The organism is Methylocystis sp. (assembly GCF_050246715.1).
Lineage (GTDB): Bacteria > Pseudomonadota > Alphaproteobacteria > Rhizobiales > Beijerinckiaceae > Methylocystis.
Genome location: NZ_JBFWVN010000021.1, coordinates 1 through 46,406, shown reverse-complemented (window position 1 = coordinate 46,406; position 46,406 = coordinate 1). Strand labels below are relative to the sequence as shown.

Annotated in this window: 47 protein-coding genes; 30 read left to right on the top strand and 17 right to left on the bottom strand. The window is 63.0% G+C overall.

Annotated features, from left to right (window positions below):
- Nucleotides 1–179 precede the first annotated feature (179 nt).
- A complete protein-coding gene (locus tag AB7I51_RS08955; RefSeq protein WP_428404839.1) occupies nucleotides 180–482 on the bottom strand; it encodes a hypothetical protein in 303 nt (100 codons plus the stop codon).
- A 472-nt stretch (nucleotides 483–954) separates the two neighbouring features.
- Complete coding sequence (locus AB7I51_RS08950; RefSeq protein ID WP_428404838.1) at nucleotides 955–1,338, bottom strand: YidH family protein; 384 nt, start codon at nucleotides 1,336–1,338, stop codon at nucleotides 955–957.
- Nucleotides 1,339–1,457: 119 nt separating this feature from the next.
- On the opposite strand from AB7I51_RS08950, the gene hflK reads away from it, so the two are divergent.
- The 3 genes from hflK (at nucleotide 1,458) to AB7I51_RS08935 (ending at nucleotide 5,302) form a co-directional block, all read left to right on the top strand.
- Complete coding sequence (gene hflK / locus AB7I51_RS08945) at nucleotides 1,458–2,597, top strand: FtsH protease activity modulator HflK (protein ID WP_428404837.1); 1,140 nt, start codon at nucleotides 1,458–1,460, stop codon at nucleotides 2,595–2,597.
- Nucleotides 2,594–3,517 carry a protease modulator HflC gene (gene hflC, locus AB7I51_RS08940; RefSeq protein WP_428404836.1) on the top strand — a complete coding sequence of 308 codons (924 nt, stop codon included), beginning with the start codon at nucleotides 2,594–2,596 and terminating at the stop codon, nucleotides 3,515–3,517. The genes hflK and hflC overlap by 4 nt, the downstream gene beginning before the upstream one ends.
- Before the next feature lie 312 nt (nucleotides 3,518–3,829).
- Nucleotides 3,830–5,302, top strand: a complete 1,473-nt coding sequence (locus AB7I51_RS08935) for a Do family serine endopeptidase (RefSeq protein ID WP_428404835.1) — start codon at nucleotides 3,830–3,832, stop codon at nucleotides 5,300–5,302.
- 29 nt (nucleotides 5,303–5,331) lie between these two features.
- Here the strand turns inward: AB7I51_RS08935 and uvrB are convergent, their stop codons facing one another.
- On the bottom strand, nucleotides 5,332–7,887 hold the full coding sequence (gene uvrB / locus AB7I51_RS08930; protein WP_428404834.1) for an excinuclease ABC subunit UvrB: 2,556 nt from the start codon (nucleotides 7,885–7,887) through the stop codon (nucleotides 5,332–5,334).
- 246 nt (nucleotides 7,888–8,133) lie between these two features.
- Here uvrB and AB7I51_RS08925 point away from each other — a divergent pair, with 246 nt between their 5' ends.
- A complete protein-coding gene (locus AB7I51_RS08925) occupies nucleotides 8,134–8,403 on the top strand; it encodes a hypothetical protein (RefSeq protein WP_428404833.1) in 270 nt (89 codons plus the stop codon).
- A 29-nt stretch (nucleotides 8,404–8,432) separates the two neighbouring features.
- Here the strand turns inward: AB7I51_RS08925 and AB7I51_RS08920 are convergent, their stop codons facing one another.
- Entirely contained in the window at nucleotides 8,433–10,355 is a 1,923-nt protein-coding gene (locus tag AB7I51_RS08920) for an ABCB family ABC transporter ATP-binding protein/permease (protein WP_428404832.1), read from the bottom strand.
- A gap of 110 nt (nucleotides 10,356–10,465) precedes the next feature.
- Here AB7I51_RS08920 and AB7I51_RS08915 point away from each other — a divergent pair, with 110 nt between their 5' ends.
- Nucleotides 10,466–11,062, top strand: a complete 597-nt coding sequence (locus tag AB7I51_RS08915; protein WP_428404831.1) for a TIGR00730 family Rossman fold protein — start codon at nucleotides 10,466–10,468, stop codon at nucleotides 11,060–11,062.
- Nucleotides 11,063–11,245: 183 nt separating this feature from the next.
- Here AB7I51_RS08915 and cimA read toward each other — a convergent pair whose 3' ends face one another.
- The 4 genes from cimA to cysS all read right to left on the bottom strand — a co-directional run bounded on the left by cimA (nucleotide 11,246) and on the right by cysS (nucleotide 15,149).
- Entirely contained in the window at nucleotides 11,246–12,868 is a 1,623-nt protein-coding gene (cimA, locus tag AB7I51_RS08910; RefSeq protein ID WP_428404830.1) for a citramalate synthase, read from the bottom strand.
- Nucleotides 12,868–13,377, bottom strand: coding sequence for a GNAT family N-acetyltransferase (locus tag AB7I51_RS08905; protein ID WP_428404829.1), 510 nt, complete (start codon nucleotides 13,375–13,377; stop codon nucleotides 12,868–12,870). Before AB7I51_RS08905 ends, cimA begins: the two co-directional genes overlap by 1 nt.
- Nucleotides 13,377–13,511 carry a hypothetical protein gene (locus AB7I51_RS08900; RefSeq protein ID WP_428404828.1) on the bottom strand — a complete coding sequence of 45 codons (135 nt, stop codon included), beginning with the start codon at nucleotides 13,509–13,511 and terminating at the stop codon, nucleotides 13,377–13,379. The genes AB7I51_RS08905 and AB7I51_RS08900 overlap by 1 nt, the downstream gene beginning before the upstream one ends.
- A gap of 183 nt (nucleotides 13,512–13,694) precedes the next feature.
- Nucleotides 13,695–15,149 (bottom strand): cysteine--tRNA ligase, encoded by a 1,455-nt coding sequence (gene cysS, locus AB7I51_RS08895; protein ID WP_428404827.1) that lies wholly within the window; start codon nucleotides 15,147–15,149, stop codon nucleotides 13,695–13,697.
- Nucleotides 15,150–15,432: 283 nt separating this feature from the next.
- Here cysS and AB7I51_RS08890 point away from each other — a divergent pair, with 283 nt between their 5' ends.
- A complete protein-coding gene (locus AB7I51_RS08890; RefSeq protein ID WP_428404826.1) occupies nucleotides 15,433–15,765 on the top strand; it encodes a hypothetical protein in 333 nt (110 codons plus the stop codon).
- Here AB7I51_RS08890 and AB7I51_RS08885 read toward each other — a convergent pair.
- The gene (locus AB7I51_RS08885) at nucleotides 15,762–16,286 is read right to left on the bottom strand and encodes a CreA family protein (protein ID WP_428404825.1); all 525 of its coding nucleotides are present in this window, start codon (nucleotides 16,284–16,286) and stop codon (nucleotides 15,762–15,764) included. The two genes, AB7I51_RS08890 and AB7I51_RS08885, sit on opposite strands and share 4 nt — an antisense overlap.
- Before the next feature lie 265 nt (nucleotides 16,287–16,551).
- Between AB7I51_RS08885 and AB7I51_RS08880 the strand changes: the two genes are divergently transcribed.
- Complete coding sequence (locus tag AB7I51_RS08880) at nucleotides 16,552–17,706, top strand: DUF2865 domain-containing protein (protein WP_428404824.1); 1,155 nt, start codon at nucleotides 16,552–16,554, stop codon at nucleotides 17,704–17,706.
- 33 nt (nucleotides 17,707–17,739) lie between these two features.
- On the opposite strand, the gene cckA is transcribed toward AB7I51_RS08880, so the two are convergent.
- From cckA to AB7I51_RS08855, 5 genes are all read right to left on the bottom strand, one after another.
- Nucleotides 17,740–20,262 carry a cell cycle histidine kinase CckA gene (gene cckA, locus AB7I51_RS08875; RefSeq protein WP_428404823.1) on the bottom strand — a complete coding sequence of 841 codons (2,523 nt, stop codon included), beginning with the start codon at nucleotides 20,260–20,262 and terminating at the stop codon, nucleotides 17,740–17,742.
- Nucleotides 20,263–20,539: 277 nt separating this feature from the next.
- Nucleotides 20,540–20,737: a hypothetical protein gene (locus AB7I51_RS08870; protein ID WP_428404822.1), complete on the bottom strand. Its 198-nt coding sequence runs from the start codon at nucleotides 20,735–20,737 to the stop codon at nucleotides 20,540–20,542.
- 184 nt (nucleotides 20,738–20,921) lie between these two features.
- Nucleotides 20,922–21,356: a hypothetical protein gene (locus AB7I51_RS08865; protein WP_428404821.1), complete on the bottom strand. Its 435-nt coding sequence runs from the start codon at nucleotides 21,354–21,356 to the stop codon at nucleotides 20,922–20,924.
- A 171-nt stretch (nucleotides 21,357–21,527) separates the two neighbouring features.
- Entirely contained in the window at nucleotides 21,528–21,944 is a 417-nt protein-coding gene (gene dksA, locus AB7I51_RS08860) for an RNA polymerase-binding protein DksA (RefSeq protein ID WP_428404820.1), read from the bottom strand.
- 82 nt (nucleotides 21,945–22,026) lie between these two features.
- Entirely contained in the window at nucleotides 22,027–23,238 is a 1,212-nt protein-coding gene (locus AB7I51_RS08855) for an NADP-dependent isocitrate dehydrogenase (protein WP_428404819.1), read from the bottom strand.
- 148 nt (nucleotides 23,239–23,386) lie between these two features.
- Between AB7I51_RS08855 and AB7I51_RS08850 the strand changes: the two genes are divergently transcribed.
- Nucleotides 23,387–24,256, top strand: a complete 870-nt coding sequence (locus tag AB7I51_RS08850) for an RNA methyltransferase (protein ID WP_428404818.1) — start codon at nucleotides 23,387–23,389, stop codon at nucleotides 24,254–24,256.
- Between the two features lie 18 nt (nucleotides 24,257–24,274).
- On the opposite strand, the gene AB7I51_RS08845 is transcribed toward AB7I51_RS08850, so the two are convergent.
- Together AB7I51_RS08845 and AB7I51_RS08840 are read right to left on the bottom strand one after the other, a co-directional pair.
- Entirely contained in the window at nucleotides 24,275–24,967 is a 693-nt protein-coding gene (locus tag AB7I51_RS08845; protein WP_428404817.1) for a response regulator, read from the bottom strand.
- Nucleotides 24,964–26,487, bottom strand: a complete 1,524-nt coding sequence (locus AB7I51_RS08840; protein ID WP_428404816.1) for a sensor histidine kinase — start codon at nucleotides 26,485–26,487, stop codon at nucleotides 24,964–24,966. The genes AB7I51_RS08845 and AB7I51_RS08840 overlap by 4 nt, the downstream gene beginning before the upstream one ends.
- A 147-nt stretch (nucleotides 26,488–26,634) precedes the next feature.
- On the opposite strand from AB7I51_RS08840, the gene AB7I51_RS08835 reads away from it, so the two are divergent.
- Nucleotides 26,635–28,542: a potassium transporter Kup gene (locus AB7I51_RS08835; protein WP_428406183.1), complete on the top strand. Its 1,908-nt coding sequence runs from the start codon at nucleotides 26,635–26,637 to the stop codon at nucleotides 28,540–28,542.
- Between the two features lie 28 nt (nucleotides 28,543–28,570).
- Here the strand turns inward: AB7I51_RS08835 and AB7I51_RS08830 are convergent, their stop codons facing one another.
- Nucleotides 28,571–29,002, bottom strand: coding sequence for a nuclear transport factor 2 family protein (locus AB7I51_RS08830; RefSeq protein WP_428405145.1), 432 nt, complete (start codon nucleotides 29,000–29,002; stop codon nucleotides 28,571–28,573).
- Between the two features lie 63 nt (nucleotides 29,003–29,065).
- Between AB7I51_RS08830 and AB7I51_RS08825 the strand changes: the two genes are divergently transcribed.
- The 21 genes from AB7I51_RS08825 (at nucleotide 29,066) to AB7I51_RS08725 (ending at nucleotide 46,086) form a co-directional block, all read left to right on the top strand.
- The gene (locus AB7I51_RS08825) at nucleotides 29,066–29,311 is read left to right on the top strand and encodes a hypothetical protein (protein ID WP_428405144.1); all 246 of its coding nucleotides are present in this window, start codon (nucleotides 29,066–29,068) and stop codon (nucleotides 29,309–29,311) included.
- An 83-nt stretch (nucleotides 29,312–29,394) separates the two neighbouring features.
- The gene (locus tag AB7I51_RS08820; protein ID WP_428405143.1) at nucleotides 29,395–29,952 is read left to right on the top strand and encodes a NifU family protein; all 558 of its coding nucleotides are present in this window, start codon (nucleotides 29,395–29,397) and stop codon (nucleotides 29,950–29,952) included.
- A gap of 71 nt (nucleotides 29,953–30,023) precedes the next feature.
- Nucleotides 30,024–30,752, top strand: coding sequence for a tRNA (adenosine(37)-N6)-threonylcarbamoyltransferase complex dimerization subunit type 1 TsaB (gene tsaB, locus AB7I51_RS08815; protein WP_428405142.1), 729 nt, complete (start codon nucleotides 30,024–30,026; stop codon nucleotides 30,750–30,752).
- Between the two features lie 9 nt (nucleotides 30,753–30,761).
- The gene (locus AB7I51_RS08810; protein WP_428405141.1) at nucleotides 30,762–31,250 is read left to right on the top strand and encodes a GNAT family N-acetyltransferase; all 489 of its coding nucleotides are present in this window, start codon (nucleotides 30,762–30,764) and stop codon (nucleotides 31,248–31,250) included.
- A 68-nt stretch (nucleotides 31,251–31,318) separates the two neighbouring features.
- Entirely contained in the window at nucleotides 31,319–31,564 is a 246-nt protein-coding gene (locus AB7I51_RS08805) for a type II toxin-antitoxin system Phd/YefM family antitoxin (RefSeq protein WP_428405140.1), read from the top strand.
- On the top strand, nucleotides 31,561–31,947 hold the full coding sequence (locus AB7I51_RS08800) for a type II toxin-antitoxin system VapC family toxin (RefSeq protein WP_428405139.1): 387 nt from the start codon (nucleotides 31,561–31,563) through the stop codon (nucleotides 31,945–31,947). The genes AB7I51_RS08805 and AB7I51_RS08800 overlap by 4 nt, the downstream gene beginning before the upstream one ends.
- A gap of 118 nt (nucleotides 31,948–32,065) precedes the next feature.
- Nucleotides 32,066–33,487: a tRNA (N6-isopentenyl adenosine(37)-C2)-methylthiotransferase MiaB gene (gene miaB / locus AB7I51_RS08795; RefSeq protein ID WP_428405147.1), complete on the top strand. Its 1,422-nt coding sequence runs from the start codon at nucleotides 32,066–32,068 to the stop codon at nucleotides 33,485–33,487.
- Complete coding sequence (locus AB7I51_RS08790; protein WP_428405138.1) at nucleotides 33,484–34,527, top strand: PhoH family protein; 1,044 nt, start codon at nucleotides 33,484–33,486, stop codon at nucleotides 34,525–34,527. Before miaB ends, AB7I51_RS08790 begins: the two co-directional genes overlap by 4 nt.
- 2 nt (nucleotides 34,528–34,529) lie before the next feature.
- Nucleotides 34,530–35,030: an rRNA maturation RNase YbeY gene (gene ybeY, locus AB7I51_RS08785; RefSeq protein ID WP_428405137.1), complete on the top strand. Its 501-nt coding sequence runs from the start codon at nucleotides 34,530–34,532 to the stop codon at nucleotides 35,028–35,030.
- A 4-nt stretch (nucleotides 35,031–35,034) separates the two neighbouring features.
- Nucleotides 35,035–35,970, top strand: a complete 936-nt coding sequence (locus tag AB7I51_RS08780) for a hemolysin family protein (protein WP_428405136.1) — start codon at nucleotides 35,035–35,037, stop codon at nucleotides 35,968–35,970.
- Nucleotides 35,971–36,045: 75 nt separating this feature from the next.
- Complete coding sequence (locus tag AB7I51_RS08775) at nucleotides 36,046–36,696, top strand: Fe2+-dependent dioxygenase (protein ID WP_428405135.1); 651 nt, start codon at nucleotides 36,046–36,048, stop codon at nucleotides 36,694–36,696.
- A 93-nt stretch (nucleotides 36,697–36,789) separates the two neighbouring features.
- Nucleotides 36,790–38,511: an apolipoprotein N-acyltransferase gene (gene lnt, locus AB7I51_RS08770; protein ID WP_428405134.1), complete on the top strand. Its 1,722-nt coding sequence runs from the start codon at nucleotides 36,790–36,792 to the stop codon at nucleotides 38,509–38,511.
- A gap of 119 nt (nucleotides 38,512–38,630) precedes the next feature.
- Nucleotides 38,631–39,050 (top strand): helix-turn-helix domain-containing protein, encoded by a 420-nt coding sequence (locus AB7I51_RS08765; RefSeq protein WP_428405133.1) that lies wholly within the window; start codon nucleotides 38,631–38,633, stop codon nucleotides 39,048–39,050.
- 124 nt (nucleotides 39,051–39,174) lie between these two features.
- A complete protein-coding gene (gene metK, locus AB7I51_RS08760; RefSeq protein WP_428405132.1) occupies nucleotides 39,175–40,365 on the top strand; it encodes a methionine adenosyltransferase in 1,191 nt (396 codons plus the stop codon).
- Nucleotides 40,366–40,433: 68 nt separating this feature from the next.
- Nucleotides 40,434–41,117, top strand: coding sequence for a tRNA (guanosine(46)-N7)-methyltransferase TrmB (gene trmB / locus AB7I51_RS08755; RefSeq protein WP_428405131.1), 684 nt, complete (start codon nucleotides 40,434–40,436; stop codon nucleotides 41,115–41,117).
- 62 nt (nucleotides 41,118–41,179) lie between these two features.
- Nucleotides 41,180–42,073, top strand: coding sequence for a tetratricopeptide repeat protein (locus tag AB7I51_RS08750; protein ID WP_428405130.1), 894 nt, complete (start codon nucleotides 41,180–41,182; stop codon nucleotides 42,071–42,073).
- A gap of 15 nt (nucleotides 42,074–42,088) precedes the next feature.
- The gene (locus AB7I51_RS08745; protein WP_428405129.1) at nucleotides 42,089–42,757 is read left to right on the top strand and encodes an LON peptidase substrate-binding domain-containing protein; all 669 of its coding nucleotides are present in this window, start codon (nucleotides 42,089–42,091) and stop codon (nucleotides 42,755–42,757) included.
- Nucleotides 42,758–42,772: 15 nt separating this feature from the next.
- Nucleotides 42,773–42,997: a Trm112 family protein gene (locus tag AB7I51_RS08740; protein WP_428405128.1), complete on the top strand. Its 225-nt coding sequence runs from the start codon at nucleotides 42,773–42,775 to the stop codon at nucleotides 42,995–42,997.
- A 14-nt stretch (nucleotides 42,998–43,011) separates the two neighbouring features.
- Complete coding sequence (locus AB7I51_RS08735) at nucleotides 43,012–43,881, top strand: acyl-CoA thioesterase (protein ID WP_428405127.1); 870 nt, start codon at nucleotides 43,012–43,014, stop codon at nucleotides 43,879–43,881.
- 358 nt (nucleotides 43,882–44,239) lie between these two features.
- The gene (locus tag AB7I51_RS08730) at nucleotides 44,240–44,578 is read left to right on the top strand and encodes a P-II family nitrogen regulator (protein ID WP_409980956.1); all 339 of its coding nucleotides are present in this window, start codon (nucleotides 44,240–44,242) and stop codon (nucleotides 44,576–44,578) included.
- A gap of 32 nt (nucleotides 44,579–44,610) precedes the next feature.
- Nucleotides 44,611–46,086 (top strand): ammonium transporter, encoded by a 1,476-nt coding sequence (locus AB7I51_RS08725; RefSeq protein ID WP_428405126.1) that lies wholly within the window; start codon nucleotides 44,611–44,613, stop codon nucleotides 46,084–46,086.
- Nucleotides 46,087–46,406 lie beyond the last annotated feature (320 nt).

The following is a 46,406-nucleotide window of genomic DNA, read 5'->3' as shown; positions in this document are numbered from 1 at the left end:
TACAACTTCCGCCGCCTGCTCGCATGGCTGGCGCTTCTGTGGGCCTTGTTCCTGAGCGTCCTCGACGACGCCAACGCCTCAAATCGCCGACTAATCGCCGCTTAAATCGCGTTCTTCACGGGCGACTTCGTCGCCTTTTGCGCCAACGCTTAGCCGCGAACTCGCCGGATCGCCATGCGCTAGCCCCCGACTCTTAACGCCGCGCCGCGTATCGGCGGCGCTTTTCCGCACGCCCAAATACACTTGTCCGCCGGCTTGCCGGCGCAAAATGAGAGATAAAGGCTGTAGTACCAGACCGAGTATGGGACAGGCTTGTCGGGCGGGAAAAAAACCGCTGCGCTGTATACATAGTCTTCCGGCGGGATGCGGAGAATCGGGAAACACTGTTTAGGCGTCGTGACGCAGCATCCTTCCGCTCTTGATCGGGCCGTTCCGCCGGCGAGAGCAAGACCAAGCACTGCAAGGGCGACATACTTCTTCATGGGCGCGCTCCCAAAGGGGTAGATAAGCAAGTTCGACAGCGATCTCTCCACGCCGACCACATGGCGCAGGCATAAGCTCGGGCAAGCGATCGCCCCTCTGGCGCGGATCGGCGGCCGCCTCGAGTATCTCACGACCGGATCGCGAAGCTCTCTCAACGAAGGGTTCGATCGACTGCAGAGCGCACTTAAGAGCAAAGATGCGCGCGCCGCAACGCATAGCCTGCAGCGCGTCGACGCGTTCCAAGGCGACGTCGACGCCGGTCTCGACGCAAGACGAGATCGGCTATCTCACTGCTTTAAATCGCAAGGTGGAGCAGCTTGGGTCACAGCGAGCAGGAACGGAATTATGAAATTATCCGCCGCGAGAACCTGCTCACGATCGAGCAAGGAGAATTGCGATCGATTTTCGCGAAAGGGCTTGCCGCCTGTCGCACGCATCGTCGCCCTTCTCGCGACGCCGCCGCCATGACGTTCAAATCGTCGCGAGATAGGCGCTGAAGCCGGCGACGGCGAGCAGCAGCGCAGCCAGGACATACAAGCTGACGCTCGTGGAATGCGCCGTATAGGGCTCATTGCGCGACAACAGCCGCGCCGTATGAATGAAGCGGACGGTCGAAACCACGATGAGCGTCACGCCCACGCAGACGAGCGCGGTCCCTCCATAACGCCCGGCCGGGCTGTCGAAGCGGTGGATGCGCAACCGGTCGGCGTTTTCGGTCACGACGCCGGCGATGCTCAAAAGAAACAAATTGAACCGTTCGATGACAAAGCCCAGCGCAATGACCGCGACGCCGGTGCGCACCCATGCGAGAAAAGTCCGCTCGTTGGCCGCGACATTGGTAAAATCGCGAATCATTTCCGTTCTCCCTTGCCCAACCGCCGCAGCGGCGCAACATTGCCGCAGCGGCGACGAATGCCTATAACATTGGCGACGCGGCGCGAGCGCCGCCCAATTCCTCCCTTCTGAGAGACGATATGCCCTGGAGCGATCAAGGCGGACCGCGCAATCAGAATAACAATCCTTGGGGTCAGCCCGGCGGGCCATGGGGACAGGGTCCAGGCGGTCAGCCGCCAGACCTCGAAGAGATGCTGCGCCGCAGCCAGGAAGGGCTCAAGCAGATTCTGCCGAGCGGATTCGGGGGACGCGGCTTGGCGATCCTCGTGCTGGTCGCCGTGCTCGCATGGCTGCTTTCCGGCCTCTACACGGTCGGACCCAACGAGATCGGCCTCAATCTGATCTTCGGCAAATATATGGGAAAAACCCAGGCGGGCCTGAACTACAATCTTCCAGGTCCGATCGGGTCAGTGCTCAAGCTGGCGGTCACCGACCGCAACGTCACCGATGTCGGCTTCCGCGAGGAGTCGGGGATCGTCATCGAAGGTCGGCGCCGCGGCTCGCCCTCGGCGCCGCGCGGGCCGGAAGCGCCGGAAGAAAGCCTGATGCTGACGGGCGACGAGAATATCGCCGACGTCAAATTTCGCGTCATCTGGCAGATCGATCCGTCGAAACCTGAAGATTACGCCTTCAATGTCGCGAATCCGCCGCTTACGATGAAGGCCGTCGCCGAGAGCGCGATGCGCGAAATCGTCGGCCAGTCGCAAATCCAAAAAATTCTGACAGCCGACCGCAAGCTGATCGAGCCGGCAAGCCAGCAGCTGATGCAGAAAGTGCTCGACGACTATCACGCCGGCGTTCTGGTGCTGCAGGTGCTGCTACTCTCTGTCGATCCGCCGCAACAGGTCATCGCGGCGTTTCGCGACGTGACCGCCGCCCAGCAGGATCTGCAGCGTCTCGGCAATGAAGCCGAGGCCTACGCCAACCGGGTCGTTCCGGAAGCGCGCGGCGCGGCGGCGCGGATTCTGCAGGAGGCCGAAGCCTATCGCGAGCAGACGGTCGCCGAAGCACGCGGCCAGGCGGCCCGCTTCGAAAAAATCTACGAACAATACCGGAATGCGCCGGCGCTGACGCGACAGCGACTTTACATCGAAACTATGGAGCGCGTGCTGGGCGGAGCCGACAAGGTTGTTCTGGACGATCCCTCCAAGGGCGGCGCGAGCGTCGCGCCTTTCGTGCCGCTGCCCGCTTTCCCAGCCTTCCAGGGAGGCCGCAAATGAAGTCGGGCCTCCTCTTTACGCTCGCCGTCGTCGCTCTCCTGGCGGTCATCGGTCTGGCCGGCGCTGTGTTCACCGTTTCGCAAACCGAGCAGGCGCTGGTGCTCCGTCTCGGAGAGCCGGTCGCCGGCCGCGGGCTCATTACCCAGCCTGGCCTCCACTTTAAATTTCCGCTCATCGAAAACGTCGTGACCTTCGACAATCGCATACTTGACGTCGAGAGTCCCAATCTCGAAGTGCTCGCCGCGGACAATCAGCGACTCGAGGTGGACAGCTTCATCCGCTATCGCATCGTCGACGCGTTGCGCTTTTATCAGACCGTCAACAGCGTCTTGGGCGCGAACAATCAGCTCGGTTCGGTATTGAACTCCGCCGTCCGCCGCGTGCTGAGCGAGGCCAATCAGCAGCAGATCGTGCGCGACGAGCGCGCCGCGCTGATGGTGAAAATCAAGGAGCAGGCGGACCGCGAGGCGCGAAAATTCGGCGTGCAAGTCGTCGACGCGCGCATCCGCCGCGTCGATCTTCCGCAGCAGATTTCGGAAAAAGTCTTCGGGCGCATGCAGACCGAGCGCCAGCGCGAAGCCGCGGAATATCGCGCCCAGGGTTCGGAGCACGCGCAAAAAATCACCGCCAAGGCGGATCGCGACGTCATCGTGCTGAAAGCCGAGGCGCAGCGCCAAGCCGACCAGACCAAGGGCGAAGGCGACGCCGAGCGCAACCGCATTTTCGCCGAAGCCTTTGGCCGCGATCCTGATTTCTTCGCCTTCTATCGCTCGATGCAAGCCTATGAAAGCGCCTTCAAGCCCGGCGAGACGCGTTTCCTGATCAGTCCGCGTTCTGAATTCTTCCGTTTTTTCTCAGCTCCGGAGGCGAGCGCCGCGCCGAGCGCGGACAACAAACCGGCTCCGGAGAAAGGCAAGTAAAACGCAAACGCGGACCTCGACGACGGTGAGCGCGGTCGTAGCCCGCTGTAGACGGCGCGCAATCACATCAGCTGGCGCACAAGGGCGACAATTTCGTCGACCAGCGCGTCGAAGAAAAATGACTCTCCTTCATATGCGCGATTTTGGGGCGACTCCGCCGCAATCATCCCGCGATAAAAATCGCGCCCACAGAAATGCGAAATGAGTAGATATCCGCTTCAAGAGCGCGCGCCAAAGCTCCAGCCTAGACGCCTCTTTTTGTCGAAGGCGTTTGCGCCTATATCTGCTCCCTCTCATCTTTGGAGATATCGGATGAAGGTGCTCCAGGCTTATGTGGCCGCTGGTTTTGTGGCCCTGCTGATTTCATTGACGCCAGCCGCCGCGAAAGGCCCGGATTCCCTGTCCGAACTCGCCGAGAAAGTGCAGGACGCCGTCGTCAATATTTCCGCGACGCAGACCTTCGAGGCCAAGCACAACAAGAATGGCGAAGGTCCGCAGATGCCGCCGGGCCTCAGCCCCGGCGCGCCTTTCGACGATCTCTTCGAGGAATTTTTCCGGCGTCGGGGCCAGGGCGTGCCCGACATTCCGCGTCAGCGTAGGTCAAGTTCGCTCGGCTCAGGTTTCGTGATCGATCCTTCGGGAATTGTGATCACCAACAATCATGTCATTGCCGACGCCAATGAAGTGACGGTGATTTTCAACGACGGGCAGAAGCTCAAGGCGGAAATTCTCGGCAAGGATCAGAAAGTCGACGTCGCCGTTCTGAAAGTGAAGCCCGAAAAGCCGCTGAAGGCGGTCAAGTTCGGCGACAGCGACAAGGCCAAGGTCGGCGACTGGGTGCTCGCCGTCGGCAACCCGTTCGGGCTCGGCGGGTCGGTGACGGCCGGCATCATTTCGGCGCGCAACCGCAACATCGATAGCGGCCCCTACGACAATTACATTCAGACCGACGCCTCGATCAACAAAGGCAACTCCGGCGGTCCGCTGTTCAACATGGACGGCGAAGTCATCGGCATCAACACCGCGATCCTGTCGCCCTCCGGCGGCTCCGTCGGCATCGGCTTCGCGACGCCGGCGAATACGGTTCAGCCCGTTATCGACCAGTTGCAGCAATTCGGCGAAACGCGCCGCGGCTGGCTCGGAGTCCGTATCCAAAACATCGACGACGGAATCGCCGAAACGCTCAATCTTGGCGCGACGCGCGGCGCGCTTGTCGCCGGCGTCGACGACAAGGGACCCTCGAAGCCGGCGGGGCTAAAGATTGGCGACGTGATCGTCAAATTCGAAGGCAAACCGATCAAGGAGTCGCGCGACCTGCCCAAGCTCGTCGCCGCAACTCCGGTCGGCAAGGATGTCGAACTCGTCATCGTGCGGGGCGGCAAGGAGCAGATCAAGACCGTCAAGCTCGGCAGGCTCGAGGATGGCGAAAAAGTCGCGTCGAAGGGCGGCGACAAGGAAAAGTCGGACAGCGCCGGCGGATCGTCGCAGAGCGTGCTGGGGCTTGAACTGTCTCGTCTCTCGGATGAGTTGCGGACGCGTTACCAGATCAAGGACGCCGTCAAAGGCGGCGTCGTCATCACCGCGGTCGATCCGCGCTCGGATGCGGCGGAGAAACGCCTCCATCCTGGAGAGGTGCTGCTCGAGGTCAATCAGGAAGCGGTGAGCGATCCGGCGGAAGTCGTCAAGAAGGTCAAGGCGCTGAAGAGCGGCGGCAAGAAGACCGCGCTGCTGATCGTCGCGAACGGCCAGGGCGACGCCCATTTCGTCGCCTTGCCGGTCGAGTAGCTACGCGCCATCGCCCCGCCGGGGACGCCTCACTTAGGCTTGCCCTTCACCGTGCGCGTGCCGGGCTTGCCGCCCGACGAGCGGCCGACCGGACGCGGCGGCGGCGCGCGCCCCAGCGGCCGCGCTTCGCCGCCGCCGAAATTATGCGGCCCCATATCGGCGTCGGTCGGCTTTCGCGCGCGGGAGCCGGGAATGTCCCCTCCCCCACGGCCCGAACGCGCCTGACGCGAGAGCTGGATGCGCAGCGTCGGACTCGCCTCGCCGAGCAGCTCCGCGCGCTGCAGACGCTGGATTTCGTCGCGCAGCCGCGCCGCCTCCTCGAAGGCGAGATCGGCCGCCGCCTCCTTCATGCGCTTTTCGAGATCGGCGATCGTCGCCGCGAGATTATGGCCGGGCGCGATGTCATAGCCCGTGTCGACCGTCACATGATCCTGCTCGGCGACCGAGCCAAGAATGTCGGCGATGCCGCGCTTGATGGAGGCCGGCGTGATGTTGTTCTCGCGATTATAGGCTTCCTGCTTGGCGCGACGGCGGTTGGTCTCGTCCATCGCCCGCTTCATCGAGCCAGTGATGTGGTCGGCGTATAAAATCACCCGGCCGTCGACATTGCGCGCGGCGCGGCCGATGGTTTGCACGAGCGATGTTTCCGAACGCAGAAAGCCTTCCTTGTCGGCGTCGAGAATAGCGACGAGGCCGCATTCGGGAATGTCCAGGCCCTCGCGCAGCAGATTGATGCCGACAAGCACATCGAAGGCGCCGAGCCGCAGATCGCGGATGATCTCGATGCGCTCGATCGTGTCGATATCGCTATGCATGTAGCGCACGCGCACGCCATTCTCATGCAGATATTCGGTCAAATCCTCGGCCATGCGCTTCGTCAGCACGGTGACGAGCGAGCGATAGCCGATCTGCGCCGTCGCCCGCGCTTCATCGAGAAGATCGTCGACCTGGGCGCGCGCCGGCCGCACCTCCACCATCGGATCGATCAGCCCCGTCGGGCGAATGACCTGTTCGACGAAAACGCCGCCGGTCTGGTTGAGCTCCCAATTGCCCGGCGTCGCCGAGACCGCCACGGTCTGCGGCCGCATCGCGTCCCATTCCTCGAAGCGTAAGGGCCGATTGTCCATGCATGACGGCAGACGGAAGCCATATTCGGCGAGCGTCGCCTTGCGGCGGAAGTCGCCCTTATACATGCCGCCGATCTGCGGAATCGACACATGGCTCTCGTCGGCGAAAACCAGCGCATTGTCTGGCAAATATTCGAACAGAGTCGGCGGCGGTTCGCCGGGCTTGCGGCCGGTAAGATAGCGCGAATAATTCTCGACTCCGGCGCAGGAGCCCGTCGCCTCCATCATTTCGAGATCGAAGCGGGTGCGCTGCTCCAGCCGCTGCGCCTCAACGAGACGCCCCGAACGATATAATTCGTCGAGCCGCGCCCGCAGCTCCTCCTTGATCGCCTTGACCGACTGCAGCAGCGTCGGCCGCGGCGTCACATAATGCGAATTGGCGTAGACCTTCACGAATTCGAGATCGACGGTCTTCTTGCCGGTCAGCGGATCGAATTCTGAAATCGACTCGACTTCGTCGCCAAAGAAGCTGACGCGCCAGGCGCGGTCTTCATAGTGGGCCGGGAAAATATCCACCGTATCGCCGCGCACGCGAAAGGTTCCGCGGGTAAAATCCGCCTGCACGCGGCGGTAATGCAGCGCGACGAGATCGGCGACGAGCTGGCGCTGCTCCAGCTTCTCGCCGAGCGTCACCGAAAAGGTCATCGCCGTATAAGTTTCGACCGATCCGATGCCATAGATGCAGGAGACCGAAGCGACGATGATGACGTCGTCGCGTTCGAGCAGCGCGCGAGTCGCGGCGTGGCGCATGCGGTCGATCTGCTCATTCACCGAGGATTCTTTCTCGATGTAAGTGTCCGAGCGCGGCACATAGGCTTCGGGCTGGTAGTAGTCGTAATAGGACACGAAATATTCGACGGCGTTCTTCGGAAAGAAGCTCTTGAACTCGCCGTAGAGCTGCGCGGCGAGCGTCTTGTTCGGCGCGAGAATCAGCGCCGGCCGCTGGGTGCGCTCGATGACGCTCGCCATGGTGAAGGTCTTGCCCGAGCCGGTGGCGCCGAGCAGCACCTGATCGCGCTCCTCCGCGGCGACGCCTTTCACCAGTTCTTCGATCGCCGCGGGCTGGTCGCCTTTCGGCGTATAGTCGGAGACCAACTCGAATCTGACGCCGCCTTCGGATTTCTCCGGTCGCTCGGGCCGATGCGGGACCCAGGGCTGCTTGTCGCGAATATTGGGGTCGCCGAGCCGCAACAGTTCGGCGAGCCTGTCGGCCGTCGCCTGAACTCCTCCGCCGGCGTGAAAACCTTCGCCGAGCCCGTATTTTTCGATGTCCTCGGCGTCAATGCCTTCGACCGAAGAAGCGTCATAGGGCGTCTGCGGCGCCTCGCCGAAACCGGGCGCCAGCGCCGGATTGAGCAGCTGCGCGAGATGCGGCGCGAGCGGCGCGACCTCCGGCTTCGCCGCCTTGGCGCGCGTCGGCCGCGCGGGGTCTTTCGGCTTTTTGGGGGGAGAGGCCATGGCGGCAATATGGGCTTTATGGGAGTGGGATGGAAGCCATGGCCGCCTCGCCTGCCTCGATCGGCGCTTCGAAGTGACGCAAGAGTCCGCTCGTGCTTCGAGACGGCGTGCACAGCAAGCGTCTCGAAGCACGAGAACGCGGCGCAGCAAGTATCACACTGGCGCCCCCTTTGCCGAAATTGGACAAACTAGGAGCCGCGCCATTTCGCTTGACAGAATCGGATGATTCGCCATTCTCCATTGAGAATGAACAAGCTTTTCTCCGACGCGTTCAAATTGAGCCTCGCCGCTCATCAGGTGATCGGCCTGCGGCTGATGAAAATCGCGATCGGCGGCGCGCATGGCCGGCGCGAGAGCAGACTGATGGTCGAAGAAAAGATCAAAGCGGCCACCGACGCCAGCATGGAGGCCGCAAAGAGCGTCGCGGCCGGCGAGCCGCATCTTGCGGCCAATCGCGCCCTCTCCGTTTACGCAAAACGCGTCGATCAAAATCTCAAGCGATTGACCAAGGGCTGACCGCGCGGCGGCGGCGAGGGGTGAATCGCCTACTCCGCCTCCTCCACTTCCTCTTCCCGTTCCGCCTCAAGCAGTTTCGCGCGCGCCTCCGCCGCCTCGCGCTGGCGGTTCCACATGCCGGCGTAATGACCGCCGAGCGCCAGCAGCGCCTGATGCGTCCCGCGCTCGATGATGCGGCCGTGATCGAGAAACAGGATGTCGTCGGCGTCGACAATTGTCGACAGCCGATGCGCGATAACCAGCGTGGTGCGACCGCGCGCGACCCGCCGCAGCGCCTCCTGAATCTCATGCTCGGTGAAACTGTCGAGCGCCGAGGTCGCTTCGTCGAGAATGAGGATCGGCGGACCTTTGAGAATGGTGCGGGCGATCGCCACGCGCTGCTTCTCGCCGCCCGATAGCTTCAGCCCACGCTCGCCGACCTGCGCGGCATAGGCGTCCGGCAGGCGCTCGATGAAACGGTCGATCTGCGCGAGCCGCGCCGCGTCGCGCACCTCTTCGTCGCTCGCGTCCCAGCGACCGTAGCGAATGTTGTAGCCGATCGAATCGTTGAACAGCACCGTGTCCTGCGGCACCATGCCAATCGCCGCGCGCAGGCTTTCCTGAGTCACGTCAAGAATATTCTGCCCGTCGATCGTAATGCGCCCGCCCTGCGGCTCGTAAAAGCGATACATCAGCCGCGAGATCGTCGATTTCCCCGCCCCCGACGGCCCGACGATCGCGATCGTTTGCCCCGGCTCGGCTTCGAAGCTCACGCCCTTTAGGATCGGCCGGTTCGGCTCGTAGTGGAACGAGACATTGTCGAAAACGATCCGTCCGTCGCTGACGACGAGCGGCTCTGCGCCCGGCCTGTCCAAAATCTCGGGGCTTTGCGCCAGGATCGAGAACATCGTTTCGATATCGATGATCGCCTGACGCACCTCGCGATAAAAGGTGCCCATGAAATTCAAGGGCTGCGCCAGCTGCCCCATCATCAGATTGATCAACACGAAATCGCCAACTGTATTGCGGCCGGCCTCGATGCCATAGACACACATCACCATCATGGCGGTGAGCCCGATGATGTAGATCACAGTCTGGCCGGCGTTGAGAACAGCAAGCGAAACATAAGACTGCGTGCTCGCCTGCTCATAGCGGATCATCGATTTGTCGTAGCGTTCCGCCTCGCGTTTCTCCGCGCTGAAATATTTGACCGTCTCATAATTCAACAGGCTGTCGATCGCCTTCTGATTGGCGTCGGTGTCGCTGTCGTTCATCTTGCGCCGGATGGCGATGCGCCAATTTGTGGCGAGCATCGTATAGAGAAAATAGGCGCCGAGCGTCGCCAGCAGCACCAGCCCGTAGCGCCAGTTGAACTGATAAACAAATATGCCGAGAACCAGCGCCATCTCCAGCACGGTGGGGGCGCCGGTCGACATGATGAGACGCGACAGCGTTTCGATGCCGGCCCGCCCGCGCTCCAAGACGCGCGTCAGCCCGCCAGTCTTTCTGCCGATATGGAAGCGCAGCGACAGTTCATGCATGTGAACGAAGAGATCGGTCGCGAGCCGCCGCACGGCGTGCATCGCCACCGCTGCGAAAATGCCGTCGCGCATCTGCATCAGCACGACGGTGACGATGCGCATGGCGCCCATCAGCAGCGTGAAATAGACCGCGGCGGCCCCGACCTTCGTCCATACGCCGGCGCCACCCTCGGCGAGGGCGTCGGTCGCCCATTTGAACGTGTAAGGGGTCGCCGCGTTGAACAGCTTGCTCAAGACAAGCAGCGCGAAGACCGCCGCCACGCGCAGTTCGAGATCGCGGCGCCCGCGCGGCCAAATATAGGGCCACAAACGCCGTATCGTATTGAAAAGAGACGATTCGGACAATTGCTGATTGGAAGCCGGCGGGGGCGCGGCGTCCTCGGGATCGAGCGCGTGAGGATCGCTCGATTCGTCCTGATCGGGCTTAAGCATAGGTCTCCGAATGAATGAGTCCGCGATCGCGGCGTTTGGCGTCATATATGACGTTTAGAAGCGATGCGCACCCCGCAGGAGCGCCGCCAACACGTTGCATGAGAATTGATATGAGAGAAATCAAAAACATCTGCGTCTATTGCGGTTCCTCGATCGGCGCCGATCCGCGCCACACGGCGGCGGCGCGCGCCTTGGGGGCCGAGCTTGCCCGCGCCGGCATCGGGCTCGTCTATGGCGGCGGCGCGATCGGCCTGATGGGCGTATTGGCGAAGGCGACGATCGCCGCCGGCGGCGTCGTCACGGGCATTATCCCCGAGTTCCTGGACGATCGGGAGATCCCCTTTGCGGGCGCGACGGACCTTGTTGTCGTCAAGGACATGCATTCGCGCAAACGCCTGATGTTCGAACGTTCCGACGCCTTTGTCGCGCTGCCCGGCGGCGTCGGCACGCTGGAGGAATTGACCGAGCAGTTGACCTGGATTCAGCTCGGACGGCACGCCAAGCCTCTTGTCATCGCCAACATCGCCGGCTTCTGGCGACCGCTGCTGTCGCTGTTCGCGCATATGCATAATGAGCAATTCATCCGCGAAGACTATGATGTGCGCTATCTCGTCGCCGAACGCGTCGAGGAAATACTGCCGATGATATTCGCGGCGGCCCGACATGCGCCCGACATCAGCGAGACTGCGATCACCCAGCGGCTTTAATACGAACTCCAGACGATCCGTTCACTTGGATCATTGTCATTTCCGGCACGCCGGAGGCCTGACCGGGAATCCAGAACAAATTCAAGAATGCTGGTCTTGCTCTGGATTCCCGATCGCGCGCGTTGCGCGCGTCGGGAATGACCCGCGAGAAAGATTCAGAAACGGGGCCGAAGCGGGCGCTTCTCAGAAAATTCTTTCAGGTTCGGTCTGCGGCACTGAAACCAGCAGCTTGTAGTTGATCGCGTCGACGAGCGCTTCGAAGGACGCGTCGATGACATTGGCCGAAACGCCGACTGTCGACCAACGCTCTCCCTGCGCGCCGGCGCATTCGACCAGAACGCGCGTCACCGCGTCGGTGCCGCCCTGGAACACGCGCACGCGATAATCCACGAGCCGAACGTCGTCGATGAAGCGCTGATAAGCGCCGAGATCCTTGCGCAGCGCGAGATCGAGCGCATTGATCGGACCATTGCCTTCGGCGGCGGAAATGCGGCTCTCGCCATGCACATTGATTTTGACGATCGCCTCGGCGCCCTTGTCTTCCCCGTTTCTCGAAAAGCGGCGGTCGACCGCGACGCTGTAGCGCTCGACGTCGAAGAAATGCGGCGCCTCGCCGAGCACGCGCTTCGCCAGAAGGAAGAATGATGCGTCGGCGCCTTCATAGGCATAGCCTTGCGCTTCCTTCTCCTTCACCTCGTCCAGCAGTCGCGCGAGCCGCGGATCGTCCTTATCGAGGACGACGCCAAGCCGCGCGAGTTCGGAAACAATATTGGACCGTCCCGCCTGATCGGATACGAGCACGCGCCGCATATTGCCGACCGATTCCGGCGTCACATGCTCATAGGTGCGCGGATCGGTCAGCACCGCCGAGGCGTGAATGCCGGCCTTGGTCGCGAAGGCGCTGGCGCCGACATAGGGCGCGTGGCGGTTCGGCGCGCGATTGAGAAGCTCATCGAGCGCGTGGCTCACGCGCGTCAGATGGGTCAGTTTCTCTTGCGTCACGCCGATCTCGAAGCGCTCGGAAAATTCGCTCTTAAGCAGCAGCGTCGGGATGATCGTCGTGAGATTGGCGTTGCCGCAGCGTTCGCCAAGCCCGTTGAGCGTTCCCTGAATCTGCCGCGCCCCGGCGCGTACGGCGGCGAGCGAATTCGCCACCGCCTGCCCCGTGTCGTCATGGCAATGCACGCCGACGCGGTCGCCCGGAATATGTTTGACGACCTCGACGACGATGGCCTCGACCTCATGCGGCAGCGCGCCGCCATTCGTGTCGCAAAGGACGATCCAGCGCGCGCCGGCGTCATAGGCAGCCTTGGCGCAGGCAAGCGCATAGTCGCGGTTGGCCTTGAAGCCGTCGAAGAAATGTTCGCAGTCGACCGCGACTTCCTTGCCGCGCGCGACCGCGGCCTTTACGGATTGCGTAACGCCTTCGAGATTGTCCTCTTCCGTGGAGCGTAAGGCGACGCGGACCTGAAAGTCCCAGCTTTTGGCGACGAAGGTGACGGCGTCGGCGGGGCTGTCGAGAAGCGCTGCGACTCCCGGATCATTCCCAACCGAGCGCCCCTGCCGGCGGGTCATGCCGAAGGCGGCGAAGCGCGCGCGCAACGCCGGCGGCTTCGCAAAAAATTCGGTGTCGAGCGGATTGGCGCCGGGATAGCCGCCCTCGATATAATCGATGCCGAGATCGTCGAGCATGGCGGCGATCTGACGCTTGTCGTCAAGCGAGAAATCAACGCCTGTCGTCTGCGCGCCGTCGCGCAGCGTCGTGTCGTAGAGAGTCAGCCTTTCCTTGACCCGTTCTTCGGCCATCAATGTGCGCTCCCGGCGGCGGGCGTCGCCAGTTCCTTGGTCATCGTGGTATTGCCGAGCCATTGGCCGGCGATCGTTGTCGTATTGCGCGTTTTGGCGACATAGCCGCGCGCGGTGAAGAAATCGCGGGCGGCGTCCGAGGCGTCGACGCTGAGCGTCGCCGTCCCGCGCGCGCCGGCGAGCTTCTCGATTGCGTCGGCAAGCGCCGATCCCACGCCCTGGCGCGCCATGTCGGGCCGCACATAGAGCATGTCGAAAATGGCGTTGTCGCGCAGCGACGCGAAACCGGCGATTTCACCATTCACCAGCGCGACGATGGTCAGTTCGCCTGCAAGCCGTACGCCGAACGCCTCCGCATCGTCAGCCTCGGACGCCCAGGCCTCGCGCTGGGCGTCGTCATAATCCTCCTCGGCGAGTTCGTCGACGCTCTCGCGAAAAAGCGCCGCGAGCGTCGCCGCGTCGGCGGGCATATAGGGGCGCAGGCCAGGCGTTGGCGACGTCGCCGCCATCAGACGACCTCGAAGGCGCGCAGCAAATGCCAGGCGATGAAGACCGCCAGCGCCAGCACGAGCAGCTTGAACGCAAGATAGAGCGCCCAATGGCGCTTGAAGGGAAGCGTCTTCTTCCAGTCGTCGTGGGACATAACTACGCTCCATCAATTTCGCGATATGCCTCAGCCGCGTCATGCCCGCGTTTGACGCGGCATCCACGTCAAGACGACTCGTGACGAGGCCGATATTACTCAACGTCTCGGCGTGGATGGCCGGGTCAAGCCCGGCCATGACGGCTGTGGTTGATGTTTCCAGCATATAGGAGAGGCGCGCGCTCACCGCTTCACCTCCCAGCTCGTGGTGCCGTCCTTATTGTCCTTCAGCGTGATGCCCATGGCGGCGAGTTCGTCGCGGATGCGGTCGGATTCGGCCCAGTTTTTTGACGCGCGGGCCGCGTTGCGCGCCGATACACGGTTGTTGATAACTTGCTTGAAATCGGTTTCAACGCCCAATGCGGCGGACATGGTATCGGGGGCTTCAGATGCGCGCATTGTCCCGAATATCGTATTAATTGCGCTTCCCTTTCCCGTGAATCCGATTAGCTGAAGCGTGCCCAACAGCTCAGGATACGATCCGCGCTTGCCCAATGAGTGCAATTCAGCGAGTAGCTGCGCGGTATTCAAGTCATCCGACAAGGCATTAACTGCCGACACCGGAGCGGCGAATTGATCGTCCGTATCCAATCCGAGCTCAAATATTCGTCCATACCACGACGAAAGCGCCTGTTCCGCCTCCTCCAGCGCCTTCACGGTCCAATCGATCGGCTGGCGATAATGCGTGCGCAGCATCGCGAGGCGCAGCACTTCGCCCGGCCATTTGCGTCCCCCGAATTTCTCCGTATGCAGCAGTTCGTGGATCGTCACGAAATTCCCGAGGCTCTTGGACATTTTCTCGCCCTCGACCTGCAGGAAGCCGTTATGCATCCAGTAATTCGCCATCACGTCGCGCCCGAAGGCGCAGCACGATTGCGCGATCTCGTTTTCGTGATGCGGGAAGACGAGGTCGATGCCGCCGCCGTGAATGTCGAAAGTTTCGCCCAAATGCGCCCAGGACATCGCCGAACATTCGATGTGCCAACCTGGACGTCCCCTGCCCCATGGCGAGTCCCAGCCTGGCTCTTCCGCCTTTGACGGCTTCCACAAAACGAAATCCATGTCGCCGCGCTTATAGGGCGCGACATCGACGCGCGCGCCGGCGATCATTTCGTCGAGCGAGCGCCGCGACAAGCGGCCATAGTTCGGCATCGACGGCACGTCGAAGAGCACATGGCCGTCGGCCGCATAAGCATGTCCTGACGCGATCAGCCGCTCGATGATCTTAATCATCTGCGCGATGTGCTCGGTCGCGCGCGGCTGCATGGTCGGCTCGAGACAGCCGAGCGCGCGCACGTCCTCTTGAAAGACCTTGTTGGTTTCTTCCGTCAATTCGCGAATGGAAATACCGCGCTCGGCGGCGCGGGCGTTGATCTTGTCGTCGACGTCGGTGATGTTGCGAACGTAAGTGACTTTTGTTTCGCCTTTGCCGCCATCCCAAACGCCCTGCTTGGCAAGATGGCGCAGCAAACGAAACAGCACGTCGAAGACGATGAGCGGCCTGGCGTTGCCGATATGAGCGTAGTCGTAGACAGTCGGCCCGCAGACATACATGCGCACATTGGCGGGATCGATCGGACGGAATTCCTCCTTCCGCCGCGTCAGTGTGTTGTAAATTTTCAGCGCAGGCGTCGACATGAATTTCCCCGCAAGGCCGCCGGCCGGGGCGTCGCTTCATGTCGTTTGGATAGACGTGACGGCTCCGGCCAGCGTGATCGCTAGCTGATAATGATCTCGCGACAAAGGGTGAACCGAAGCGTCATGGCGGCGACCATGCGCCAAAGCGCGCCGCCGCGTCAAGCGCGCGCCTGCCCGGAATCTGCTCAGGGCCCGCCTTGGCCGCGCGCGGCTTAACCGGCGTTTTACCCCTATGCGCTAGGGCTGATCCGGGGTGGTCGGGATCGCTTGGGGCTTGTTCGTCATGTCGGAATTTAAGGCGCCGAATGGTCGGCGCGCGTTTGCGTCGCTGTTCGCGGGAGTTTTGACAGTCGCTGGCTGCGCCGCGAGCGCCTGCGCCGAGACGGCGCCAAGCGCCGCTTATGTCATCTCCGACCAGGAAGGCTACGGCCTGCTGGAATGCCTCACGCACAAGGACGACTGCGGCAAGATCGTCGCCGATTCCTGGTGCGCGGCGCATGGCCATGGCGTGGCGAGAGCTTTCGGCCGCGCCGACGACGTAACCGCGTCGACCGCCGCGAGAGCGACGAGCGCTTCAGTAGAGCCCGCCGCCGTCGTCGTCGCATGCATGGATTAGCGGTTCAGATACTCTCCGCATCGCGGGACTTCGGCCTGGCCCGTCCAGGGCTGGATGGCGACAGTCGAGGTCGAGCTTTCGGGCGAGCCTTCGACGAGCTTGTCGGAGTAAACCATATAGACGAGCACATTGCGCTTGGCGTCGCAGCCGCGGACGATATGCATCCGCTTGAACAGCAGAGAGCGCCGCTCGCTGAACGCCGTATCGCCCTGGCCGAATTTCTCCTTGAATTTGATCGGCCCATATTGCCGGCAGGCGAGCGAAACCTCCGACGACTGCTCCGCGACCCCGAACATGCCCGCAACGCCGCCCTTTTCATGCGCCGTATAATAGCAGGCGACCCCATCGATGATCGGGTCGTCGATGGCATAGGTGGCGAGCTTGTCGTTCGGGGTCAGCAGCTTGAAATCGACCGATCTGCGGAAGATGAGATCCGGCCCGTTATCCGCGAACGCCGGCGCCGCGCCGAAACAAAGCATGAAAACCGTCAAAATCGGTGCAAGCAGTTTGGAACGCTTCATTTCGGCAACCTCCAAGGCGACGCCGTCGCCGATATGGGCGGAGTAGCACGGCAAGTGAAGGGCTTCGACCCTAAGCGGGGCAAAAAATTCCAAGAGGCAAGGACGGCCGGCGGCCGGCGCCGGCGCCTTGTTGCCGACATGATGCGCAGGACAATCTATGCGCCATTGCGCCGAGCGTCGCATCGGCGAGAATGGCGCGATTCGCCGCAAGGCGGCGCGCCAAGGGGCGGGCCAGACAGCGGCCGCATGAGCCGCTCGCGGCTGCTTGCGAGGGCGTAACGAGAGCCAATTATTCAATGGGGCCGGGAACATAGTCACCATTTCGACCAGACGCGCCTCTGAGCGGACCAGACTGGCGGTCGTCGCCCTTGCGGCGTTCGGCCTTTTCGCCGCTGCGCCCGCCGCCGCCGAAAGCCCCTATTGCACGGAATTGCGCGCCCAGATCGCCCGCGCCAGCGCCGGCAGCCAGGCCGGCCGATTCCAGGCCGCCGCCGCCAAGCAGCGCGGCGAATACGCGCGCGTCGCCGCGCGCGCCCGGGCGCTCGGCTGCGATCGCGGCCAATTCCTGTTTTTCGGCGATCCGCCGCCGCCTCAATGCGGGCCGATCAACGCGCAGCTCAATCAGCTCTCGGGCGCCATCGCCTCCTATGATCGGGCGGTCGCGGACGACGGCGGCCAGCGCCAGGCGCTCGCCGCCCGCTATGAGGCCGAGTGCCGCAATCCCCAGTCCATGCAGGGCCGCTTGGCGCGGCCCCGCAATTTTTTTGAAGAACTGTTCGGCGCCGGACCGTTCGAAAACCAAAGCATCGTCGAACCAGAATCCGATCAGGACCTCGAACCTTCAGACGGAAGACCGCGCGGCGGGCCGATGGCGATCTGCGTGCGCGAGTGCGACGGTGGCTTTTTCCCGCTCAGCTATTCGGCGCGAAGCGCCAATCTCGACGATCTCGCGTCGATGTGCCGGGCGCTTTGCCCCAACGCCCAGGTAAAGCTCTATACGGCGTCACAGTATAGGGGCCTCAGTTCCGCGCTTTCGATCGACGGCGAGGCCTATTCGGACCATCCCAACGCGCATAAATTCGAAAAGGTTTACGATCCGGCCTGCGGCTGCAAGCCGCCGGACCAGTCGTGGGCGGAGGCGCTTGCAGACGCCGAGCGGATCATCGCCGAACGCAACGCCAAGGATCAGGTGGTCACCGCCGAGCAGGCGGAGCAATTGTCCCGTCCGCTGCCGCCCGGCGCATCGCGCGGGCGGAAGGCGAAAGGGTCAATGAAGACGCCGGTGACGCCCGAGCCGGCGGCGGCGCAAGCGGCGCCCGCCGCGCCCGAGGGCGCAGCCGCGGCCCAAGAGACCTACCGCGAGATCATCGGCCCCGACGGGCTGAAGCGCCGCGTGCGGGTGGTCGCCCCGGCGTTGTGAGGCGGAGGCGGCGCGCGTCTGGTCCGCGCCGCTTCAGGGCATGTGCGCCTTTACCGTCTCGATCAGCTGTTTGATCGAGAACGGCTTGGCCAGAAAACCGAAATCGCCTTCGGGCAGGTTCTTGGCGAATGCCTCTTCCGCATAGCCGGAAACGAAGATGACCTTTGCCGCGACCCCGCGCTTGCGCAACTCCGCGAACATGGCGGGGCCGTCCATCTCCGGCATGACCACGTCGGAGACGATGAGATCGATCTTGCCATCGACGCGATCGACGACTTCGAGCGCCTCCATGCCCGTCGCCGCTTCGAGAACGGTGAATCCGCGCGACGTTAGGGCCCGCGATCCGATCGAGCGCACGGCGTCCTCGTCTTCGACCAGGAGCACCACGCCCTGGCCGGTGTAGTCCGTCGCGGCTTTGGGCGAATCCGATTTTTGCGAGGTCTCCTGTTCCTCGGGCAGGTAGCGCGGCAGGAAAATGCGGAATTTCGTGCCGCGTCCCACCTCGCTGTCGACGAAGAGGAAGCCGCCCGACTGCTTGACGATGCCGAAAACGGTCGACAAGCCGAGGCCCGTGCCTTTGCCGACCTCCTTCGTCGTAAAAAACGGCTCGAAGATTTTTTCTTTCACATCCGCCGGAATGCCGCTGCCCGTATCCTCGACCTCGATCAGCACATAATCCGCCGGCGGCAACGCCGCTTCGCCGATTGAGGCGCATTCGGCGGCGGCGATATTGCGGGTGCGAATCTGCACGCGCCCGCCCTTGTCCTGCATGGCGTCGCGCGCATTGACGACGAGATTGATGATCACTTGTTCGAACTGGGTGATGTCGGCCTTGACAAACCAGAGGTCGCGGCCGAGACGCAGTTCGAGTTCATTCTTCTCGCCGACGATGCGGCGCAGAAGATTTTGCACTTCGGAGAGCGCATCGCCAAGCTGCAAGACTTGCGGACGCAGCGTCTGCCGGCGCGAAAAAGCCAGCAACTGTCGCGTGAGGCCTGCGGCGCGGTTGGCGGTTTCCTTGATCTGGCGAATGTCGCGAAAGGCCGGATCGGTCGGCCGGTGGCTGGACAGCAGCAAATCCGAATAGCCGATGATCGCGGTCAGCATATTATTGAAGTCATGCGCGATGCCGCCGGCGAGCTGGCCGACCGCGTTCATCTTCTGGGACTGCGCGAACTCCTCCTGCAGCTTGCGTTGCTCGGTCGTATCGAGCGCATAGACCATCGCGCCTTTCTTGCCGGCGTCTTCAGCGGAAGATACGAAAAAGCGCGCCGAACGGGGCCCGCCGCCGGCCTCTTCCTCGAAGACGACATTTACAGGGCGCACTTCGCCCTTGCCTTCAATGGCGTCCTCGATCGCGGCGCGCAGCGCGGCACCGTCGCGTTCGCCCAATCCCGCGAGAACCGACCAGGGCGCCGCAGCCCTGCCCTGCCCCGATTTGAGGGCCTGCGGCAGCAATTTCGCGAAAGCCGCGTTCGACGTCAGCACGCGCCCCTCGCCGTCGAGCGTCGCCATCGCCATCGGCGTCGAGTTGAAAAAGCGCGCGAACCGAACCTCGGCGGCGCGCAAATTCTCTTCCGGCTGTTCGCCGGAGGCGCGGTTGAGCGCCAGGGTGCGCGAGGGGCCAGCTTCGCCGTCCTGGCCGAAAGCCACCTGGTGCAGCAGCCTGACCGGGAGCGACTTGCCGTTGCGGCATCGCAGGTCGAGGTCGATCTGCTCGGTACGCACATCTCCCGGAGAACCGGATATCGCTGCGAGAAGCGCCGCGCCATTGTCGGCTACGATGGAGGAGAGCGTCGCGCCGCCCGAGCCGACCTGGGTGAGATCATATCCCAGCCAACCGGCAAGCGTCTTGTTCATGTAAGAGACGGCGCCGTCGGGACTGGCGGAAAAGAAACCAGCCGGCGCGTGATCGAGAAAGTCGATCGCGTGCTGGAGCTCCTGGAAGACATTTTCCTGCCGCTCTCGATCGGCGGTGACGTCGGCGACAGCCCACAGGCAGAACCGGCCGCCGGTCGTCGGCGCCGGCCGGACGCGAATCCGATACCAGCCGACGCGACCCTGTCCGGAGAGCGGCGGCGACAACCGCAAATCTTCGCTGTGCGACACGCCTGCCCGCGCCGCCTGCGCCAATCTATATATCGCCTCCGAGACTTCGGGCGGCCCGGAGAACAGCCGTTCGACGAGTTGTATTCCGGATGAATCTTTCGCGTCGCACATCGCCCGATAGGCGTCGTTGACGTAAATGGTGCGCCCGTCAGCCCTTGCGACAAGAAGACCCTCGCTCGACGTGTCGGCGATGAGCTTCGTCAGATCATTGTTCGCGACGCGGCCGGAAAATTGGATCAGCCCGATGGCGTAGGCGCAAAGAAAGAAAATTCCGGCGATGCCGAAAATCGCCAGCGCGAGCACAGTAATGCGCGGCGCGAGTTCCGAAGGAGCCAAGTAATAGGCGGCGGTCGCGCCGATGAGCGCGATAACGAGGGCGAGCGTCAAGCCCACATTCGGGGGCCGCTCGCTGCGCTCGATGGCGGAGGATCCCGTCCTGTCGGTCATTTGTTAACCACCCGCGATATATAGCCTTCGCCGACCGCGACGGCCGTGCTAACGCTGCCGTCGATGTTGACCCAGCGAACGCATCGAGAATCATCCAAAACAATGGCTGCGGATGGCGACAATAGCAACGCCGGATGCAAGTTTAGGACACTGATTCGTCGCACATTAACCATTCATTAACCTTTTTTCGGCGCTTGCCAGAAAAGCTGTTAATTTGGCATGGTTCACGCGCGTTCGAACCAGAGACCAGCCCTTCATGCCCGATAAATTCACTCAGCTACTGCCGGCGCTTGGAGCGCTTGTTGCGTTCCTCGTCGCAGCGGTGCTCGTGCTTTATATTTTCCGTCTGTTGTTCGGACGTCGCATCCGCGCGCCTGGAGGCCGCAATCGCGCGCGCCGCCTGGATATTGTCGACGCCTTTGATCTGGACCACGAGCGCCAGCTCGTTATTGTGCGGCGCGACAATGTCGAACATCTGCTTCTGATCGGGGGGCCCAACGACGTTCTGGTCGAGGGGACGATCAACCGGCTCGAGGGCGCGGTCGCCCGACCGCCAGAGCAGCGCGCAGGGCCGTCTGCCGCAAACTGGCCGGCTGAACCCTCGGCTCCTCCCAGAGAGCTGGAATCGCCGTTGCCGTCGCCGGCCGCAGCCGCAGCCGTCAATCTGCCGCCGGACCTTTTCGCGCCGGCGCCAAGAAAACCGACAGCGCCGCCGCCACCGCCGCCAGGTCCAAGGATTTCGAGCCCGGCCGCCCCGCCCGCGCGGCCGCCCGCGCGTTCCCCGACTCCGCCCTTCTTGGCGCGCGCTCAGCAGCGCCTGTCGTCGCGCCCGAAGGAGCCGGCTGCGCCGCCCGAAGCGGCGGCTCCGCCGCCAGCTGCAGCCGCGCCGCCGCCGGCTTCGGTCGCTCCCAAACCTGCTGAGCCCTCGATGGCTCCGAGGCCTGCAGCGCCATCGCCGCCGCCGCCCCCGCCGCCGGGCGCCGCGAGACCTCCAGCGCCCCCGCCCGCGCCGCCACCAAAACCTGCGCCGCCGCCGGCTCAGCCGCCAGCCGCCGCGAGACCTCCGGCGCCGCCGCCCGCGCCGCCTCCGCCAAAGCCTGCGCCTCCGCCCGGCGCTCCGCCCGAGGTCGACCCGCTCGACTCGCTTGAAGCCGAGATGGCGCGTCTGCTCGGCCGCCCCGACGACAAACAATAAAAAAAGGCGTCGCGACGAGCGACGCCTCTTAACTTCTCGACCGAATTGCGTTTCTTGCCGAGTTTTTTGCTCAGTCGTCGCGATAGACTTTTTCGCGCCGTTCGTGACGCTCCTGCGCCTCGATCGACAGCGTCGCGATCGGACGCGCGTCGAGCCGCTTGAGAGAGATCGGCTCGCCCGTCTCCTCGCAATATCCATAACTGCCGTCGTCGAGGCGCGTCAGCGCCGCGTCGATTTTCGCAATGAGCTTGCGCTGCCGATCGCGCGCTCGAAGTTCGATGGCGCGATCGGTTTCGGACGATGCGCGGTCCGCCAAGTCGGGATGATTTTCATTTTCGTTCTGCAGCGCCGCGAGCGTTTCCCGGCTTTCGTGCAGTATGTCTTCCTTCCAACCCAGCAGTTTGCGACGGAAATATTCGCGCTGCCGATCGCACATAAAGGGTTCGTCTTCGGAAGGCTGATAAGTTTCTTCCAGATCCACCGCCATCTCGCGAATCCTTAATTGGCCTATAGGCGACGCCTATATAGACGCGACCGGCGCCACTTACAATCATTCCCCGCGCCGCCGTTCACTCCATCGCTTTGCGCAAATTTTCGTCGACTTTGTCCAGAAAACCGGTCGTCGACAGCCATTTCTGGTTGCAGCCGACAAGCAGCGCCAGATCCTTGGTCATGAAACCCGACTCGACCGTCGCGACGCACACTTCCTCAAGCGTGCGCGCGAACCGCGTGAGGTCTTCGTTGCTGTCGAGCTTGCTGCGATGCGCGAGCGCGCGCGTCCAGGCGAAAATCGAAGCAATGGAGTTGGTCGAGGTCTCGTGCCCCTTCTGATATTCGCGGTAGTGGCGCGTCACCGTGCCATGCGCGGCTTCGGCCTCGACGGTCTTGCCGTCGGGCGTCATCAGCACGCTCGTCATCAGGCCGAGCGATCCGAAGCCCTGCGCCACCGTGTCGGACTGCACGTCGCCGTCGTAATTCTTGCAGGCCCAGATATAGCCGCCTGACCATTTGAGCGCGGAAGCGACCATATCGTCGATCAGGCGATGTTCGTAAGTGAGGCCGAGCGCCTCGAACTTCGACTTGAACTCGGCGTCGTAAATCGCCTGGAACAAATCCTTGAAGCGGCCGTCATAGGCCTTGAGGATCGTGTTCTTGGTCGAGAGATACACTGGATAGTTGCGCGTGAGCCCATAGTTGAACGTCGCGCGCGCGAATTCGCTGATCGACTCGTCGAGGTTATACATCGCCAGCGCGACGCCTGAGCCGGGAAAGCTGAAGACTTCCTTCTCGATCACCGCGCCGTCGGCGCCTTCGAATCTGATGGTCAGACGGCCCTTGCCGGGCACTTTGAAATCCGTCGCCTTATATTGATCGCCGAAAGCGTGACGGCCGACGATGATCGGCTGCGTCCAGCCCGGCACCAGTCGCGGCACGTTCCTGCAGATGATCGGCTCGCGGAAGATGACGCCGCCGAGGATATTGCGGATCGTGCCGTTCGGCGACTTCCACATTTCCTTGAGATTGAATTCCTTCACCCGCGCTTCGTCGGGCGTGATCGTCGCGCATTTGACTCCGACGCCATGTTCCTTGATCGCGTAGGCGGCGTCGACCGTCACCTGATCATTGGTGGCGTCGCGATTTTCAATCGAGAGATCGTAACGGATGAGATCGATGTCGAGATAGGGTCGAATGAGCTTCTCTTTGATCGCGGCCCAGATGATGCGGGTCATTTCGTCGCCGTCGAGTTCGACGACAGGATTTGCAACCTTGATCTTCCGCATGCGCCCGCTCCTCTCTTGCCGCGCGCCTTATAGCGTCGGCTTAAGGCTTTGGATAGCAATCGGCAGGCCTTCGGCCGAGCTTCGCGGCGCCCTTCCCCAGAGGCGCGTTCCGCCCTAATTTGCCGTCGTTTTATCGCAAGGAGGCGAGTTGGTCGGGGCGGGAACGGATCGAAGCAAAACGGCGCTTTCAGGCGGGCCCGCGGTGGTGCTGGTGCGGCCGCAGCTCGCCGTCAATATCGGCATGTGCGCGCGCGCCATGGCCAATTTCGGCCTCTCCGACCTGCGACTCGTGTCGCCGCGCGAAGGCTGGCCGCGCACCGGCGCCTATCGCAAGGGCGCCTATGCGGCGGCGGCAGGCGCCGTGCATCTCCTCGAAAGCGCGAAACTCTATGAGAGCGTGCGCGAGGCGATCGAAGACTTGTCCTTCGTCTATGCCGCGACGGCGCGCGGACGCGGGCAGATGAAGCCGGTGCTCACGCCTGCGCAGGCGATGCCGGATATGGCGGCGCGCTTCGCGGCGGGCGAGAAGCATGGCGTGCTGTTTGGCCCAGAGCGCACCGGCCTCGACAATGACGATGTGGCGCTCGCCGACGCCATCCTCACCTTTCCGGTCAATCCCGCCTATGCCTCGCTCAATCTCGCGCAGGCGGTGCTGCTCACCGGCTATGAATGGTTTCGCGCCGCGCATGGCGACGCCATTCCCTTCGACGTCGAAGAACGCTCGCCGCCGGCGACGCGCGAAATGACGCTCGCCTTTTTCGATTTTCTTGAAGGCGAACTCGACAAGCGCGGTTTTTTTCGTCCGCTGACCAAGAAGCCGGTGATGTCGCGTAATCTCCGCAACATGTTCCACCGCATGGGGCTCACCGAGCAGGACGTGCGCACGCTCTGGGGCGTCGTCGTGCGGCTGGTGGAGGGGCCAAGGCGGGAGCCGAAGAAGACGAGCCGGAGGAAGGAGGCGGAAGGCGCATTGAACGAAAAAACCGGACCGACGCCCCCCGGCGCGGCGAGCGGATAACGCCCGCCGCTCTCGCTCTCAGTCTTCTCCCATCATTCGATATCCCACGCCCGGCTCCGTCAAAATCAACCGCGGGGCCGCGGAGTCTGTTTCGATCTTCGCGCGAAGCTGTCCGATGAACACCCTGAGATAGGGCGTATCTTCGACATGCGCCGGTCCCCACACCTTGTTTAGAATCTGGCGGTGCGTCATGACCCGTCCGGGATGCGAGGCCAAAAGCGCCAGCAGGTCGAATTCTTTGGGCGTCAGTTTGATCGTCGCGCCGGCGACCGTCACGCGCCGGGTTCGCAGGTCGATTGCGAGTTCGCCAAGAACAATCTGCTCGACCGGGGCTTCGCTGGCTCCGCGCGCCCGCAAACAGACGCGGATGCGGGCGAGCAATTCTCTTATGCCGAACGGCTTCTCCACATAATCATTCGCGCCGAGATCAAGCGCGGCGACCTTTTCCGTCTCGCGTTCACGAGCCGAAAGCACGATGATCGGCGTCTCGCATCGCTCCCGCACCGCGCCGATGACGAGTTTGCCGTCGATGTCGGGCAGGCCGAGGTCGAGAACAATCACCGCGGGATCATGCGCTTCGACAAGGCGAATCGCCTCTTGCCCCGTTTCAGCCTGCTCGACTTCATAGCCGGCGGCCGATAGCGAATGGCGCAGAAAGCGCTGGATCTGCGGCTCATCATCGACGACAAGGACAAGCGGCCGGTCGATCATGTGCTCGGCTCCGCGCCAGCCGGCAGAATGACGCGAACGCGCGTTCCATGATCATCGATTACGGGACTCTCCGCGAGAATTTTCCCTCCAAGAGCTGTCACCACGCCGCGGCAAATCGCGAGACCGAGCCCCCCGCCGGCGAACTGAACCCGGTCGCCGCGAAAGAATTTTTCAAAAATCTGATCGATATCTTTCATGGGAATCCCGCAGCCCTCGTCGAGGACGGCGAACTCAACAGTTTCTCGGCCCGCAGAAACAGTGACGCTAACGGGCCGGTCCGCCGGCGAATATTTCACCGCATTGTCGATGAGATTGAACAGGACTTGTTCAAGGAGCGCCGCGTCCGCATAAATGGGGGCGGCGGCCGTCCCGGCGTCGAGTAGAATGGTCGCGCCGATAAAAGATTTCCGCGCGCGTTTTACTGCTGCCGCAGCGACGTCAACGGCGTCGACCCATTCGCGTCTGATGTCGAGCCCGGCTTCGAGCCGGGTCATCGCCAAAAGATTGGCGACAAAGCGCGAAAGCCGTTCCGTTTCTTCTTCAATTGCGAGCAGCAAGTCGCTGCGCGCTTCCGACGGCATTTTGTCCCCAAATTCGCGCAGGCTGGTGACTGAGCCCAGAATGGTGGAGAGCGGCGTGCGCAAATCATGCGAGATCGACGAAAGGAGCGCGGAGCGGACGCGTTCCTGTTCCGCCACGGCGCGAGCGTCTTCGGCGTCTCGCGCGAAGGCGACGCGTTCGATGGCGAGTTCAGTCTGTCTCATCATCGCCTCGACCGCCTGCTCGCGTTCGGCAGATCCAGTTTCGGAGAAGATGACGCCGTAGACTGCGACAATCTTGTCCCAGCCCCGGAGAGGAAGGAAGGAAAAGCGACTGCCGGACCAGCCGGCGGCTGTCGCCGCCTGCGGCTGGCCTCGGCGAAAGGCCCGATCGGCCGCAATGAGATCGGCCGGGGACAGATTCGCTTCAGCGACGACCTGCAGCCGTCCTCCGTCAGGCCTGAGCATGACGGCCTCGCCGCCGGCGGCGCGAGAGAGATGGCGCATGGCGAGCGATTCGATCTCGTCGATGCGCATCGCGCCGGATAAATCGGCTGCAAAGTCGGAAAGTATCTCGAGAACGTCGGCGCGATTGCGGGCGGCGTCAGCTTCTTCGCGCATGCGCCCGGCGAGCACGCCGGTAACCGCGGCGACGAGAAGAAAGATGCCGAGAGCCAACGCGTCTTCCGGCCGCGCGACCGAAAGCGTGTGCCGCGGCTCGACGAAGAGGAAGTTATAGCCGACGAACGCCAACACCGCGGCAAGCAGGCCTGCCCAGAAGCCATATCGAATGGCGCTGACGAGCACCGGCGCAAGGAAAACAAGCGGCAAACTGGCGCTCGGCAGCCGGTCGTCCAGCAATAGGCACAACAGCGCCGCCGCCACGACGAAGAGCGTCGCTCCGGCAAGGCCGGCCGGCGTCGGCGAGGCGCGCCAGCCCGTCCGACGGGATATCGCAGCGGCGGATCTGGGAGAATCCATGCCCAGGAGGTGAGCCGGCGCGAGCCCTTTGTCTACGGTCTTTATGGAATCCTTACGCTGAGCCTCGGAAAGCCGTCTCGTTTCTTTATGCGCGCGGCCCAAAACTCCCGCTCCGTGACGCTGCTTTACGGCAAAACGGAATCTTCTATGGACGCTGCAATTCAGACTTTTGAGCATCGGCCCGCGAATTTGGCCGCCCGGGCGGGCTTCTGGACCCTCGCGCTCGGCTCGATCGGCGTCGTCTACGGCGACATCGGCACGTCTCCGCTCTATGCCTTCCGAGAGGCGATGCTCGCCGCTTCGCAAGGACAGGGAGGCGTGAATTCCGCCAATGTGCTGGGCGTCCTCTCCCTTATCCTGTGGGCGCTGACGATCGTCGTCACGCTAAAATATGTGATTGTCCTGCTCCGCGCCGACAATCAGGGCGAGGGCGGCACGCTGACGCTGCTCACGCTGGCGCAGCAATCGCTGGGACGCGCCGTTCCCGCCATCACCCTGCTCGGCGCGCTCGGCGCGGCGCTGTTCTTCGGCGATGCGCTGATTACCCCCGCGATTTCGGTGCTCTCGGCCGTCGAGGGGCTCAAGCTCGTGACAAGCTGGTTCGACCCCTATGTCGCGCCGATCGCGGTCGGGATCATCGTGGCGCTGTTTCTTTTCCAGCGACGCGGCACGGCCTCGGTCGCGAGCTGGTTCGGCCCGATCACGCTGGTCTGGTTTATCGTACTGGCGCTCGGCGGCGCGACGCAGATCGCGCGCAATCTCCGGGTTCTCGAAGCGGCGAACCCCTTTCACGCCGTTAGCTTCCTCTTGCGCCATGGGGAAATCGGGCTGTTCACGCTCGGGGCCGTCTTTCTGGCGGTCACCGGTGCGGAGGCGCTCTATGCCGATCTCGGCCACTTCGGACGCAAACCAATCCGATTTGCCTGGCTTTGCGTCGCCCTGCCCGCGCTTGCGCTGAACTACGTCGGCCAGGGCGCTCTGGTGCTCGTCAAGCCCGAGACGATCAAGGACTCGTTCTTCCTGCTCTATCCTGCCTGGGCGCTGCCGCTCATCGTCGTTCTCGCCACGCTCGCGACGATCATCGCCAGCCAGGCGGTGATCACCGGCTCCTATTCGCTGACGGCGCAGGCGATCCGGTTGCATCTTCTGCCGCGCATGCGCAGTCGGCACACGTCAGAAGAACAGTCTGGTCAAATCTACATGCCCACGGTCAACACGCTGCTGCTCCTCGGCGTGCTCGCGCTCGTCTTGTTCTTCGGCTCGTCCAGCCGGCTCGCCAGCGCCTATGGCATCGCCGTGACCGGCACGATGGTCGTGACGACTGTGCTCGCAATGGTCGTGGTGCGCCGCCACTGGGGTTGGCCACTCTGGGCGACGACGGCGCTTATGACGCCGTTTCTCGCGATCGACCTCGTTTTTCTCGGAGCCAATCTCATGAAGCTCTTGGAAGGCGGCTTTGTGCCGCTGCTCATCGCCGGAGCCATGTTGCTCCTCATGCGCGCGTGGATGCGCGGGACCAATCTCCTCGAAGAAAAGGCGCAGCAGTCGGACGTTCCGCTGCGTTCCATTCTCGAAAACCTGGAGAGGAAGCCGCCGACGCTTGTGCCCGGAACGGGAGTCTATCTCACGACTCAGCCGCAGCTCGCGCCGGTCGCTTTGCTGCATATGCTGAAGCACTTTAAGGCGCTGCATGAACACAATGTGATTCTGATGATCGTCACCGCCGACGTGCCGCGCGTGCCGGACGGTGAGCGGATCGAAATGTTCGAAATCAACAGCCTCTTCCGCCAGGTGACGATGAGCTTCGGTTATATGGAGGAGCCCAATGTTCCTTATGGGCTTGGCCTGTGCCGGAAGCTTGGATGGAAGTTCGACATCATGTCGACCTCATTCCTGCTCTCGCGACGCGCGCTGAAGCCGGCGGCGAGCAGCGCCATGCCGCGTTGGCAACGCAACCTTTTCATCTTCCTCTCGCGCAACGCCACAAACGCCAGCGACTACTTCCATATTCCGGCGGGACGCGTGGTAGAAATTGGCGCGCAGGTGAATCTTTGATTCAATTCGCGCGAGGAGCCGCGCAACGTCAATGAAATGATCGCTTTTCCTCTCGCGCTGCGGATGGTGACGGCGCCGTCGCGAGCGGGCCCGCCTGGTGATGCACGAGGCGCCATCGCCCATCGATCAGGCGGAACCAGTTGGTCGCGATTAGCAGGCCGCCGCCGACTTCCTCGACGCAGAAGACGCGACCGTCGGCGCCGTCGATGAGCGTCTGAGCATCCCGCGCCGTCACCGCCTCCTGCAGCGGATTAAGGAAAATGTCGCGGTAGGAGGCAAGCACCGGCGTGCGCCCGACGAGCGCCGGCCAGCTGGGGTGAACGCAGGAGACGGCCTCCTCCGCCCAAAGATCATTCATCGCGCCAAGGTCGCGCGCGGCGAAAGCGCGGTAATAGGCGGCGTTGGCGTCGATCAGCGCGGCTTCGTCCATTGATTGACACTGCTGGATTCGCTCGGGCATGGCAAATGCTCGGGCATCGCAAATGCAAGAATGCGCCCAAGGAGCGCCCAAAGAGATTCGCCGATGGATGCGCTGACCTGGTTCGGGCTCTTCGCGGTGAGCGCGATGCTGCTTTCCTATGCGCTGGAGGAACGAAGCCACTGGTTCGTTCTGTGCATCGCCATCGCCTGCGCGCTTGGGTCGGTCTACGGGTTCCTGCAAGGCGCCTGGCCCTTCGGCTTCGTCGAGGCGGTCTGGGCCGCGGTCGCGCTCGGGCGATGGCTGACGCGCAGAAGAGTCTCGCAAGAACTTGACGAAGCGCATAAGTAGATTGTCGACGATGTCACAAAAGGCGCGATGTGTGATATTCGCGCAATTCCCGCCGGCCTTGAACCGGACGCAGGAGCCGACCCATGTTCATTCAGACTGAATCCACCCCAAACCCAGCGACGCTCAAGTTCCTTCCGGGCCAGGACGTGCTCGGCCAGGGCGCGATGGAATTCCGCTCGGCCGACGACGCCGCAAATGCGCCGCTCGCTCAGGCGCTGCTGTCGATCGAGGGCGTCGAAGCGGTGATGTATGGCGCCGACTTCGTTTCGGTGACGAAGAACGAAACCGACTGGCCGCATCTGAAGCCGGTCGTTCTCGGCGCGATCATGGAGCATTTCGCCTCGGGCGCGCCGCTGTTGATTGAAGGGGCCGCGCCGGCGCAGTCCGGCGGCGAGTTCTATGATCCAGCCGACGCGGAGACGGTCGCCACGATCAAGGAGCTGATCGAAACGCGGGTGCGGCCGGCGGTCGCCGGCGACGGCGGCGACATTGTCTTCAAGGGTTTTAGGGACGGCGTCGTCTATCTGGCGATGAAAGGCGCCTGCTCGGGATGCCCGTCATCCACGGCGACCTTGCGGAATGGCATCGAGAATCTGCTGAAGCATTTCCTGCCGCAGGTGAAGGCGGTGGAGCCGGCGTAAGGGGACACATTGATGACGGGTTTCGAACGTTACATTGATCGCGTCTCGAAAACCGTCATAATCTGAGAATCATGCGAATCCTTGCGATCGACACCGCTCTGCCAGCCGTCTCCGCCTGTGTGCTGGACCAGGACGCGGCGGCGCCGATCGCCGCCGAATCAATCGAGATGGAGCGCGGCCACGCCGAGGCGCTGCTGCCGCTGATCAGTCGAGTGATGGGCAAGGTCGAGGGTGGCTTCAGCTCGCTTAATCGGGTCGCCGTGACGGTGGGCCCGGGCTCGTTCACCGGCATTCGCATCGGCCTTGCCGCCGGCCAGGCGATCGCGCTCGCCTGCAAGGCCGAGATCGTCGGCGTCTCGACGCTGGCCGCCCTTGCGGCGCCGCTGATTCTCGATCCTTTCGACGGCGTCGTCGCAGCGGCGATCGATGCGCGCCATGGCAAAGTCTATATCGCCGCCTTCGGCCCTGCCGGACGTCCGCTGCTCTCGCCGCGCCGCGCCGGCGCGCATGAAGCGCTGCGCGCGCTCGGGTCGGGCCCGCTGCTGCTCATCGGCTCCGGCGCGCCGCTCCTTGCCAAGGAGGCGCGCGCCCGGGGGGTTGCAGTCAAAATCGCCAGCGAGCAGGCCGCGCCCGACATCGCCTTCGTCGCCCGCCTGGGACTCGCCGCGCAGCCGGACGCCGCGCCCGCGCGGCCGCTTTATCTCAAAGAGCCTTACGTCGCGGCGCCTGACGCGGCGATAGGCGCCGAGATTCTGCATGATGCGGCCGGCGCCAGCGTCGCCGTCCCGGCGCAGGCGTGAATTTGCGCCATGACGCTACTTTCATCCTTCTTCGCCAAGCCGACATTCATAATAGAGCCTATCGGGTCTGAGCGCGCTGAAGACTGCGAACGCCTGCACGGCGCATCTTTCGCGTTCGGCTGGTCGAAAATCGACTTTGAGAATTATCTGGCCGACGCCCATATCGTCGCCGACGGCGCGGTCGCGGAGAACCGCAAAGGCGAACTCGGGGGCTTCGTCCTGTCCCGTTTGACGCCGCCCGACGCCGAAATCCTCACTTTCGCCGTCGACCCCGCGTATCGCGGCGCCGGATTGGGGCGGCGCATTCTCGAAAAACATCTGGAGAATCTCGAGCGCAGCGGCGCCCGGCTGGTTTTTCTGGAGGTGGCGGACGACAACGAGCCTGCGCTGAGACTTTACGCCAGGGAAGGCTTCAAAGAGATCGGGAGGCGCGAGAATTACTATCAGCGCGTCAGCGGCGAACGCCGCGCGGCGATCAATCTGCGGCTGGAGATTTGAGCAATTTAAGGCTTGCATATGGGCGGGAGAAAACTAAACTAATTGGACTTAGTCCATCCGAGACGCTCATGCGCATTGTGAATATTCACGAAGCCAAGACCCAATTGTCCAAATTGGTCGATCTCGCTTCGAAGGGAGAGCCTTTCATCATCGCCAAGGCTGGCAAGCCTCTGGTGAAGGTGGCGCCGCTCGAAGCCCCGCCGAAACGAAAAATCCGGCGTCTCGGATTCATGGAAGGGCAAGGCCTCATTCCAGAGGATTTTGATCGCATGGACGAAGCCGAGATCGAACGACTTTTCGAGGGCGAAGAGTGAAGCTGCTGCTCGACACTCATCTTGTCCTGTGGGCCGCCATTGCTCCATCTCGTCTGTCGGCAAGAGCGAAAGCGATCCTTGACCATGACGATAACGAACTCATCTACAGCGTCGCCAGCCTGTGGGAAATCGTGATCAAACGCGCCCTCAAGCGCACGGATTTCCAAGTCGATCCGCATGGACTACGCGGCGGTCTGCTGGACAATGGCTACCAGGAACTGCCTGTGCTTGCGGAGCACGCGCTCGCCACTGGCGCCCTGCCGCCCATTCATAAGGACCCATTCGACCGTCTGCTTATTGCGCAGGCGGTCGTTGAGGGGTTGACGTTGCTGACGGCGGATGCGCTCCTCACGCGCTACGACGGGCCGGTTCAGAAAATTTAGGAACAGGCTCTGATTCCCTGTCGCGCCAGACGCGCTTGCGCGCAAAATGTCGTATAATGCGTTCGTCGCCCGCCCCACGAATTGAGTCGAGGCGAGCCGGCGAGCAGGAGCCATAAAGATCACGACGGAAGTTTTAGAGGCGGTTGAGACGCCCCCCGGCCCATTCAAGGAGGAGCCGGCGCCAACGCCCAAAGTGCTGGTCAAGTCATATGGCTGCCAGATGAACGTCTATGACGCGACGCGCATGGCGGATCTGCTCGGCCGAGAAGGCTACGCCGAGACCCAGAGCGAAGAAGACGCCGATCTCGTCATCCTGAACACATGCCATATTCGCGAAAAGGCCGCGGAAAAAATCTATTCCGAACTCGGCAAGCTGGCGATCGCCAAACGCGAATTGAACGCGCGCGGCCGCGACATGAAAATTGTCGTCGCCGGCTGCGTCGCGCAGGCCGAGGGCGAAGAAGTGCTCAAGCGCCAGCGCGCGGTCGATCTCGTCGTCGGCCCGCAGAGCTACCACCGCCTGCCGGAACTGCTGCGCCGAGCGGAGAGCGGCGCGCGCGTCGCCGATACGGATTTCGCCGTCGAGGACAAGTTTCGCGCCCTGCCCGCCCCGAGCCGCGCCCAGATCCGCGCCCGCGGCGTTTCGGCCTTCGTCACCGTGCAGGAAGGATGCGATAAATTCTGCTCCTTCTGCGTGGTGCCCTATACGCGCGGCGCCGAATCCTCACGTCCCGTCGCCGAGATCGTCGCCGAAACAAGGCGCCTCGTCGACGCCGGCGTCTGCGAGGTCACGCTGATCGGCCAGAACGTCAACGCCTATCGCGGCCCAGACGCACAGGGACGCGAAACGACGCTCGCGCAGATTCTCGAACTTCTGGCGCGGATCGAAGGGCTGACGCGTCTGCGCTACACGACAAGTCATCCGGTCGACATGGGGCAGGCGTTGATTGACGCGCATGCCGCGATTCCAAAGCTCATGCCCTATGTGCATCTACCGGTTCAGTCGGGGTCGGATCGCATTTTGAAGGCGATGAACCGCAGGCATGACGCGCAAGCATATCTCTCGATCGCCGAAAGCCTTCGAAAGGCGCGGCCGGATGTCGCCCTGTCGTCCGATTTCATCGTCGGCTTTCCCGGCGAAACCGACGCCGATTTCGAGGCGACGATGGCGCTCGTGCGCGCCGTGGGCTTCGCGTCGAGCTTTTCGTTCAAATATTCGGCCCGTCCCGGCACGCCGGCCGCCGATCGCCCGGATCAGATCGAGGAGCATGTGAAAAGCGAACGCCTCGCTGCGCTGCAAGCGCTGCTCGACGAGCAGCGGCGCGCCTTCAACGACGCGACGGTCGGCCGGAAAGTCGATGTGCTGTTTGAAAAGCCCGGCCGTCACGAGGGGCAGATCGCCGGCAAGAGTCCCTATATGCAGGCTGTGCACGCCGAAGGTTCGATCGAGCATATTGGCCGCGAGGTCAGTGTGGAAATCGTCGCGGCGGGTTCGAATTCCCTATCGGCGCGGCTCATGAGCGAGGAGGCGAAAGCTTGACGACAATCGACGACCCGTTGCTTTCCGCACGGGGACCGGAGGCGAGCGAGCCCGAAGCGGAAATCACGCTCGCCTTTGAAAACAACCGTCACGCTTCTCTCGTTTTCGGACTTTACGATCAAAATCTCGCCAGGATCGAACGGCGCCTGCGCGTCGCCTCCTTTGCCAATGGCAATCACGTCACGCTCAAAGGCAGGGCCGAGTCCTGCGAACATGCGCGCCGCGTGCTCGAGGCGCTTTACGAGCGCGTGGCGTTGGGTCAGACGATCACGCTCGGCGACGTCGACGGCGCCATCGAAGAGACGGCGCGTCAGCGTAGCCTGTTTCCCGATGCCGAGCCGACGCGCGGCGCCTTCGAACAGATTCTGACCCGCAAGCGCGGATCAGTGCGCGCCCGCAACGCCGCGCAGGATCAATATTTGCGCGCGCTCAAGCGCTATGAGCTGGTTTTTGCCGAAGGTCCGGCGGGGACGGGCAAGACTTGGCTCGCGGTCGGCCACGCCGTTCAGCTGATGGAGCAAGGCGTGGTCGAACGGCTGATTTTGTCGCGACCTGCGGTGGAGGCCGGCGAACGTCTCGGCTTTTTGCCTGGCGACATGCGCGACAAGGTCGATCCCTATCTGCGCCCGATCTATGACGCACTCCATGATTTCATGGATGCTCGAATGATCGAGCGCGGCATGCAAACCGGCCTCATCGAAGTCGCGCCGCTCGCCTTCATGCGCGGCCGCACGCTGACGCGAAGCTGCATTTTGCTCGATGAGGCGCAGAACGCCAGTTCGATGCAGATGAAAATGTTTCTCACCCGACTGGGCGAAGGCTCACGCATGATCGTGACCGGCGACCCGTCGCAGACCGACCTGCCGCCCGGACAAAAGTCCGGCCTCTCGGAAGCGGTCACGCTGCTCGCCGATCTCGACGTCGTCGGCCGCGTGCGGTTTTCGGAAGGCGACGTCGTGCGTCATGATCTCGTGCGACAAATCGTCGGCGCCTATGAGCGCGCCGCGCGCGCCAGCAAGCAGCCGCGCGGAGAGGTCTGACCGTGGACATCGACGTTAACGTCGCTGCGCCCGCTTGGCGGGGGGTCGCCGATCTGGAGGATTTGGCGAAAGAATGCGTTCGTCAGAGTCTCGCAGCAAGCGGCGCCGCTCTTGCATCGGACTGTGAAGTCAGCGTCACATTTTGCGACGACAAAGCGATCCGCGCGCTGAACGTCGAGTGGCGCGGCAAGGACCAGCCGACGAATGTCCTGTCTTTTCCGACGCCTGGGGCGATCGAGCGCAAGCCTCTCCTTGGCGACGTGATCATCGCCTATGAAACCGTCTCCCGGGAGGCGAAGGAGCAGGGCAAGGCTTTGCGCGCCCATGCGGCCCATATGGTCTCGCATGGATTTCTGCATCTGATCGGATATGATCACGAAACCGCCGCCGAGGCCGAGCGGATGGAGGCGCTGGAGCGCAAGATCGCGACGGCGCTTGGATTTCCCGATCCCTATGCAGACGATGCAGAGGGGCCGGCCGGCGGGCGGAGCGAATTGAACTAAGCGCATGTCGACGCGATACGATAACGCCGACGACCCTCTTCCATTACGACGCGCCGGCGACGCGCCGCGCCCGAGCCTCTTTGACAGGCTGCGCGGCTTTCTTGGTCTTGCGCCCTTCTCGGTGCGAGAGGACATTGAGGACAGGCTGGAAGAGTCGCAGGGCGACGTGACTCCGCATGAGCGCGCGCTCTTGAAAAACGTGCTCGGCCTGCACGACATGCGCGTCGACGACGCGATGATCCCCCGCGCCGACATCATCGCGATTTCGCTCGATGCGCGGTTGCGCGACGCGCTGGAGCTGTTTCGTACCGCCGGTCATTCGCGGCTGCCGGCCTATGCCGATACGCTCGACGACCCGCGAGGGATGATCCACATCCGCGACTTCGTCATGCACATCGCGCGTTGCGCGGATCGGCGCGAGGGCGCCGAGACGACCGAACCGAAAAAGATCGACTTCGACACGCCCTTGTCGCAGGCGAATTTGTTGAAGCCGGTGCTCTTCGTGCCACGTTCGATGCCGGCGCTCGATCTATTGATCCGCATGCAGGCGACGCGCACCCATCTCGCACTGGTCATCGACGAATATGGCGGCACCGACGGCCTCGTCACCATCGAGGACATCATGGAGATGATCGTCGGCGACATCGAGGACGAACATGACGTCGTCGACGAATCGGGTTTCGTCGAATTGGAGAACGGCGACTTCATCATCGACGGGCGCGCCGATCTCGACGAAGTGACGGCGCGGCTCGGAGTCGACTTCAGATTAGAAGACACGCCGGCCGAAGTGACCACGCTCGGCGGTCTCGTCGCCTGGCTCGCCGGCCGCGTGCCGATGCGCGGCGAAATCATCGCGACGCCTGTCGAGGCGTATGAATTCGAGATCGTCGACGCCGACCCGCGGCGCGTGGGCAAGCTGCGCGTGCGCCGGCGCGTCTGACCCCGCCATTGCAATAAGAGTGTCACATTCGACCGGCAGGCGTCTCCCATGCTGTTGCGCTCGAAAGGAATGCCCTTGCAGCTGATTGAGGACTTTTACGACGAGGCCGCTTGCCTCGAGTTGCGCAAAAGAATTCTCGCCACGCCTTTTGTGGGCGGCGCCGCGACGGCGACCGGAATGGCGGCGAGCGCCAAGAACAATTTGCAAATGGATCACACTAAGGGGCCCGCGATTCTTAACGAAATCGCGCAGCGGTTGATGAGCGACGAGCGCGTCGACTTTTACGCCATTCCCAAGCGCATCGCCGCCATGCAGGTGAACCGCTATGACGAGGGCATGTATTACGGCAATCATTCCGACGCGCCGATCATGAACGGCTTCCGCTGCGATCTGTCCTTTACGCTGTTTCTAGAAGACCAGGCGAATTACGATGGCGGAGAACTGGTGCTCGAACAAGAGAATGGCCTGTTGAAATTAAAGCCGAAGATCGGCAGCGTCTTTATCTATTCGACCGGTCTCATTCACCGCGTGGAAAAAATCACCCGCGGCAGCCGCCTGGCCTGCGTCGGCTGGATCGAAAGCCGCGTCCGCGATGAAATGAAGCGCAAAATTCTACGCGATCTGAATTTCGCGCATCGAAGCTATTTGCAGCGGCATGGGCGCGACGACATCGGCGATCTGCTTGTTAAGAATTCCGGCGACCTGATGCGCATGTGGTGCGAGTGAGCCGTAGGCGTTCGCGGCGAACGGCGAAGGGCTAGCGCCGCCTTGAAACTCTTTAGAATCGCTCAGCCGATTCGGAAGGGACAACGTCCAGAGATGGCGCAGATTGCCGAGATCGCCGCCGCGGACGCGCCGGCGCCAACGCTGCCGCAACGTATCATTCTCGCCCGCGGCTGGACGCGGCGGGCGATCGCCTTCTTTGCTGGCGCGACGGGCGCGCTGGCGCTGGCGCCTTTCGACGTCATACCGGCCATGTTCGTCCCGCTGACCGTCGCCGTATGGCTGATCGACGGCGCGGCGGATGACAACGTATTAAAGCGCCTGGCGCTCGCGCCGATTGTGTCTGCCGCCGGCGCCGGCTGGTGGCTCGGCTTCGGCTATTTCGTTGCAGGCCTCTGGTGGATGGGAGCCGCGATGCTCGTGGAGGCCGACCAATTCGCCTGGGCCCTGCCCCTCGCCGTCTTCGGACTCCCCGCCGTCCTCGCGCTCTTTCCGGCCGCCGGCTTCGCTGCGGCGCGTCTCCTGTGGTCGCGCAGCGGCTTGCGCGTCTTCGCGCTCGCGGCGGGGCTCGGCGCGGCCGAGTGGCTGCGCGGTCATCTGTTCACGGGCTTTCCCTGGAACAATTTCGGCATGGCGCTCGCCGGCGCCGGACCGCTGGCGCAAACCGCCTCGCTCGTCGGCCTCCACGGGCTCGACATCATCGCCATCGTGATTTTCGCCGTTCCCGCGACGCTCATCGATCGATCGCCAGACGGCGCGCGCCGCATGCATGGAACGCTGCTGACGGCAACGGCCCTCGCCATGCTGATGCTTGCCTATGGCGCCTTCCGGCTCGGCGCCAACCGGACCGAATTTGTCGACGGCGTGACGCTGCGGCTGATGCAGCCCAATCTTCCTCAGGACGCGAAGTTCCGTCCCGAAAACGGCGAGAAAATCCTGCGTCGCTATCTTGCGCTTTCGGAACGCGCGACCAACCAACAGCCCGCTGGACTCGCCGGAGTCACCCATCTCATCTGGCCTGAATCGGCGTTTCCCTACATCATCTCGCACAAGCCGCAGGCGCTGGCGGCGATTGCACATGCCCTTAAGGGGCGCGTTCTTCTCACGGGCGCCGCCCGGGCGGAAGGCGACGGCGACGGACGGCGCGGTAGAATTTTCAATTCGATCGAAGCGCTGCGCGGCGACGCGATCGTCGCCTATTATGACAAGATCCATCTTGTCCCTTTCGGAGAATATCTGCCGCTCGAGGAATGGCTGCGGCCGCTTGGAATCAACCAGCTCGTTCCTGGAATATGGGACCGCGGCGCGGGGCCGCGTCTTCTCGCCGCGCCCGGCCTGCCGCCGATAGCCCCGCTCATCTGCTACGAGGCGATTTTTTCCGGCGACGCGATCGAGAGCGGCGCCGAACGGCCGCGGCTTTTTCTCAACGTCACTAATGACGGATGGTTTGGACTGACGACCGGCCCATACCAGCATATGGCACAGGCGCGCCTGCGCGCCATCGAGGAAGGCCTGCCGATGATCCGGGTCGCCAATACCGGCGTTTCAGCGATCATCGACGCCTATGGACGCATCCTTCAGTCGCTTCCGCTCGGCCAGGAGGGCGTCATCGACGGACGTCTGCCCAAAGAAACCGCGCCAACGGTCTTTGCGACTTTTGGCGCCTCGGCCTTCCCGGCGCTGCTTGCGCTCTCGACGGCGCTGGCCCTGATCGGAGTCGCTGGTCGAATTCCGTCGTCGCCCGCCGAGACGGGCCTGTATCCGTCTAGGGTCGATCGCCCGTCCCGACCGAACCGGCGCGGTCGACCGCCCGATTAAAAAAATATCGATCCGCGACCGCTCTCAACTCTAATATTTATTGAAATTCATTGAGATGCTGCAATCTGGCTTGCGCGTTCGACAAGGAGTCGGCTACAAGCGAGCGGGAGGCGATAAATTTGAAGAAGGCGCCAGATCCGATCGATCGCCACGTCGGCAGCCGCGTACGCATGCAGCGTATTCTCATGAAAATGAGTCAGGAGAAGCTTGGCGAGGCGCTCGGAATCACTTTTCAGCAGGTGCAGAAATACGAAAAAGGCGCCAATCGTATTGGCGCTAGTCGCCTGCAGCAGATTTCGAAGACTTTGAAAGTCCCGCCGTCCTTTTTCTTCGAGGGCGCGCCGGCAGGCGGGGCGTCCGCGCAGTCGGACGGTTTTGCCGAAGAATCTTCGTCGCAATATGTCGTAGAATTTCTGTCGACGGCGGAAGGCCTGCATCTCAATCGCGCTTTCGCCCGCATCCGCGATCCCAAAGTGCGCAAGCGTGTGCTTGATCTTGTCACGACGCTCGCAGAACAGTCAGAACACGCGGAGGAGTAGAATGTCGTTCTCCAAAACGAACGATCGGGGCTTTTCAGCTTGACGCACCGAACGGGCGCTGGCAGATGAACCCGCCTGCTTGAGCAATTTTCGACTCTTCCTCGAAGCTATCGGAGATGTGGAAGTGACCCGGAAGAATTATCTTTTCACGAGCGAGTCGGTTTCCGAGGGCCACCCCGACAAGGTGTGCGACCGCATTTCCGATGAAATCGTTGACGAATTTTTCCGCGAAGGCCCCAAGGCGGGCATCGACCCCTACGCCATTCGCGTCGCCGCTGAAACTTTGGCGACGACGAACCGGGTGGTCATCGCCGGAGAAGTGCGCGGACCGCATGTCTCCTTCGACCGCATCATCGAAATCGCGCGCAACGCCATCCGCGACATCGGCTATGAGCAGCGGGGGTTCCACTGGAACACTGCCAATGTCGAAGTGCTCCTGCACGAACAGTCCGTCGACATCGCGCAGGGCGTCGACGCCGCCGGCAACAAGGACGAGGGCGCCGGCGACCAGGGCATTATGTTCGGCTATGCGGTGCGCGAAACGCCCGAACTGATGCCGGCTCCGCTCTATTATTCGCATAAGATTTTGGAGGGGCTCGCGAAGGCGCGCCACAACGGTAAGGAAAAGGGCCTGGGACCCGACGCCAAGAGCCAGGTGACGGTTCGCTACGCCGACGGCAAGCCGGTGGAGGCGACGCAGATCGTCCTGTCGCATCAGCATGTCGACGAGAGCCTGTCGCCCGCCGACATTCGCAACCTCGCGGAACCCTATATCCGCGCTGCGCTACCTGACGGCTGGATCACCAACACGACCGTCTGGCACGTCAATCCGACTGGTAAATTCTTCATCGGCGGTCCCGACGGCGACGCCGGCCTCACGGGACGCAAGATCATTGTCGACACCTATGGCGGCGCCGCGCCGCACGGCGGCGGGGCCTTCTCCGGCAAGGATCCGACCAAGGTCGATCGCTCGGCGGCTTACGCCGCCCGCTATCTCGCCAAAAATATCGTCGCGGCCGGTCTCGCCGATCGCTGCACGCTGCAGCTGTCCTATGCGATCGGCGTCGCCGAGCCGCTGTCGATCTATGTCGATCTTCATGGCACCGGCAATGTTTGCGAAGAGAAGGTGGAAGAACTGCTGCCTCAGCTGGTGCGCCTCTCGCCGCGCGGCATTCGCGAGCATCTTCAGCTCAACCGACCGATCTACGCCCGCACTTCCGCCTATGGCCATTTTGGCCGAACGCCCGACGCGGACGGAGGTTTCTCCTGGGAAAAGACTGATCTCGTCGACCAGTTGAAATCGCATTTCGCGTAAATTCGGCTGACCGAGACGGTCCAGAGCCGCGCTGCGAGACGTCAAATGGGCGCGGCCAATCGGCGCTTATGAGCGAAACATCTCAGCAGCGACGGCCTTACGCGCGCCTCTACGGCCGCTCCAAAGGCAAGGCGCTTCGAAAGCATCAGGCGGAGCTGATCGATGAGCTTCTGCCGCGCCTGTCGCTGGACCTTTCGCGGCCCGCGCCGTCAGTCACGCGCGAGACGCATCTCGAAATCGGCTTCGGCGGCGGCGAACATCTGATTGCGGCGGCGACAGAGAGCCCTGACGTCGACTTCATCGGTTGCGAGCCGTTCGTCAATGGCGTGGCGAAGCTCCTCGCCCGCATCGAGGAACACGGCCTGACGAATATCCGGCTGCATCAGGGCGACGCCGCCGACGCGCTCGACTGGCTGCCGGACGACAGCGTGTCGCGCATCTATCTCTTTTACCCCGATCCCTGGCCGAAACGGCGCCATCGCAAGAGACGATTCATTGCGCGCGACAATCTCGACCGTCTGGCGCGCGTGATGCATACGGGCGCGGAGCTGCGTTTTGCGACTGATATCGACGATTATGCCGCCTGGACCCTGGCTCGGTTGCGCGCCCACCCTGCCTTCTCCTGGCGCGCCCGGCGCACCGAAGACTGGCTGGAGCCCTGGCCGGGGTGGACGCGCACCAAATATGAAGCCAAAGCCATGGCCGAAGGCCGAAATCCGGTCTATCTGACCTTCGTCCGGACGCAGCGCTAGGCAGCCGCGAAGGACAAAGCTCCGAAATCAGACGGCGATAATGGCGACGAGGGGAAAAGCGCATGGTTGAGACGGCGAGAATGACTGGCGCGCCAACGACGCCGGTGGAAACGACGACGGAACGGTTCCGCGCCGACGTTCTCGACGCATCGATGCGGCAAATCGTGCTCGTGGATTTCTGGGCGCCGTGGTGTGGACCCTGTCGCCAGCTCGCGCCGGTCATCGAGCGGCTGGTCGCCGCGGCTGGCGGCAAGATCGCCCTCGTCAAAATGAACATCGACGCCGATCCACTGATCGCCGATCAATTGGGCGTCAAGTCGATCCCGGCGGTCGTCGCCTTTCAGCGCGGGCGGCCTGTCGACGGCTTCGTCGGCGCGCTGCCGGATAGTCAGGTCAAGGGCTTTCTGGAGCGGCTCGTCGGCCCGATCGAGGCTGAGAGCGACGCTCTGGAAGCGGCGCAGGCGATGATCGCGGACGGCGATCTCGCGGGCGCGGAGTCGCTTCTTGGCGAACTTGCCGGCGGCGAGCCGCCCAACGCCAAGGCCGCCGCGGCGCTGCTCCGCCTCTACATCGACACGGCGCGGTTCGATGACGCGCGCGCGGTGCTCGACGGGCTTCCCGCATCGGCGCGCCGCGACAGCGATATCGCAGCGGCTGCGGCGGCGCTTCAGAACGCCGAGCAAGCTCAAGACCTCGGCGAAATAGACGATCTGAGAACGCGCATCGCTTTCAATCCTAACGACCTCCAGGCCCATTTCGATCTTGCGCTCGCGCTCAACGCCAAGGACCTGCGCGAGGAAGCGGCGGATGCGCTGCTTGAAATCATCCGGCGCGACCGTAGTTGGAATGACGATGGCGCAAGAAAGCAGCTCATCCAGTTTTTCGAGGCGTGGGATCCGATGGACAAGGCGGCCGTGACCGCGCGGCGGCGGCTGTCCGCGCTGCTCTATTCGTAGGAGGCGTTCGCCAAGATGAGCCTGAACCGTCCCTATGCGGATGTCGGCGAACTGCCGGAGATTCTGCCGCTTTTTCCGCTTTCGGGCGCGATATTGCTGCCGCGCGGCGAGTTGCCGCTCAATGTCTTCGAGCCGCGCTATCTCGCGATGGTCGACGACGCGATCGCCAGCGCCCGTCTAATCGGCATGATCCAGCCTTTGCCCGGCGACGAGACTGCCGTGGACGCGACGCAACTCTATGACATTGGCTGCGCCGGACGCCTCACGCGTCTCGCCGAGACCGGGGACGGCCGCTATCTCGTCACGCTCACGGGCGTGGCGCGATTTCGCGTCCTCGATGAGCTGAAAGTCCGGACGCCCTACCGGCAATGTCGGGTCAGCTATAACGAATTTTCCGAGGATCTGCTGATGGGCGCCGGCGCCGACGCGGTCGACCGCGACAGCATGGTGTCGATGTTGCGCAACTTCGCCGAATGTTCGAAACTTGAAGTCGACTGGGCGAGCATCGACGCGGCGCCGACGGAGACGCTCGTCAATGCGTTGGCGATGATGTGTCCATTCGGCGCAAACGACAAGCAGGCGCTCGTCGAAGCGATTGATTTGAAAACCCGCGCGGAAACGCTTGTCGCGCTCGCCAAACTCGATCTCGCGCAGCGAAACGCCGGCCGGCCGCAATGGCATTGAAGGAAATTGACCGCAATGACTGACGAACGCGATTCCAGCGCCGAGAAATTCGAATCCGCGGCGGAACCGACCCGGATCGATCCGCGCCTGCTCGAAATCCTCGTCTGCCCGCTCACTAAAACCACGCTCGAATATGACAGCGCGCGACAGGAGCTGATCTCGCGCTCGGCGCGGCTCGCCTATCCGATCCGGGACGGCATTCCGATCATGCTGCCGGAAGAGGCGCGCCAGATCGACTGAGCAAATCGTCCGCGATGGACGAGACCGCGCCGTCCGCGCTTCTGGCGCTTCTCGATCTGGAAGTGGTCGAACGAGACCTCTTCCGCGGTTACAGCCCGCTCCCTTCCGGACGCCAAGTCTATGGCGGACAGGCCGTCGCGCAAGCGCTCGTCGCGGCGACCCGCACCGTGCCGGCGGACCGACCGGTTCATTCGCTGCACGGCTATTTCGTCCTCGCCGGCGATCCAGCGACGCCGATCGACTTTTCGGTCGAACGCGTGCGGGACGGCAAGAGTTTCGCGACGCGACGCTGCAATGCGACCCAGCGCGGGCAGACGATCTTTTCGATGGAGGCGTCGTTTCAGCGCCGCGAACAGAGCCTCGCGCATGCTGAGTCGATGCCGGAAGCGCCAGACCCGGAAAGCCTCGACGACGTGCATGCGCTGGTCGAGCGCTTTCGCGCCTTTCTTCCGGAGCAGATCGAAAGTTGGCTCAAGCGACGAAGCGCGCTCGACATGCGCGTCGTCGCGCCCGACGACGTGTTTTTTCCTGAACGCCGCGCCGCCGGCCAGATGATCTGGTTTCGCGTGCGCGGCGTCCTGCCTGACGACCCCGCCGTTCATATTGCGCTGCTCGCCTATCTTTCCGACATGACTTTACTCAATACGGCGCTGCTCGTTCATGGTCTGACGATCTTCGACCCGAAAATTCAGGTCGCGAGCCTCGATCATGCACTATGGATTCACGAGACGCCGCGCGTCGACCAATGGCTGCTCTACGCCCAGCAAAGCCCATGGGCGGGCGGCGCGCGGGCGCTGACTCGCGGCCAGATATTTACCCGTGAGGGGCGGCTCGTCGCCTCGGTGAGCCAGGAAGGTCTGGTGCGCTTACGTGGCGCCTCGTGATCGTCAGCATCTGCCTGTAGTTAAGGCGCCAGCTGAAAACTTGTGCAAATTCTAGGCGCCATATAGTGCGCCCAGCGCCTTGAGCGCAACCCGCGCAAACAAGCGGTCACGGCCGCTGACAGCGAGGCTTTTGCGGAGGCCGGCAAAGGGCATAGCTAAACCTTGGCGCGCGTGTTGGCGCGGCAATGCGCGCCGTCGCGCCCGCCGATCGGCGACGCTAGGCGTCAGCGCGGCTGGCACGCCATTTGAAAGCTTCCCGTCGCCGACGCGGCGGCGTCCTCTCCGCGAGCCACGACCGAGACGCCGCCGTCAAACGAGCGACTCTCGCCAACGAGGTCGATAACAACAGGATTGGCAGATGAAAATCGTGACAGCGATCATCAAGCCGTTCAAGCTCGATGAGGTCCGCGACGCGCTGACCAACATCGGCGTGCACGGCCTTACCGTGACTGAAGTCAAGGGCTACGGACGCCAGAAGGGGCATACGGAAATTTATCGCGGCGCCGAATATGCGATCAGTTTCCTGCCGAAGCTCAAAATCGAAGTCGCCGTCGACGCGGCGATGATCGATCAAGTGATCCAGGCAATCTCCAACACCGCGCGCACCGGACAGATCGGCGACGGAAAGATTTTCGTCACGCCGCTCGAGCGCGCCATCCGCATCCGCACCGGCGAAACCGACGCCGACGCGCTTTGATCGCCTCCCCGCAACATCAGGAGCTCTGACACATGAAACTTCCTTCGCCTCGAAGCGCTTCGATCGCTTCGGTCATTGCGGGAACGGCGATGTCGGCCTTGCTGGCGTTTCCAGCCTTAGCCGCGAATGACCCGACGCCCAATCCCGGCGACACCGCCTGGATGCTCACATCCTCGGCCCTCGTGCTGATGATGTCGATTCCTGGCCTGGCGCTGTTCTACGGCGGTCTGGTGCGCGCCAAGAACATGCTGTCGATCCTGTCGCAGACCTTCGCGATCGTCGCGCTCGTCGGCGTCATCTGGACGATCTATGGCTATTCGCTCGCCTTCGGCGACGGCGGCTCGCTAAGCAGCTACATCGGCGGCTTCAACAAGCTGTTCATGAAAGGCGTCACCGCCTCCTCCAACGCGGCGACCTTCACGCCGGGACACGTCATTCCGGAATACGCCTATTTCGTCTTCCAGATGACCTTCGCGATGATCACCCCGGCGCTGATCATCGGCGCCTTCGCCGAGCGCATGAAATTCTCGGCCGTGCTGCTCTTCGTCGCCTTCTGGGTGACGGTCATCTACTTCCCGATCGCGCATTGGGTGTGGGGCGTGGCCGATCCGAACGCGCTGGTCGACGCCGCGACGCAACTCGCCGCGGCCGGCGACGAGGCGGCCAAGGCGGCGGCACAGGAGAAGATCGACGAGATCAACGCCGCCGTCGGCTGGCTCGCCGGCAAAGGCGCGCTGGACTTCGCTGGCGGCACGGTGGTGCATATCAACGCTGGCATTGCCGGGCTCGTGGGCGCAATCATGGTCGGCAAGCGCATCGGCTACGGCAAGGAGGCTTTGCCGCCGCATTCGCTCACCTTGTCGATGGTCGGCGCCTCGCTGCTGTGGGTTGGCTGGTTCGGCTTCAACGCCGGATCGAACCTGGAATCGAACGGCTTGACGGCGCTCGCTTTCGTCAACACCATGGTGGCGACGGCTGCGGCGGCGCTGTCCTGGATGATCGTCGAATGGCTGGTAAAAGGTAAACCTTCCATGCTCGGTCTCATCACAGGCGCGGTCGCCGGCCTCGTTGCGGTGACGCCGGCGTCAGGCTTCGCCAGCCCGGTGGGCGCCATCGTCCTCGGCCTCGCGGTTTCACCGATCTGCCTGTTCTTCGTCGACTTCGTGAAGAAGCTCGCCGGCTATGACGACGCGCTCGACGTGTTCGGCGTACACTGCATCGGCGGCATCACCGGCGCGCTGGCGACCGGCATTCTGGTCAATCCCGATCTCGGCGGCGTCGGCATCACCGACTACACCAATCTCGAAGACTTCGTTGGAACATACGACATGGTTGCGCAGATGAAGGCGCAGGCGACCGCCGTCGTCGCGACTCTTTTGTGGTCGGGCATCGGTTCGGCGATCCTCTTCAAGATTGTCGACGTGATCATCGGTCTGCGGCCCACGCCCGATCAGGAGCGCGAAGGCCTCGACATCACCGATCACGGCGAGCGCGCTTACAACTACTAAAGCTCAGTCTCCTGGCACGATGCGAAGCGGCGCCCACGGGCGCCGTTTCATTTTGTGGTCGCGTCTCTAGCGCTGATGGCCGGGCGTGCATCCTTCTCCCATCGGGAGAAGGTGGCCCCGCAAAGCGGGATCGGATGAGGGGTCGCAACTTTCCACGATCGTCACCCCCTCTCTCGGTCGCTCCGCGCTAACCCTCTCCCTTTGGGAGAGGGTTAGCGCGCGCCATGGACGTATTGCGCTCGTCATCAAGCGGCGGCAACATGCGCGCCCTTCGATTTATCGAGACGAGCGTAGACTATTGTTTCGAAATATGAGGCGCG

Excerpts from the sequence above, each read along its gene's own strand:
- AB7I51_RS08745 (WP_428405129.1), top strand. The coding sequence starts at position 42,089 with ATGAGCCTGAACCGTCCCTATGCGGATGTCGGCGAACTGCCGGAGATT.
- cimA (WP_428404830.1), bottom strand. The coding sequence starts at position 12,868 with ATGGCCGAAGAACGGGTCAAGGAAAGGCTGACTCTCTACGACACGACG.
- AB7I51_RS08920 (WP_428404832.1), bottom strand. The coding sequence starts at position 10,355 with ATGCTTAAGCCCGATCAGGACGAATCGAGCGATCCTCACGCGCTCGAT.
- cckA (WP_428404823.1), bottom strand. The coding sequence starts at position 20,262 with ATGACCGACAGGACGGGATCCTCCGCCATCGAGCGCAGCGAGCGGCCC.
- AB7I51_RS08935 (WP_428404835.1), top strand. The coding sequence starts at position 3,830 with ATGAAGGTGCTCCAGGCTTATGTGGCCGCTGGTTTTGTGGCCCTGCTG.
- trmB (WP_428405131.1), top strand. The coding sequence starts at position 40,434 with ATGAGCGAAACATCTCAGCAGCGACGGCCTTACGCGCGCCTCTACGGC.
- AB7I51_RS08885 (WP_428404825.1), bottom strand. The coding sequence starts at position 16,286 with ATGAAGCGTTCCAAACTGCTTGCACCGATTTTGACGGTTTTCATGCTT.
- AB7I51_RS08735 (WP_428405127.1), top strand. The coding sequence starts at position 43,012 with ATGGACGAGACCGCGCCGTCCGCGCTTCTGGCGCTTCTCGATCTGGAA.
- AB7I51_RS08835 (WP_428406183.1), top strand. The coding sequence starts at position 26,635 with ATGGACGCTGCAATTCAGACTTTTGAGCATCGGCCCGCGAATTTGGCC.
- AB7I51_RS08905 (WP_428404829.1), bottom strand. The coding sequence starts at position 13,377 with ATGGCGGCGACGTCGCCAACGCCTGGCCTGCGCCCCTATATGCCCGCC.
- AB7I51_RS08845 (WP_428404817.1), bottom strand. The coding sequence starts at position 24,967 with ATGATCGACCGGCCGCTTGTCCTTGTCGTCGATGATGAGCCGCAGATC.
- AB7I51_RS08855 (WP_428404819.1), bottom strand. The coding sequence starts at position 23,238 with ATGCGGAAGATCAAGGTTGCAAATCCTGTCGTCGAACTCGACGGCGAC.
- AB7I51_RS08955 (WP_428404839.1), bottom strand. The coding sequence starts at position 482 with ATGAAGAAGTATGTCGCCCTTGCAGTGCTTGGTCTTGCTCTCGCCGGC.
- AB7I51_RS08870 (WP_428404822.1), bottom strand. The coding sequence starts at position 20,737 with ATGTTCGACATTGTCGCGCCGCACAATAACGAGCTGGCGCTCGTGGTC.
- AB7I51_RS08810 (WP_428405141.1), top strand. The coding sequence starts at position 30,762 with ATGACGCTACTTTCATCCTTCTTCGCCAAGCCGACATTCATAATAGAG.
- tsaB (WP_428405142.1), top strand. The coding sequence starts at position 30,024 with ATGCGAATCCTTGCGATCGACACCGCTCTGCCAGCCGTCTCCGCCTGT.
- cysS (WP_428404827.1), bottom strand. The coding sequence starts at position 15,149 with ATGTCGACGCCTGCGCTGAAAATTTACAACACACTGACGCGGCGGAAG.
- AB7I51_RS08725 (WP_428405126.1), top strand. The coding sequence starts at position 44,611 with ATGAAACTTCCTTCGCCTCGAAGCGCTTCGATCGCTTCGGTCATTGCG.
- AB7I51_RS08890 (WP_428404826.1), top strand. The coding sequence starts at position 15,433 with ATGTCGGAATTTAAGGCGCCGAATGGTCGGCGCGCGTTTGCGTCGCTG.
- lnt (WP_428405134.1), top strand. The coding sequence starts at position 36,790 with ATGGCGCAGATTGCCGAGATCGCCGCCGCGGACGCGCCGGCGCCAACG.
- AB7I51_RS08750 (WP_428405130.1), top strand. The coding sequence starts at position 41,180 with ATGGTTGAGACGGCGAGAATGACTGGCGCGCCAACGACGCCGGTGGAA.
- AB7I51_RS08805 (WP_428405140.1), top strand. The coding sequence starts at position 31,319 with ATGCGCATTGTGAATATTCACGAAGCCAAGACCCAATTGTCCAAATTG.
- AB7I51_RS08780 (WP_428405136.1), top strand. The coding sequence starts at position 35,035 with ATGTCGACGCGATACGATAACGCCGACGACCCTCTTCCATTACGACGC.
- dksA (WP_428404820.1), bottom strand. The coding sequence starts at position 21,944 with ATGGCGGTGGATCTGGAAGAAACTTATCAGCCTTCCGAAGACGAACCC.
- AB7I51_RS08825 (WP_428405144.1), top strand. The coding sequence starts at position 29,066 with ATGGATGCGCTGACCTGGTTCGGGCTCTTCGCGGTGAGCGCGATGCTG.
- AB7I51_RS08900 (WP_428404828.1), bottom strand. The coding sequence starts at position 13,511 with ATGTCCCACGACGACTGGAAGAAGACGCTTCCCTTCAAGCGCCATTGG.
- AB7I51_RS08830 (WP_428405145.1), bottom strand. The coding sequence starts at position 29,002 with ATGCCCGAGCGAATCCAGCAGTGTCAATCAATGGACGAAGCCGCGCTG.
- AB7I51_RS08820 (WP_428405143.1), top strand. The coding sequence starts at position 29,395 with ATGTTCATTCAGACTGAATCCACCCCAAACCCAGCGACGCTCAAGTTC.
- AB7I51_RS08730 (WP_409980956.1), top strand. The coding sequence starts at position 44,240 with ATGAAAATCGTGACAGCGATCATCAAGCCGTTCAAGCTCGATGAGGTC.
- hflC (WP_428404836.1), top strand. The coding sequence starts at position 2,594 with ATGAAGTCGGGCCTCCTCTTTACGCTCGCCGTCGTCGCTCTCCTGGCG.
- AB7I51_RS08840 (WP_428404816.1), bottom strand. The coding sequence starts at position 26,487 with ATGGATTCTCCCAGATCCGCCGCTGCGATATCCCGTCGGACGGGCTGG.
- AB7I51_RS08925 (WP_428404833.1), top strand. The coding sequence starts at position 8,134 with ATGAACAAGCTTTTCTCCGACGCGTTCAAATTGAGCCTCGCCGCTCAT.
- AB7I51_RS08740 (WP_428405128.1), top strand. The coding sequence starts at position 42,773 with ATGACTGACGAACGCGATTCCAGCGCCGAGAAATTCGAATCCGCGGCG.
- hflK (WP_428404837.1), top strand. The coding sequence starts at position 1,458 with ATGCCCTGGAGCGATCAAGGCGGACCGCGCAATCAGAATAACAATCCT.
- AB7I51_RS08950 (WP_428404838.1), bottom strand. The coding sequence starts at position 1,338 with ATGATTCGCGATTTTACCAATGTCGCGGCCAACGAGCGGACTTTTCTC.
- uvrB (WP_428404834.1), bottom strand. The coding sequence starts at position 7,887 with ATGGCCTCTCCCCCCAAAAAGCCGAAAGACCCCGCGCGGCCGACGCGC.
- AB7I51_RS08915 (WP_428404831.1), top strand. The coding sequence starts at position 10,466 with ATGAGAGAAATCAAAAACATCTGCGTCTATTGCGGTTCCTCGATCGGC.